General features: G+C 72.4%; 51 protein-coding genes, 1 tRNA gene and 2 pseudogenes (1 of these 54 only partly in view). 28 read left to right on the top strand and 26 right to left on the bottom strand.

Annotated features, from left to right (window positions below):
* Positions 1-92: 92 nt before the first annotated feature.
* Positions 93-1,649 carry a helix-turn-helix domain-containing protein gene (locus AB0M27_RS22790; RefSeq protein WP_365723694.1) on the top strand — a complete coding sequence of 519 codons (1,557 nt, stop codon included), beginning with the start codon at positions 93-95 and terminating at the stop codon, positions 1,647-1,649.
* Between the two features lie 184 nt (positions 1,650-1,833).
* Here the strand turns inward: AB0M27_RS22790 and AB0M27_RS22795 are convergent, their stop codons facing one another.
* Positions 1,834-3,084, bottom strand: coding sequence for a serine hydrolase domain-containing protein (locus AB0M27_RS22795; protein ID WP_365723695.1), 1,251 nt, complete (start codon positions 3,082-3,084; stop codon positions 1,834-1,836).
* 239 nt (positions 3,085-3,323) lie between these two features.
* On the opposite strand from AB0M27_RS22795, the gene AB0M27_RS22800 reads away from it, so the two are divergent.
* Entirely contained in the window at positions 3,324-3,551 is a 228-nt protein-coding gene (locus AB0M27_RS22800; RefSeq protein ID WP_365723696.1) for a hypothetical protein, read from the top strand.
* 4 nt (positions 3,552-3,555) lie between these two features.
* Here AB0M27_RS22800 and AB0M27_RS22805 read toward each other — a convergent pair whose 3' ends face one another.
* Positions 3,556-4,023 carry a hypothetical protein gene (locus AB0M27_RS22805; RefSeq protein WP_365723697.1) on the bottom strand — a complete coding sequence of 156 codons (468 nt, stop codon included), beginning with the start codon at positions 4,021-4,023 and terminating at the stop codon, positions 3,556-3,558.
* A gap of 296 nt (positions 4,024-4,319) precedes the next feature.
* Between AB0M27_RS22805 and AB0M27_RS22810 the strand changes: the two genes are divergently transcribed.
* Both AB0M27_RS22810 and AB0M27_RS22815 read left to right on the top strand, forming a co-directional pair.
* Entirely contained in the window at positions 4,320-5,669 is a 1,350-nt protein-coding gene (locus AB0M27_RS22810) for a transaminase (RefSeq protein ID WP_365723698.1), read from the top strand.
* A 33-nt stretch (positions 5,670-5,702) separates the two neighbouring features.
* Positions 5,703-6,143: an Lrp/AsnC family transcriptional regulator gene (locus tag AB0M27_RS22815; protein ID WP_365723699.1), complete on the top strand. Its 441-nt coding sequence runs from the start codon at positions 5,703-5,705 to the stop codon at positions 6,141-6,143.
* 12 nt (positions 6,144-6,155) lie between these two features.
* Here the strand turns inward: AB0M27_RS22815 and AB0M27_RS22820 are convergent, their stop codons facing one another.
* Positions 6,156-7,172 carry a PP2C family protein-serine/threonine phosphatase gene (locus tag AB0M27_RS22820; RefSeq protein ID WP_365723755.1) on the bottom strand — a complete coding sequence of 339 codons (1,017 nt, stop codon included), beginning with the start codon at positions 7,170-7,172 and terminating at the stop codon, positions 6,156-6,158.
* Between the two features lie 393 nt (positions 7,173-7,565).
* Here AB0M27_RS22820 and AB0M27_RS22825 point away from each other — a divergent pair, with 393 nt between their 5' ends.
* The gene (locus tag AB0M27_RS22825) at positions 7,566-8,474 is read left to right on the top strand and encodes a GNAT family N-acetyltransferase (RefSeq protein WP_365723700.1); all 909 of its coding nucleotides are present in this window, start codon (positions 7,566-7,568) and stop codon (positions 8,472-8,474) included.
* Positions 8,475-8,550: 76 nt separating this feature from the next.
* Positions 8,551-9,396, top strand: coding sequence for a lipocalin-like domain-containing protein (locus AB0M27_RS22830; RefSeq protein ID WP_365723701.1), 846 nt, complete (start codon positions 8,551-8,553; stop codon positions 9,394-9,396).
* A 139-nt stretch (positions 9,397-9,535) separates the two neighbouring features.
* Here AB0M27_RS22830 and AB0M27_RS22835 read toward each other — a convergent pair whose 3' ends face one another.
* The 4 genes from AB0M27_RS22835 to AB0M27_RS22850 all read right to left on the bottom strand — a co-directional run bounded on the left by AB0M27_RS22835 (position 9,536) and on the right by AB0M27_RS22850 (position 12,690).
* Positions 9,536-10,438, bottom strand: coding sequence for a Gfo/Idh/MocA family oxidoreductase (locus AB0M27_RS22835; protein ID WP_365723702.1), 903 nt, complete (start codon positions 10,436-10,438; stop codon positions 9,536-9,538).
* A gap of 35 nt (positions 10,439-10,473) precedes the next feature.
* On the bottom strand, positions 10,474-11,457 hold the full coding sequence (gene tgmB, locus AB0M27_RS22840) for an ATP-grasp ribosomal peptide maturase (RefSeq protein WP_365723703.1): 984 nt from the start codon (positions 11,455-11,457) through the stop codon (positions 10,474-10,476).
* 16 nt (positions 11,458-11,473) lie between these two features.
* Entirely contained in the window at positions 11,474-11,665 is a 192-nt protein-coding gene (gene tgmA / locus AB0M27_RS22845; RefSeq protein WP_020938095.1) for a putative ATP-grasp-modified RiPP, read from the bottom strand.
* Between the two features lie 182 nt (positions 11,666-11,847).
* On the bottom strand, positions 11,848-12,690 hold the full coding sequence (locus AB0M27_RS22850) for a fructosamine kinase family protein (RefSeq protein WP_365723756.1): 843 nt from the start codon (positions 12,688-12,690) through the stop codon (positions 11,848-11,850).
* Positions 12,691-12,917: 227 nt separating this feature from the next.
* Between AB0M27_RS22850 and AB0M27_RS22855 the strand changes: the two genes are divergently transcribed.
* Positions 12,918-13,628 carry a tRNA-dependent cyclodipeptide synthase gene (locus AB0M27_RS22855; RefSeq protein ID WP_365723705.1) on the top strand — a complete coding sequence of 237 codons (711 nt, stop codon included), beginning with the start codon at positions 12,918-12,920 and terminating at the stop codon, positions 13,626-13,628.
* On the top strand, positions 13,625-14,836 hold the full coding sequence (locus tag AB0M27_RS22860; protein ID WP_365723706.1) for a cytochrome P450: 1,212 nt from the start codon (positions 13,625-13,627) through the stop codon (positions 14,834-14,836). Before AB0M27_RS22855 ends, AB0M27_RS22860 begins: the two co-directional genes overlap by 4 nt.
* A gap of 502 nt (positions 14,837-15,338) precedes the next feature.
* On the opposite strand, the gene AB0M27_RS22865 is transcribed toward AB0M27_RS22860, so the two are convergent.
* The gene (locus AB0M27_RS22865) at positions 15,339-16,217 is read right to left on the bottom strand and encodes a hypothetical protein (protein ID WP_365723707.1); all 879 of its coding nucleotides are present in this window, start codon (positions 16,215-16,217) and stop codon (positions 15,339-15,341) included.
* Between the two features lie 86 nt (positions 16,218-16,303).
* Entirely contained in the window at positions 16,304-16,435 is a 132-nt protein-coding gene (locus AB0M27_RS22870; RefSeq protein WP_365723708.1) for a hypothetical protein, read from the bottom strand.
* 1,121 nt (positions 16,436-17,556) lie between these two features.
* On the opposite strand from AB0M27_RS22870, the gene AB0M27_RS22875 reads away from it, so the two are divergent.
* The gene (locus AB0M27_RS22875) at positions 17,557-18,144 is read left to right on the top strand and encodes a hypothetical protein (protein WP_365723709.1); all 588 of its coding nucleotides are present in this window, start codon (positions 17,557-17,559) and stop codon (positions 18,142-18,144) included.
* Positions 18,145-18,422: 278 nt separating this feature from the next.
* Positions 18,423-19,139, top strand: coding sequence for a class F sortase (locus AB0M27_RS22880; protein ID WP_365723757.1), 717 nt, complete (start codon positions 18,423-18,425; stop codon positions 19,137-19,139).
* Between the two features lie 15 nt (positions 19,140-19,154).
* Here AB0M27_RS22880 and AB0M27_RS22885 read toward each other — a convergent pair whose 3' ends face one another.
* The 5 genes from AB0M27_RS22885 to AB0M27_RS22905 form a co-directional block, all read right to left on the bottom strand.
* Positions 19,155-20,321 (bottom strand): GDSL-type esterase/lipase family protein, encoded by a 1,167-nt coding sequence (locus AB0M27_RS22885; protein WP_365723710.1) that lies wholly within the window; start codon positions 20,319-20,321, stop codon positions 19,155-19,157.
* A gap of 24 nt (positions 20,322-20,345) precedes the next feature.
* The gene (locus tag AB0M27_RS22890) at positions 20,346-20,915 is read right to left on the bottom strand and encodes a WHG domain-containing protein (protein ID WP_365723711.1); all 570 of its coding nucleotides are present in this window, start codon (positions 20,913-20,915) and stop codon (positions 20,346-20,348) included.
* 76 nt (positions 20,916-20,991) lie between these two features.
* Complete coding sequence (locus AB0M27_RS22895; protein ID WP_365723712.1) at positions 20,992-21,999, bottom strand: LacI family DNA-binding transcriptional regulator; 1,008 nt, start codon at positions 21,997-21,999, stop codon at positions 20,992-20,994.
* A 2-nt stretch (positions 22,000-22,001) separates the two neighbouring features.
* The gene (locus tag AB0M27_RS22900) at positions 22,002-23,318 is read right to left on the bottom strand and encodes a glycoside hydrolase family 27 protein (protein ID WP_365723713.1); all 1,317 of its coding nucleotides are present in this window, start codon (positions 23,316-23,318) and stop codon (positions 22,002-22,004) included.
* A gap of 12 nt (positions 23,319-23,330) precedes the next feature.
* Positions 23,331-24,863 (bottom strand): alpha-L-arabinofuranosidase C-terminal domain-containing protein, encoded by a 1,533-nt coding sequence (locus AB0M27_RS22905; RefSeq protein ID WP_365723714.1) that lies wholly within the window; start codon positions 24,861-24,863, stop codon positions 23,331-23,333.
* Positions 24,864-25,014: 151 nt separating this feature from the next.
* Here AB0M27_RS22905 and proS point away from each other — a divergent pair, with 151 nt between their 5' ends.
* Together proS and AB0M27_RS22915 are read left to right on the top strand one after the other, a co-directional pair.
* On the top strand, positions 25,015-26,427 hold the full coding sequence (proS, locus tag AB0M27_RS22910) for a proline--tRNA ligase (protein WP_365723715.1): 1,413 nt from the start codon (positions 25,015-25,017) through the stop codon (positions 26,425-26,427).
* A 299-nt stretch (positions 26,428-26,726) separates the two neighbouring features.
* On the top strand, positions 26,727-26,900 hold the full coding sequence (locus AB0M27_RS22915; protein ID WP_365723716.1) for a hypothetical protein: 174 nt from the start codon (positions 26,727-26,729) through the stop codon (positions 26,898-26,900).
* A 297-nt stretch (positions 26,901-27,197) separates the two neighbouring features.
* Here AB0M27_RS22915 and AB0M27_RS22920 read toward each other — a convergent pair whose 3' ends face one another.
* Positions 27,198-27,548, bottom strand: coding sequence for a helix-turn-helix domain-containing protein (locus AB0M27_RS22920; RefSeq protein WP_365723717.1), 351 nt, complete (start codon positions 27,546-27,548; stop codon positions 27,198-27,200).
* 67 nt (positions 27,549-27,615) lie between these two features.
* Between AB0M27_RS22920 and AB0M27_RS22925 the strand changes: the two genes are divergently transcribed.
* The 3 genes from AB0M27_RS22925 (at position 27,616) to AB0M27_RS22935 (ending at position 32,007) form a co-directional block, all read left to right on the top strand.
* A complete protein-coding gene (locus tag AB0M27_RS22925; protein ID WP_365723718.1) occupies positions 27,616-28,503 on the top strand; it encodes an NAD(P)-binding domain-containing protein in 888 nt (295 codons plus the stop codon).
* Between the two features lie 441 nt (positions 28,504-28,944).
* Entirely contained in the window at positions 28,945-29,898 is a 954-nt protein-coding gene (locus AB0M27_RS22930) for a LysR family transcriptional regulator (protein ID WP_365723719.1), read from the top strand.
* 147 nt (positions 29,899-30,045) lie between these two features.
* On the top strand, positions 30,046-32,007 hold the full coding sequence (locus AB0M27_RS22935) for a collagenase (protein WP_365723720.1): 1,962 nt from the start codon (positions 30,046-30,048) through the stop codon (positions 32,005-32,007).
* A gap of 71 nt (positions 32,008-32,078) precedes the next feature.
* On the opposite strand, the gene AB0M27_RS22940 is transcribed toward AB0M27_RS22935, so the two are convergent.
* Complete coding sequence (locus AB0M27_RS22940) at positions 32,079-33,524, bottom strand: glyceraldehyde-3-phosphate dehydrogenase (protein ID WP_365723721.1); 1,446 nt, start codon at positions 33,522-33,524, stop codon at positions 32,079-32,081.
* 184 nt (positions 33,525-33,708) lie between these two features.
* On the opposite strand from AB0M27_RS22940, the gene AB0M27_RS22945 reads away from it, so the two are divergent.
* The 4 genes from AB0M27_RS22945 (at position 33,709) to AB0M27_RS22960 (ending at position 37,956) form a co-directional block, all read left to right on the top strand.
* Positions 33,709-34,917, top strand: coding sequence for a hypothetical protein (locus AB0M27_RS22945; RefSeq protein ID WP_365723722.1), 1,209 nt, complete (start codon positions 33,709-33,711; stop codon positions 34,915-34,917).
* Positions 34,918-35,517: 600 nt separating this feature from the next.
* On the top strand, positions 35,518-35,838 hold the full coding sequence (locus AB0M27_RS22950; protein WP_365723723.1) for a hypothetical protein: 321 nt from the start codon (positions 35,518-35,520) through the stop codon (positions 35,836-35,838).
* A 120-nt stretch (positions 35,839-35,958) separates the two neighbouring features.
* Complete coding sequence (locus AB0M27_RS22955) at positions 35,959-36,789, top strand: PP2C family protein-serine/threonine phosphatase (RefSeq protein ID WP_365723724.1); 831 nt, start codon at positions 35,959-35,961, stop codon at positions 36,787-36,789.
* Positions 36,790-36,933: 144 nt separating this feature from the next.
* Positions 36,934-37,956, top strand: coding sequence for an MASE1 domain-containing protein (locus AB0M27_RS22960; protein WP_365723725.1), 1,023 nt, complete (start codon positions 36,934-36,936; stop codon positions 37,954-37,956).
* A 13-nt stretch (positions 37,957-37,969) separates the two neighbouring features.
* On the opposite strand, the gene AB0M27_RS22965 is transcribed toward AB0M27_RS22960, so the two are convergent.
* Positions 37,970-38,356 carry a hypothetical protein gene (locus AB0M27_RS22965; protein ID WP_365723726.1) on the bottom strand — a complete coding sequence of 129 codons (387 nt, stop codon included), beginning with the start codon at positions 38,354-38,356 and terminating at the stop codon, positions 37,970-37,972.
* 130 nt (positions 38,357-38,486) lie between these two features.
* Here AB0M27_RS22965 and selA point away from each other — a divergent pair, with 130 nt between their 5' ends.
* Both selA and AB0M27_RS22975 read left to right on the top strand, forming a co-directional pair.
* The gene (selA, locus tag AB0M27_RS22970; protein WP_365723727.1) at positions 38,487-39,944 is read left to right on the top strand and encodes an L-seryl-tRNA(Sec) selenium transferase; all 1,458 of its coding nucleotides are present in this window, start codon (positions 38,487-38,489) and stop codon (positions 39,942-39,944) included.
* Positions 39,944-41,686: pseudogene (locus tag AB0M27_RS22975) on the top strand (SelB C-terminal domain-containing protein); the annotation flags it as partial. The gene selA and the pseudogene AB0M27_RS22975, both read left to right, overlap by 1 nt.
* 35 nt (positions 41,687-41,721) lie before the next feature.
* Here AB0M27_RS22975 and AB0M27_RS22980 read toward each other — a convergent pair.
* Positions 41,722-41,814 (bottom strand) — tRNA-Sec (locus tag AB0M27_RS22980).
* 37 nt (positions 41,815-41,851) lie between these two features.
* Here AB0M27_RS22980 and selD point away from each other — a divergent pair.
* Complete coding sequence (gene selD, locus AB0M27_RS22985; RefSeq protein ID WP_365723728.1) at positions 41,852-42,871, top strand: selenide, water dikinase SelD; 1,020 nt, start codon at positions 41,852-41,854, stop codon at positions 42,869-42,871.
* A gap of 35 nt (positions 42,872-42,906) precedes the next feature.
* On the opposite strand, the gene fdh is transcribed toward selD, so the two are convergent.
* From fdh to AB0M27_RS23000, 3 genes are all read right to left on the bottom strand, one after another.
* Positions 42,907-46,167 (bottom strand): formate dehydrogenase, encoded by a 3,261-nt coding sequence (fdh, locus tag AB0M27_RS22990; protein ID WP_365723729.1) that lies wholly within the window; start codon positions 46,165-46,167, stop codon positions 42,907-42,909.
* A gap of 325 nt (positions 46,168-46,492) precedes the next feature.
* Complete coding sequence (nrfD, locus tag AB0M27_RS22995) at positions 46,493-47,506, bottom strand: NrfD/PsrC family molybdoenzyme membrane anchor subunit (RefSeq protein WP_365723730.1); 1,014 nt, start codon at positions 47,504-47,506, stop codon at positions 46,493-46,495.
* On the bottom strand, positions 47,503-48,519 hold the full coding sequence (locus tag AB0M27_RS23000; RefSeq protein ID WP_365723758.1) for a 4Fe-4S dicluster domain-containing protein: 1,017 nt from the start codon (positions 48,517-48,519) through the stop codon (positions 47,503-47,505). Before AB0M27_RS23000 ends, nrfD begins: the two co-directional genes overlap by 4 nt.
* 1,010 nt (positions 48,520-49,529) lie before the next feature.
* Between AB0M27_RS23000 and AB0M27_RS23005 the strand changes: the two genes are divergently transcribed.
* Positions 49,530-49,715: a hypothetical protein gene (locus AB0M27_RS23005; protein ID WP_365723731.1), complete on the top strand. Its 186-nt coding sequence runs from the start codon at positions 49,530-49,532 to the stop codon at positions 49,713-49,715.
* 81 nt (positions 49,716-49,796) lie between these two features.
* On the opposite strand, the gene AB0M27_RS23010 is transcribed toward AB0M27_RS23005, so the two are convergent.
* Positions 49,797-50,219: an ATP-binding protein gene (locus AB0M27_RS23010; RefSeq protein ID WP_365723732.1), complete on the bottom strand. Its 423-nt coding sequence runs from the start codon at positions 50,217-50,219 to the stop codon at positions 49,797-49,799.
* A gap of 291 nt (positions 50,220-50,510) precedes the next feature.
* Positions 50,511-50,684, bottom strand: a complete 174-nt coding sequence (locus AB0M27_RS23015) for a CsbD family protein (protein WP_365723733.1) — start codon at positions 50,682-50,684, stop codon at positions 50,511-50,513.
* A gap of 157 nt (positions 50,685-50,841) precedes the next feature.
* Between AB0M27_RS23015 and AB0M27_RS23020 the strand changes: the two genes are divergently transcribed.
* The 5 genes and pseudogenes from AB0M27_RS23020 (at position 50,842) to AB0M27_RS23040 (ending at position 54,221) form a co-directional block, all read left to right on the top strand.
* On the top strand, positions 50,842-51,264 hold the full coding sequence (locus AB0M27_RS23020) for a MarR family transcriptional regulator (protein WP_365723734.1): 423 nt from the start codon (positions 50,842-50,844) through the stop codon (positions 51,262-51,264).
* Between the two features lie 23 nt (positions 51,265-51,287).
* Positions 51,288-53,054 (top strand): MFS transporter, encoded by a 1,767-nt coding sequence (locus tag AB0M27_RS23025; RefSeq protein ID WP_365723759.1) that lies wholly within the window; start codon positions 51,288-51,290, stop codon positions 53,052-53,054.
* 105 nt (positions 53,055-53,159) lie between these two features.
* Positions 53,160-53,432: pseudogene (locus AB0M27_RS23030) on the top strand (STAS domain-containing protein); the annotation flags it as partial.
* Positions 53,433-53,532: 100 nt separating this feature from the next.
* Positions 53,533-54,003 carry an ANTAR domain-containing protein gene (locus AB0M27_RS23035; RefSeq protein ID WP_365723760.1) on the top strand — a complete coding sequence of 157 codons (471 nt, stop codon included), beginning with the start codon at positions 53,533-53,535 and terminating at the stop codon, positions 54,001-54,003.
* Between the two features lie 11 nt (positions 54,004-54,014).
* Positions 54,015-54,221 (top strand): hypothetical protein, encoded by a 207-nt coding sequence (locus AB0M27_RS23040; RefSeq protein WP_365723735.1) that lies wholly within the window; start codon positions 54,015-54,017, stop codon positions 54,219-54,221.
* An 86-nt stretch (positions 54,222-54,307) separates the two neighbouring features.
* On the opposite strand, the gene AB0M27_RS23045 is transcribed toward AB0M27_RS23040, so the two are convergent.
* The 3 genes from AB0M27_RS23045 to mgrA all read right to left on the bottom strand — a co-directional run.
* Positions 54,308-54,931, bottom strand: a complete 624-nt coding sequence (locus AB0M27_RS23045; protein ID WP_365723736.1) for a DedA family protein — start codon at positions 54,929-54,931, stop codon at positions 54,308-54,310.
* A gap of 73 nt (positions 54,932-55,004) precedes the next feature.
* A complete protein-coding gene (locus AB0M27_RS23050; RefSeq protein ID WP_365723737.1) occupies positions 55,005-55,184 on the bottom strand; it encodes a hypothetical protein in 180 nt (59 codons plus the stop codon).
* A gap of 158 nt (positions 55,185-55,342) precedes the next feature.
* Positions 55,343-56,263: the 3' portion of an L-glyceraldehyde 3-phosphate reductase gene (gene mgrA / locus AB0M27_RS23055; protein WP_365723738.1), read on the bottom strand. The gene runs 123 nt beyond the window's last position; 921 of the gene's 1,044 nt are visible here — the last part of the coding sequence; its start codon lies beyond the right edge, outside the window; its stop codon occupies positions 55,343-55,345.

Consider the following 56,263-nt stretch of genomic DNA (forward strand, 5'->3'; position numbering starts at 1 on the left):
GCGGAGCCATGCCCGTGTGCGGGAGCACGGCGTGTTCGGGTAACGTGCTGATGCGTAAGCCCAGGTCAACACGGAGGCGAGGAGAGGGGCACGTGGCCGGCCGACCGGACGGGGGCCCGCCGTTCCAACAGCCGTACGGCCGAGACAGCGCCTGGGCCCAGGAGTTGCTGGACCAGCTGCGGCCCGCCGGACGTGATCTTCGCCGGCTCGCCGACTGGCTCGCCCGGACCGTGAACGCGGCGGTGTGCCTCCAGGACGACCGCGGGGGCCTGCTCGCCGGTGAGCGGCTGCCGCTCGACTCCGCCGTCGTCGCCGGCGTCGCCACCGGCCGGGTCTCCGCCGCGTCCCTCGACGACGGGGCACGGCATGTGCGGCTGGTCGGGATACGGCATCCGGGGCCCGGCCCGGCGAAGCGAGCCGTCCTCGCGGTGGCCCGCCCGGAGCCCTTCGACCGGCGCACCACCGAGATCCTCGGCCACACCGCCGGCGTACTGGAACTCCTGCTCAGGGAACGGGAGTCGGCCGAGTCCGGGCGGCGGCTGCGGCGGGCCACGGCCGATCTGCGGCTGGCGATCCTGCAACTGCTCATGGTGGAGGACACCGTCTCCGCCCGCCGGGTCGCCGCCGGGCTGTGGCCGGGCCTGCTGGAACGGGACACCGCCCGTGTCTACGTCCTCGAGGACACCGCCGTGGAACGCGACCGGCTCGCCGACGCGTGCGTGGACGCCACCGACGGCCGGGCACTCGTCGTGCGCTGCCCCGCGGTGGACGAACACGTCATCGTCGTCGGACCGACCGCCGAGGTGGAGGAGCGGCTGAGATCCCTCGTCGCCTGCCGGCCCGGCACCTTCCTCGGCGGCAGCCCCCGGCAGCGCCTCGCCCTGACCGCCACCGCCTACGGCCAGGCCGTCACCGCCCTCGCCGTGGCCCGCTTCCGGCCCGACCGGTACGCCGTCTACGCCGCCCGCGCCCGCCCCGCACAGCTCATGGACCCCGCCGCGCTGCGGGCCTGGGCCGCCGTCCTGCTGCGCCCGCTGGACACGCTGCCGCACCATGTGCGCGCCGAACTGCTCGCCACCACCCGGCTCGGCCTGGAGTTCACCGCCGTGAACGCGGCCAAGGTGCTCGGTGTCAGCCGCAACACGGTCCGGGCCCGGATGGACCGGGTCGCCGCGCGGCTCGGCGCCGACCTCACCCGGCTGCCCGTGCGAGCCCTCGCCCACGCCGCCCTCAACACCGAGGCCGCACACGGCCCGTACGACCTCTCCGGCGGGGCATCCGATCCGCCGGTGGGGACCCGGCTCACCGAACTGCTCGGGACGAGTGCGCTGCGGTCCTGGGCGGAGGGTCTGCTCGGCCGCCTCGACGAGGACGGCCGGGATCTGCGCGGCACCCTGCGCGCCTGGACCGCCGCCGACGCGCACGCCGAACGCGCCGCCCAGGTCCTCGGCGTACACGCCCAGACGGTGCGCGAACACGTCCGGGCCGCCGAACCCGTCCTGGAACGCCGGCTGACGGCCGGCGGCACCGACCTGTACGAGGTCGTCCTCGCCCACCTCATCACCGGCGAGCTGCCCGTGCCCGACCTCGGTGTACCCGGCCGTGGCGCGGCGAACCCGGACCAACCGGACTCGTCTGTGCAGCGGTGAGTGCCGTGGGGACTCTGCCTGACACCGGTGCACTACCCCGGGCCCGGCAGCGCACGTAGCTTCGGCAGTCCGCGGGGCACGACCGGAACGGGGGTCCGGTCGCGGCCCCGCGTTCCGGCTCGGGTACCCGGCCGGACCGGGATCTCCGGCCGGCGGCGCGCGACGACCGACGGCCCGTGCGGCCTCATCGGGTGCGCGTGACCGGCAGGTTGTAGACGTGTGCCGGAGAGATGATCTTCGTGATCGCTTCGGCCAGGACGGTGCTGGGCTCCTGGGACCGGTAGTCGGTGTCGGTGTTCAGCAGTGCGACGAGCGTCGTCCGTGTCGCCGGCAGGTAGACGGCCACCGTCTCGTAGCCCGGCAAGGAGCCGTTGTGGCCGATCCATCCCTGCACGTCGAAGATGCCCAGACCGTATCCGGCGCCCCGTATCGAGCCGGTTTCCGGGGTGATCAGCCGCTGCTTCTGGGCGGCGGCACTGATCATCCACGTCCCGTCCGGGAACCGGCCCGTGGCGACCGTGGGTGCCCAGGTGCGCAGATCCCGGAGGTTCGAGATCATCGCGCCGGCCGCCCAGCCCCAGGACGGATTCCAGTCGGCCGCGTCCGCTTCCTTGCCGTTGGCCGTCTGCACGGTGTAGCCCTGCGCGTGCGGGGTGGGGAACTCATTGCCGGTCGGGAAGAGCGTGTGCGTCATGCCGGCCGGATCGAGGATGTGCTGCTTGATGTAGTCACCGAGGCGCTGCCCGCTCTCCTTCTCCACCACCAGTCCGAGCAGGATGAGGTTCGTGTTGCTGTAGGAGAACTTCTGCCCCGGCTGGAACAGCACCGGATGCCTGAAGGAGTAGGCGAGCAACTGCTGGGGAGTGAAGGACCGTTGCGGGTTCGAGGTGAGCGCCTTGTCGAAGCCGGGATCCTTGGAGTAGTTGTACAGTCCGCTGCGCATGTCGGCGAGCTGACGCAGCGTGATCCTGTTCTCGTCGGGCACGCCGCCGATGTACTTGCCGATCGGGTCGTCCAGGCCGACCTTCTTCTGGTCCACCAGCTGCAGCAGCGCGGTCACGGTGAACGTCTTGGTCTCGCTGCCGATGCGCATGTACAGGTCCGGCGTCATCTTCCGGCCGGTGCCCTTGTCGGCGACCCCGAACGAGCGGACGTAACTCGGCTGTCCCGGCGTCCAGATGCCGACGGTCACGCCGGGTATGGTCGCCTCGTGCATCACCTTGCGCACGGCGGCGTCCAGTTGGCGTGCCACGCCGGGGGACAGGTCACGGACGGCCGGTCCCGAGGGAGTCGGGCCGGGCGAGCCGGCGGCAAGGGTGGCCGGCACGGAGGCCGGTGACGCCAGGACCGGGCCGGCGGCGCAGGGTGTCATCAGCGTGCCCACCGCGACGGCGACCGCGGCCCCCCTCAGCAGGCGTGCGGACGTATGCGACATGGGGCTGACTCCAAGCACGTGAGTGGTGAGCGTGCGCTGGGCGGGACGTCGGAGCCCTGACCGTCCCAGGATAGGAGCGCACCGGCTGCCGCGCCCGTCGGGCGGCCGCCCGGGCCGCTGCCTGACGGCGGGATGCTTGTCCGACGAGTGGAAGGCCACGTTCCGGGGATGGCCTCACCCGACCCGGTGACCCTGCGGCGCGGGGCGTACCGGTGACGGCCCACGGGCGTTGCCCCGGCATGAACCGCTTGGACCCGGCGAACCGCTTGGATTGGCTGGACCGGATCGAACGGCTGGACCGGATGCGCCGGTCGGCGCAGGTGGATCGGGCCCGGGAGCCGATCTACGCCCGCCTCGTCGCCGAGTGGCGGGCACAGGGACGCGCCGTGCCCGCGGACCCCGACGCGCTGTCGGCCGCCCGCCCCGGGGCCGGCTCGGGTGGGCGGCCCGCGGCCGAGCGCGCCTGAACCGTCACTGCCCGCACAGCGGTGCGAGGACGGCGAGGGTGCCGTTGGCCCGCCGCAGCGACTCCTCCAGGGCGCCGGGCAGATGGAGCGCGCCGGAGCCGTCCGGGGGTACGAGCCACTCCAGGAATCGCGCGGGCCGGTACGGCGGCGGTACGGCGACCCAAGCCCCCTTGGTCGCGTAGCGCAGACCGGCTCCCACCCAGCCCCCCGAGGGGTCCGGCGGCAGGAAGAACCCGACCCGGCCCGCCGCCGTGTCGACCAGCGTCGGCCCCGGCACGGGCATCCCGGGCCGCCACAGCAGGTCGAGCGTGACCAGGCCCAGCCGCTCGGGGACGCTCAGCACGTCCCAGAAGCGTCCCGCCTCCAGCAGCGAGATGCCCTGGCCGTGATCCCACTCCCACTTGCAGGAGCGCGGGTCCGCCGACGCCGCCGCCAGCCACTCCACGCCCCGCTTCCACATCGTGTTCGGCATGCACTGCTCCGGGTGTCCTCGTCCGCCTGCCGCCGGCCGCCTGCCCTCGGCAGATGCATGCTCGTAGATATTTCTACCTGTCGGAAGGGGTGGCGAACCCTGGCGTTTGAGCCGGAACGCTCGAACTCCGGCTGTGGGTTCGTCAGTTGGGGGAGGGGGATGCGTCGCCCGTCGCACTCCGGATGGTGCGCTCGATTCGATCGCCCAGGCAATTGATTCACGCGTCAAAGGTTGAATTGATTGCTGTTTCGATCGTAGAGTCATCGCATCCGTCACCGTCTTCAGTGAGGTACTCCATGGACCGCACGCGTCTGCACGCCCTCCTGGCCCGCGAGAGCGCCGAGGCCGAGCGCCGCAACCCGCGCTCCCGCGCGGCCTATGCGGGGGCCGACCACCTCTTCGGCCGGGTGCCGATGACCTGGATGAACAAGACGGCCGGTGCCTTTCCCCGCTATCTGGCCGGTGCGCGCGGCGCCCGGGTCACCGATGTGGACGGGCACGAGTACATCGACTTCTGCCTCGGCGACACCGGTGCGATGGCCGGCCACTCGCCCGCCCCGGTCACGGACGCCGTGCGGATGCGGTTCGCCGAGCAGGGCGGGGCCACGGCGATGCTGCCGACGGAGGACGCGGAGTGGGTCGGCGCCGAGCTGACCCGCCGGTTCGGCCTGGCGCGCTGGAGCTTCTCGCTCACCGCGACCGACGCCAACCGCTGGGCGATCCGGCTCGCCCGGGCCGTCACCGGGCGCCCGAAGATCCTCGTGAACAGCTACTGCTACCACGGCAGCGTCGACGAGTCCCTGATCGTCGTCGGCCCGGACGGCGCGGGCACCGCCCGCCCCGGCAACGTCGGCGCCCCCTGCGACGTGACCCTGACCAGCCGGGTGGCCGAGTTCAACGACCTCGCCGGCCTGGAGCGCGAACTGGCCCACGGTGACGTCGCCGCCGTCCTGATGGAACCCGCCCTCACCAACATCGGCATCGTCCTGCCCGAACCGGGCTACCTCGCCGGAGTCCGCGAGCTGACCAGGCGCTACGGCAGCCTGCTCATCAACGACGAGACCCACACCTTCTCCGCCGGACCCGGCGGCTGCACCGCCGCATGGGACCTGGAACCGGACCTGCTGACCATCGGCAAGGCCATCGGCGGCGGCATCCCGGCCGGTGCCTACGGGCTGTCCGCCGAACTCGCCGAGCGGCTGCTGTCCCGCGCCGACCTGGACCTCGTCGACATGGGCGGCGTCGGCGGCACCCTCGCCGGCAACGCGCTGTCGGTCGCCGCGACGCGGGCCACCCTCGAACACGTCCTCACCGACGAGGCGTTCGCCCGGATGGCCAAGCTCTCCGAGCGCTTCGAGGCGGGTGTCCGGGCGGGCATCGAGGCGCATCGGCTGCCGTGGTCCGTGAGCCGGCTCGGCGCCCGCACCGAGTACTGTTTCACCAGCCCGGCGCCGCGCACCGGCACCGAGTCCGCGGCCGTCTCCGACCCGGAGCTGGAGGACTTCCTGCACCTCTACCTCGCCAACCGGGGCATCCTGCTCACCCCGTTCCACAACATGGCGCTCATGTGCCCGGACACCACCGAGCAGGACGTCGACATCCACACCCAAATCTTCGCCGCCGCCCTCGCCGAACTGGCGGACTGAGAGCTGCGGCCATACCCGCACGGAAGGACACGCGTGGACGAGATCGACCGGGCCATTCTGCGCGAGCTGCAGACCGACGGCCGTATCGCCTACGCCGACCTCGGCCCAAAGGTCGGCCTGTCCGCCTCGGCGGCGCGGCAGCGGCTGCAACGCCTGCTGGACTCCAAGGCCGTCCAGGTGGTCGGGGTCACCGACCCGATGGCCATGGGCGGACAGACCATGGCCCTGCTCGGGATCGGCGTCGACGGCGACCCCCGCGCCGTCGCCGACGCCCTCGCCGAACGCCAGGAGGTCGTCTACTCGGTGCTGACCTCGGGCGGATTCGATCTGTTCGCCGAGGTGGTCGCCCCAGGCCCGAAGGCCCTGCTGGACTTCGTCAACGACGTGGTACGACCCCTGGAAGGTGTCCGCGAGGTCCAGTCCTTTCCGTACTTCGGCATCCACACCCACCGCTTCCTGTGGGACGTGGGCTGACGGGCGGGGCGGTCAGGCGGCCGGGGGCGCGGGCGCCAGCACCAGCATGGTGACGTCGTCCCGGACCTCGTAGTCCTGCCGCACCAGCTCCGTCCACACAGCCCCGGGCAGCTCGGCGGACGCCGTGCCGTTCAGGGCGGCGAGCCGCGCGGGCAGCGGATAGAAGGCGTCGTCGGCGTCCCGAGCCTCCCAGACCCCGTCGGAGGCCAGGAAGAGCCGGTCGCGCGGCCCGAGCGTCACGGTGACCTCCTTCGGCGGGCCGATGCCGACCAGCCCGATCCCCAGCGGCGGTCCCGGCACGACCGTCAGCTCCAGGGCGTCCTCCTCGTGCAGCAGCACGGGCGCCGGATGACCGCAGGTCACCACGCGCACGGCCCGCCCGTCGGGGGAGAACTCCAGCAGCACCGCCGTGGCGAACAGCTCCGGATGCCGCACGGCCGCCGAATCCACCGCCAGCCTGCGGTCCATCCGTGCGGCGACCGACTCCAGGTCCGGCTCGTCCAGCACCGCCTCGCGGAACGCGCCCAGCAACGACACCACCGTCGAGACCGCCGACAGGCCGTGCCCCTGCACGTCCCCCATCACCGCGCGCACGCCGTACGGCCCGTCCCGTACGTCGAAGAAGTCCCCGCCCACCAGCGTCCCGTCCTGCGCGGCCCGGTAGAAGCCCGCGCAGCCCACGTTCCCGACCCGCTCCGGCAGCAGCGGCATCACGGCTCGCTGCACGGCCTCGCCGATGGCCCGCTCCGTGTCCAGCTGGGCGTCCCGGCGGCTGCGCACATAGGACACGAACACACTCAGGACGGCCACGAACACGATCGTGAGCAGATCGGTGTTGCCGGGGCGGTTGAGATGGGTGGCCGGGACGTTCAGCACCGCGACCACCCCGGCGCCGAGGAATGCGGTGGCCAGCGGGCCGTACGACAGGACGGCCAGCGGTGGAATCGCGCCCAGCACGAAACCGGCGTCCCGCGCGGCGGGAGTGATCACCGTGGCCGCGGTGACGCCCGCGAGCAGCAGCACGGGCAGCGTCCGTACCCACCACGGCGGTGGCGCGCCCCGCAACCAGCCGCGAATTTCAAACTCCCGATGCGACGACCCGTCGCGCACCGATGCCACATCCCCAAGCTACGCCGCCCTCCGCGCCCGGGCCTCCCGCCGGGGATGCCCGGTCCGCGCAGGTCCACGCCGACGGGAGAGCACCAGGGGCGGCGGACGTCCCGGGCGCCGTCGGCGAAAAGCGATGGACGGCCCGTGCGCGGCCCGGATAGCCTCAGTCGGCACGCCCGAGACGGACGGAAGGAGGCGAGCGTCATGGCCACTGTCATCCCGCGCTCCCACCTCCCCGTCACCCGGGTGTGCCACGCCTGACCGGGAGCGCGTCCCCGCAGCCGCAGTGCGGCACGCCTCCCGGAGGAATCCATGACCACCCTGGTCATCCGCGCGCTCGACGCGAGCACCGCGCACCTTTTCGACACCATGCCCGACCCGCTGGCCTTCCGTGACAAGCACTGGAACACCCGCTACCGCCCCGACTGGCAGCGCATCGCCGTACGCGACGGCCGCACCGTGGCCCGGGCCGCCTGGTGGGGCCGGGCCGATGACCCCGAACCGCTCGTGATCAACTGGTTCGACGTGGCCGAGGGCGAGGAGGAGGCCGGAGCCGAACTCCTGCGGACGGCGCCCTGGCACACCGACGAACTGGAACTCGACCTGCCCTCCGGCTGGCGCGACGACCCGGAACTGCGCGCCGCCGTCGACCTCCGGGCCGCCGCCGCACGCGCGGCCGGCTACGCACCGCTGGTGGAGCGCTTCCTGTACCGCTGGACCCCGGGCCGGGGCCTGCCGGAGCGCCCCGGCCGCCTCGCCTTCGCCGCCGAGCCGGACGACGCCGTGTTCTACGACCTGCTGCGCCGCATCCACTCGGTCACCCTCGACGCCCACGCCCGCCGGGCCGCTGCACAGGGCGGGCCGGACCTGGCCGCACAGCAGGAACTGGACGTCTTCCACTGGTTTCCGTCCCCGCGCGCCTGGTGGCAGGTCGCCCACACCCCCGAGGGCGAGCCGGTCGGCATCCACATCCCCGCGCGCAATCCCTCCGGACCCTGCGTCGGCTTCATCGGCGTCGTGCCGGAACAACGTGGCCACGGTTACGCCTACGACCTGCTCACCGAGTGCACCCACTTCCTGGCAGCCCAGGGCGCCGACTTCATCGCCGCCGCCACCGACCGGACCAACTTCCCCATGGCCGCACACTTCACCAAGGCGGGCTATCCCGTCGTACGGGAGCGCATCAACTTCTGGGCCGATGGCGTTGTCAGTGCCGGGTGACATGCTGGGCGTGGGTGGTGATCGGCAGGGCAACAGGAGTCCGGCCGTCAACGGCCGCCCGGTGACAGGAGATTGGATGACCACGTTACGACCCACACTCATAGACGCCGCCGACGGACTCGCCGCGAACGCCGCCGTCGACGCGGACTCCTGGTGGCTCAGCGCCAGGCTGCACGACCGCGAGAAGGTCTTCTGGGTGAAGATCCACGCGATGGAGATGAACGGCGCCTGTCTCAGCACGGTCGCGCTGCTCCGGGAACCGGACGGCCACACCGCCGACAAGCACGCGATCGAGACCAAGGACTGCGTGACGGTTTCCGCGGACTCACTCGACGTGAAGACGTCGGTCCTGAGCCTGAGCGGGGACCTGGACGAGCTGGAGATGTCCGGTGTCACCGACACCGCCTCGATTCGGCTCAGCCTTCGGCGCGAGGGTCCCGTGCTCTACAACGGCGGCGCCGGTGTGTTCCCCTTCTTCGGCGGGACGACGGGGCAGTACGCGCTGCCCGGCCTGACCACGTCGGGAACCATCACCGTGGAGGGAACCACGCACCAGGTCGGCGGACGCACCTGGTTCGACCGCCAGTGGGTTTCCGGGGCCACCGAGGTACCGCGGTTCACCTGGCTCGGGCTCGACCTCGGCGCGGGCCGGTATCTGAGCGTCTGGGACGCGGCGGGAGACGGCACCTCCTGGCTCACCGAGCTCAAGCCCGACGGCTCACACCTGATCACCCAGGCAAGGCGAACCGGCCGGGACGGGCAGTGGGTGCTGACCGTTCCGAGCCTTGACGCGTCCCTCGACATCACCCATCGCGGGCTCTTCGCCACGCAAGGCGCCTACACGGGTGCATGCCGGGTGACCGGCACGTTCGCGGGAGAGGACATCGCCGGGCACGGTTTCACGGACGTCATCGGCTACTGAGGTGCTGGGGTTCGGGGTTCCCCGTTCGGGGGCTCTGGGGTTCTGGGCTCGGGGTGAGCCGGAGCGGTCCGGCTCACCCCGAGCGCCGGCATCGACGGCCGGCGGCGCGTGTCCGCCGGCCCCGGTCGCCGGTCACCGGTCAGTCGGCCGGGCCCAGGTCCCTGCCGTCCGTCAGGCGGGCCTGCGCTGTCGCCAGGATCTCGGTGACGCGGAGGCCGAACGCGGCGTCGCAGGCATGGGGACGGCCCGTGCGCACGGCCGTGAGCAGGGCGTCGGTGGCCCGGGAGAGCGCGGGGACCGCTCCTTCGGAACTCCCCGGCATCAGCGTCACGCCCGCCTCGCCGCGCAGTTCGACATCGGCTCCGGCCGCCGCCGGCGGCGCCGTCAGGCTCAGCGTGAGGCTGCTCGACGCGCCGGTGGCATGGTCGAGGACCAGATGCACGGTGTCCGCCGGACCGTGCGCCGCCGCCATGACCTGCCGTACGTCGCCGAGGACCGGCAGCAGTACCGACAGGGCGTGCGGACCGACGTCCCACAGCGCGCCCTTCTCCCGCCGCCACGGCGAGGCCGCGAACGGGCTGTCGGAGGTGAACACGGCCCCCAGCCACTGCGCGCGGGCCGTGAACCAGCCTGCCACGGCCGCCTGTTCCTCGATCCAGGCGTCCGGCTCCTTCTGGAAGCGCGCGGTGAAGAAGACCACCGAGGCCACCCCGGCCCGCTCGACCGCGGCCACCACGGCCCGCCCCTCGGCCGCCGACACCGCGAGCGGCTTGTCCAGCAGCAGATGACGGCCCGCCCGGGCCGCACGCACCGCCAACTCGGCCTGCACGGACGGTGGCAGGGCCACGGCGACGGCGTCCACGCCGGCGAGCAGCGCGTCCACGTCGTCGTACGCGGGGACGTCGTACTGCGCGGCCAGCGCCGTGGCGGCCTCCGGCCGGCGGCCCCACACCCCGGCGAACTCCACACCGGGGTGCCCGGCGAGGGCGGGGGCGTACGCCGCCTGGGCCCACGGGCCCGTCCCCAGCAGTCCGATACGCATGTGGCGTTCCTTTCTCCGAGCCGATCCCCGCACCTTCAAGAGCCTGCGCTCCGGTCGCCCTCCGCACACCTGTCGTCCGGATCCCCGTCCGCGGCGAGCCACTTGGCGATGGTGGCGGCGATGGGCTGACCTGTGTCCATCTCGACGAAACCGAACTGACCCGACTGGTTGCACTCCAGGAACCACCAGATCCCGTCGGCGTCCTCGGCGAAGTCGAATGCGCCGTAGGCCAGTTCCGCGCCCCTCATGTACCGCCGTACGCCCTCGGCGACGCGCGGGGGCACGTCCGCCGGGAGCCAGGGGGAGACCGACGGGGCGAAGCGGACGTCCACGTCGTCGGGGTGGGCGTCCGGGTCGGCGGGCTTGCGCGCGGCCAGCAGCGTGTCGCCGACGACGGTGAGCCGGATGTCGGCCCGTTTGGCGATCCGTCGCTGCAGCAGCGTCGGACCGAAGGCCACCGCCGAGAAATCGGTGTCCGGTGCGACCCTGCTGGTCGGCACCGCACGCGGCGGCTCCTGTGGATGCGCGCCGGACACCGGCTTGACCACCAGATCCGGGAACCGCTCCGCGAACTCGCGGGCCGCCTGCGGGAACGTGGTGATCAGCGTGGCCGGCACGGCGAGGCCGCTGCTCTGGGCGAGATGCAGTTGCCAGGGCTTGTGGCGGGCGCGGCGGGCCGCGTCCGGATGGTTCATCCAGCGCGCGTCGATCGTGCGCAGAATGCCGTACAGCGCCTGCGACGACTCCTCCGTCAGCCAGGCGGACGGCTGGGCGGCGCGGGCGGCGGCGTCGCCCGGCCTGCGCACCCAGACGGAGCGCAGGCCGCCCATGCTCACCAGGCGCCCGCCGACGGACAGATGTCCACGGCAGGCGCCCCGCACGTACTCGCCCGACAGCGCCACCCCGTTGGTCAGATCGGCGGGGTCGAGCCGGACGACGGGCACACCGGCCTCGCCCAGCCGGAGGACCACCATGTCCGCCGTCACGTCCTCTTCACTGGTCAGGATGAGCACGGTCATCTTCCAAGGCCCGCGTTCAGTCGTCGAAGTGCGTCTTGGAACCGGCCGTCGAGGTCGTGGTCCCCAGAGCTCTCAGGGTCGCGTGGTCGGTGGCGGCGATCCGCCCGTCCGGGAGAACGTTCAACTGCAGTCCGGAGTCGTACGCATACGGAGTGGTGACGTCCAACTGCACAGCGGGGCGCGCGTAGTTGAGCGTGAACGGTTGCATGGTCTCTCCCTGATTCGGCTTTCACGTCCTTATACGAATCGAACGGGTGGTTGGTTTCCTCACGCTGAGTAACCACGGGTCGGAGGGGGTGCCCGACGGGCACCGCAGGGACGGCGTGCCTGCATGGCCGATGACGCCGGAGAAGCCCAGGACGTTGCGCTTCCGCAAGGGAAAGGGATCGGTCACCCCGCGAGCGACAGCGCGCTCCGCGCCACCGTCAAAGCCTGATCGGCGTACCCGCGTCCGAACAGCACGGCGTGGACCAGCAGCGGGAAAAGCTGGTGCACGCCCACGCGGTCGCGCCGCCCGGGCGCGAGCGGTGCCGTCTCCTCGTACCCCGCGAGCACCCGGTCGAGATGGGGGCAGCCGAAGAGCTGGAGCATCGCCAGGTCCGTCTCCCGGTGACCGCCGTGCGCGGCCGGGTCGATGAGCCGGACGTCGCCGTCGGCGCCCCACAGCACGTTCCCGCTCCACAGGTCGCCGTGCAGGCGCGCGGGCGGCTCGGCCGGTCCCGCCAGATCCGGCAGGCGCGCGCAGACCCGCTCGAACACGGCCGCCTCGTCCGGGCGGAGCGTGCCACGGTCGACCGCGCCGCGCACATACGGCAGCACGCGGTGCTCGGCGTACCAGCCGGGCCAGTCGTCGCCCGGCACGTTGCGCATGGGTGCGAGGCCGATGAACGCGTCCTCGGGGCCGCCGGGTGGCGGAGCTCCGAAATCCGAAGCACCCGCGGCGTGCAGGGCGGCCAGGGCCTGGCCGAAATGATGCGCCGCCTCCGGGTCGGGCCGCCCGGTCGGTACCCGCTCCGTCACCATCCAGCGTTCGTCGTGACCGAGCACCGCCGGCACCCGGACCGCGCCCGCCGCGGCCAGCCAGCGCAGCCCGGCCACCTCCGCGCGTACGGCCCCGGGAGCGTCACCCCGCTTGACCATCACCGATGCGCCGTCGTCCAGCGTCACCTCGGCCGGCGACCCGGAGACCGCCCGTGCGCCGGTGACCGGGCGTCCGGTGAACCGGGACGCCACCTGTCCCGGATCCTCGCGATCCTCGTCCCGGTCGACCACGCCCCCAGCGTATGCCCCGCAACAGGAGCCTGCAGCGGCCGACTTCGAGCATTGCTACGACTGTTTTCAGTCAAACCCAGGCGGTAACTACCCGTGTTGAATCCGTACGGCTAGCGTGAGGGCGCCGCGTCGCCACACCAGGGGCACAGGGCCCCGACCGGGACTAGCGCGCGGCGGAGGATTTCCCCTTGACCACAGCATCCGTGCTGATGGCCGACGTCTTCGAAGTCCAGCCGTACACCTCCCACTGCGAAGTCATCCTGGGCGAGGGCGCGCACGCCGTGATCGGTGTGTCCCCGGGCAACAGCTATTTCTCCGCCCGCCGCCTGCACGACCTCGCCCGCTGGGGACTGGACCACTTCGACAAGGTCGACTTCGTCTACACCGACCTGTACGTCGCCGAGATGTACGAGGCGTCCGGCTATCCACCGGACGAGGCCCGGCGCAAGGCGGTGAAGAACCTGCGCGGTGTGCGCGCCAAGGTCCGTGACGCGGTGACGGCGGCCGACCCGGAGGGCCTGCGGCTGGACTGGCAGCCGATGTCCGAGTTCCGCACCAACCCCGCCTACCAGGACATCCACCGGCAGCTCAAGGCGCGCCTGGCCTCCGACGGAGCCTTCCGGGCTGTCTGCGACGCCCTGGTGAATCGTTTCCTCAGTGCGCGAGGCGAGACGCCGACCGAGGGGCAGCGGGCCGTGTGCCTGGAGTACGTGTGCGCCGAGGCGCCGCTGTTCCTGGACACCCCCGCCATCCTCAAGGTGCCCTCCTCGCTCAACTGCTACCACCAACTGCTGCCGATGGCCGAGCTGTTGTACTCCCGTGGCGCCGGCCTGCGCGCCTCCCGCAACCAGGGCCACGCCATCGTCACCCCCGTCGCCCTCGAAGGAACCGCCGCATGACCACCGCTCCCGGCGCCCGCGCCGACCACCCGCCCCTGCTCGACTTCCCGTTCTCCTGGGACGGCACCAAGGTTCCCGCCGAGGTGGAGGACCTGCGCGCCTCCACCCCCGTACGGCGCGTGCGGACCATCGCCGGCGACGAGGCCTGGCTGGTGTCCTCGTACGACCTGTGCGCTCAGGTCCTGAAGGACGACCGGTTCTCGCTGAAGGACACCTCCGCCCCCGGAGTTCCCCGGCAGTACGCGCTCACGATCCCGCCCGAGATCGTGAACAACATGGGCAACATCACCGGGGCCGGGCTGCGCCGGGCGGTGCTGAAGGCGCTCAACCCGAAGTCGCCGGGCCTGACGGAGTGGCTGCGTGGGGAGGCGCACCGGCTGGTGGACCGGATGGTGGCCGACGGCCCCACGGCGGACCTGCGCGGCGCGTTCAGCGAGCCGTACTCGGCGGGCATGCACTGCCGCATCCTGGGCATCCCGCAGACCGAGGCCCCGGCCTTTCTGCGCAGCCTCGACATCGCCTTCATGAACTCGCCGTGCCCGATCACCGGCGCGCAGATCAACTGGGACCGGGACATCGCCCGGATGACGGCCCTGCTCGACGACCCCGCGACCCACGGCCTGATGGGCGAACTCGCCGCGCTGCGCGACGACCCGGACTACGCCCACCTCACGGACGAGATGCTGGCCACCGTCGGCGTCACCATGTTCGGGGCGGGCGTCATCTCCACCTCCGGCTTCCTGTCGATGGCCCTGGTCCACCTGCTCACCCATCCCATCGCCCGTGACCTCCTGCGCGATCGTCCGGACCTGATCGGTCCCGGCGTGGAGGAGTTGCTGCGGGTCAACCTGTCCATCGGCGACGCCCTGCCCCGCCTCGCTCTGGAGGACGTCCGGCTGGGCGATGTGGACATACGCCGGGGGGAACTCGTCCTGGTACTGGTGGAGGGCGCCAACCTCGACCCCGAGAAGTTCCCCGACCCGCACCGCTTCGACGTCCACCGCGACAACACCGCCGACCACCTCTCCTTCGGCGGCGGCGCCCACTACTGTCCCGCGACCGCCCTCGGCCGCGCCCACGCCCGGATCGCCCTGGAGGTCCTCCTCGACCGCCTCCCGGACCTCGCGCTCGCCGTACCCCCCGGCCAACTGGTCTGGCGCACGGGCTTCATGAAGCGAATCCCCGAACGGCTACCGGCGACCTGGTAACCATCGCCACCGGACCGCCCGTACGGCACCCCCGACCCGACATTCCGGGCGGGGGCGCCGACGGGTCCGCCGGAGAGCGGGTGGCGGTCTGTGGGGGGTTACCCCTAAGGCTGGTTTCTGACGGGCTCGACCGACCGGAGGGCGGGCGGGGGTGTGTGAGGCTCGCCCCGGACCTGGTTTCCGGCGGGTTTGGCTGGAAAGGGCGGGCGGTGGTCGTTGGCGTACGACCCCGACGACAAGCCCTGACGGGCCGGTCTGCCTGCGGTCGCCGATCGGGTCGGTTGCGCGCGCCGGGCTGTCGCCGGTGGGTGTGGCCTGAGGCCGGGCGGCGGCCGACGGGGTAGCCCCCTGGTGCGGTCCTGACGGACCAGCCAGAGCGCGGTCACCGACAGGATTGGGTTGCGCCCCGGACCATCGTGCCGACAGGCCTGACCGGAGGCCGGGCGGTGGGCGACCGGGTGCGAGCCTCGGGGCGGTTCGCGACGGGCAGACCGGGGCTCCGTCAGTGGCCGGCCGGGTGCTTGCCCCGGGTCAGGCCCACCGGATTGCCCGGAGGCAGGAGCCCCGACGTCTCGACCATGCGGGCCAGCGGGTCCAGCAGGTCGGCGAGGCGTCTCGTGCGGTCGGTGCCGAGGGTGGTCCAGGGTCCTTCGGCCGCCGCGTCCGTCAGCGCCTCCACCTCCGCGCGCACGGCCGCGCCGGCCGGAGTGAGGGACCCGTCGCGTCCGAGCAGGCCCTGCTCCCGCAGGCGTGCCCCGGCCGCATCCCAGTCCGCCTGCTCCCACTTGCGCGTCTCCCGCAGGAACGCACCGTCGGATTCGCCGGCGGCCGCCTTGAGCACCATGGCCTCGACCGGCCCGAGTCCCTGACTCTCCAGCACCGCGACGTGCGCGTCGCCCCGGTGCTCGCGCAGCGTCGTCAGGCCCTGCCACAGCCGTGCGGTAGGGCGGTCCGGGTGCTCCAGTGCCTGGTTGGCGGCGGCCAGTACCCGCCCAGTGGTGTCCGCCGCCGCGGCGGCCTCCCAGGCGAGGTCGGCGGCCTCGGCGAACTCGGCCGACCCGACGGTGTCCGGTCCGAACAGGCCGGTCATCGCCGCGTCCAGGGCGTCCTGGCGGGCGGCCAGCACCTCGGCGGGAGTCGCGTACGTCCAGGCGTCCGGCAGGGCCCGGGCCACGCGGGAGGAGTGGAAGACGTAGAAACAGCTCGTCACGACGGACGGAGGGACCTCGCCGAGCGGTGCGGCGCGCAGCGCGAAGTACCCCATCCAGAATCCGCGCATCCCGAGAGCGTCCGCCGCCCGGTGCACCTCTGGTGCGAAGTACACGAGATCGTGCACCGGTTCGTACCGCTCCCACAGGACCCTCGCCATCGCGTCCGCCACCGCTTCCTCCCACCGCGTCGACCTGTCGTGCCGTCGGCACCAGACTGCGTTATGACGACGGTCATAACAAGAGGGGCGGGGCGTCCCTAGCCCGGTCCGGCCGGATCTCGGCTGAGGCCGGACGCGGCGATGGCGTTGCCGATCAGTTCGGTGAACCGCACGGCCCGGCCGGGGCCCGTCGTCAGACAGAGGGGCACGCTGGCGGCGCCGTCCGGCACCCGAAGGGTGGTGATCGTGCCCTGCGCGGCGATCCTGCCGATCCGGCCGGAGCTGTCGGCGCACCGGATTAGGCCGTCGGGCCCGCGCGTGATTCCGCTCGGTCCGTCCGGCGGCGTTCTCCGTGAACCACACGGCCCGGTCCGGCCCGGACGGGATGCTGTCGACGGCGGTGGTGACCGGATACTCCGTCACGGTTGCCGCCTTCGGCGCGGGCCGGCGCGGCGACGGCGGTGACGCGGATCAGCGCGCCCAGCACCCGCCGCGCACAGCCGAAGGGCTCGTGATCCGGGCTGGACGGTCTCGGGCACGGGTGCCCCTTCTCGGCGGGCGGGTCGCTCGGGTGCCGCCGGAATTGATGGCGTGTCGGATTCAGGCCAGGAGTGCCCACACGGCCGTACGACCCGATCGGTCCGGTGGGAGTACGTCGCTCGGGTGGGGCCCGGCCGCCGACCGCGGGTCAGGAAGCGGTCGCCACGTGCGCCGTGAGCGCCCCCGGGGCCGGCCGGACCTCTTCCGGCCGCCGCGCGCAGCCCATCGCGACCGGCGCGAGGAGCCCCGTAACCGCGAACAGGGCACCCACGACGTACCGGCCCGGCCGTCCCCAGCCGATGCAGAGCGGGCGCGAAGGACACCTCGAAGTCCGCGGCGGAATGCCACAACTCCCCGACGGTGTGCACCACCACGGCGACGACGAGCACCACGGCCGCCACCCGGCCAGGTGACCCCCGCCGACAGGGGGATCAGCGCCCAGGCGGCCAGGAAGGCGAGCCCCGCCCGGCGACAGGCCCGTCCGCCGGCCGCAGGGGGGGCGACGCCGCGCCCGGCCCGCACCTGGAAGGCGACCACCATGACGGTGCCGGTCGGCATGGTGCCGGGGCTCATCCGGTGCGGCGCGGACGTGGCGCCGCCCCCGGGTGAGGGCGGCGGGACGCGCCGGGTGATTCGCCCGGACGGAGGGCCGCGGAGGCGTGATCGCTGGGACAGACGGGTGGCGAGGTGACTCGGCTGGGTGGCCCGAATGGTGTGGACTTGCGTACTCGCTGACGGTGGTTCATGTCGAGGACGGGTCTATCCAGCTGATGACGGATCCGCTGCCCGGTCACGACGGAAGGACATCGCTATGCGTTCTGCCCGCATGATTCTGGCCACGGCGGCCGCTGCCGCCGCACTGGCCTTCGGCGCGCCCGGCGCCGCCTTCGCCGCTCCGGCGGATGACGACGGGGGCCGAGACGACTCCTCTTACAGCCAGGGCCACGACCAGGGCTCCGACGAGGACCACGGTCGCGATCAAGACGATGATCACGGCGACGACGACGGCAGGGGCCGTGGACACGACGAGCCGCGCGGTGGAATCCACACAGGTGGCGGAGCACTGGCCTCGGTGCGCGCTGACGACTGGGGCTCGGGTGGCGACGGCGGCGGCTGGGGCGGCGGCCGGGATGGCGGTGGTGACGGCGGCGGCTGGGGCGGCGGTGGTGACGGCGGTGGTGACGGCGGCGGCTGGGACGGCGGTGGTGACGGCGGTGGTGACGGCGGCTGGGGCGGCGGTCGTGGCGGCGACCACGGCGGGCCGCACGGTGGCATGCACACCGGCGGCGGCGCGCTCGCGACTCCGGGTGTCACTACGGGCGGCCTGGCCGTGCTGGCCGTGGGCGCGGGCGGCATGTACCTGCTGCGCCGCAAGAAGGCCGGCGAGCCGGCGTCCTGACCGAACGCCTCCTCCCAGAGGCTGCGGCCGCCGCCGGCGGCCCATCGCGTCGGCGGCCCGCACCTGCGAGCTTTCCTCCACGTCTGTACGCACACCGTCCCCTCGTGCAGGCGCCACGGTACGTCCCTCCCCGCGCGCCCGGAAACGTTCCGGCGCCCTTGTCCAGATCCCCGTGCTGCCGTGCCCGAGTGAGGTGGTGTCCGATGGCAGCAGATCCCTCCTCCCCGACCTCCGCGAAACCGCAGGAGGGCGGGGAGAGTTCCGGCGGTGGCGGGCGGCTGACGCTGCTGGGCGTGGCGATCGTCCTCCTGGCCGTCAGCGTGTTCGGCGGCAACCACACCTCGGACGACTCGCCGCAGGCGTCCCGTACCGCGGGTGCGGGTGCCGCCGCCCCGGCAGATCCGCACCAGGCAGACCCGCGGCAGGTCGATCCGCGGCAGGTCGATCCGCGGCAGGTCGATCCGCGGCAGGCCGATCCGCGGCAGCCCGCTCCGGAGCAGGTCGATCCGCAGCAGGCCGACCCGCAGCAGCCCGGCACGGAGCTGCCCAGGTCCACGCCGACCCGTCTGCGCATCCCGAAGATCGCCGTAGACGCCCCCTTCACCACCCTGACCATCGGCACCTCGGGGCAGCTGAACCCGCCACCGGCGGGCGACACCAACCTCGTCGGCTGGTACGCCAAGGGCGCCTCGCCCGGAGAGAAGGGCACCGCGATCATCGCCGGGCACGTCGACACGAAGACCTCCGCGGCCGTCTTCGCCCGCCTGGACCAGCTGAAGCGCGGCGACCACTTCACCGTGGAGCGCGCCGACGGACGCGACGCCGAATTCGTCGTGGACGACCAGGAGACGTTCGCCAAGGACGACTTCCCCAGCAAGCGGGTCTACGCCGACGCCCGGCGCCCCGAGGTGCGGCTGATCACCTGCGCGGGGGCGTACGACCACAAGGCCAAGGACTACACCGACAACCTCGTGATCTTCGCCCACCTGGTGTGAGCCGGACCGTACGGATCAGGCGACGCCGTCCGCCAGAAGGCCGCCCGGCCCGAACGCCAGCGCCGCGAACCGCTCGCCGATCCGGCGGTGCGCGGCGGCGTCCGGGTGGAGGTCGTCCGGCAGCGGCAGTTCGCCGAAGTCGGCCTCTCCGTACAGCTCGCGGCCGTCGAGGTAGTGCAGCCGCGGGTCCTTTGCGGCCCGGTCGCGCACGATCCGGGCCAGTTCCTGCCGGATGACTCCCAGGGTGAGTTTTCCGCTCGCCTTCTCCGCCGGGTCGCCGGCGGCCCGGAACCGCAGCCGCCCCTCGCTCAGGGCGGAGAAGTCCGGGAGGCTGGGGCCCGGCGTGTCCTCGTGGATGGGACACAGGATCGGCGAGACGACGAGCAGCGGCGTGTCGGGGTGCCCGTCGCGGATGGTGTCGAGGAAGCCGTGGACGGCGGGACCGAACGCGCGCAGCCGCATCAGATCCGCGTTGACCACGTTGATGCCGAGCTTGACGCTGATCAGGTCGGCCGGCGTGTCGCGCAGTGCGCGCGCGGTGAACGGGTCCAGCAGGGCGCTGCCGCCCAGCCCGAGATTGATCAGCTCCGCCCCGCCGATGGACGCGGCGAGCGCCGGCCAGGTGCTGGTCGGGCTCGCGGCGTCCGAGCCGTGGCTGATGGAACTGCCGTGATGCAGCCACACCTTGCCGCCGTGGTGCGGTACGGGTGCCACGGGCGCGTCGGTGCGCAGGGCGACGAGTTCGGTCGTCTCGTTGTGCGGCAGCCAGATCTCCACGACCTTGAGGGTGTCGGGCAGCGCGGAGAAGCGGACGGTCCCGACCGGGCCCGGCCGGTGCTCGGCCGTACCGGCGGTCATGTCGATGGCGAGCGTGTTGCCGCCGGCGACCCGGCCGCTGCCGGCCGGACGTCCGTCGACGAGCAGGTCGTACACGCCGTCCGGGCGTGGCGGTGCGCCGACGTAGACCCGCTTGGTCGGCAGGGTGTCCAGTTCGACGGTGGTCGCGCGGGTGCGGAAGACCAGTCGTACGCCGGAGGGCTGGGACTCCGCCATGGCCAGCTGTGGGTCGGCGCACTGCGCGCGGGCGCGGGCCGGCAGCCGGTGCGGCAGCAGGCCCTGGGCGGTGCGTTCCAGATCGAGGGCGCCGCGCACGAGTTCAGGGGTGAGCGGGGTGGTGTGCATGGTGTGGGCCTGCGTTTCCAGGGGTCAGGGGATGGGCCAGTTGCGCAGCAGGGAATCGAGGGCGTCGAGAATCCGTGTCCATGACTCCTGCGAGTCGGGGGCGCTGTGGCTGAATCCGCCGGCCGTCTCCAGGCTGACGTAGCCGTGGAAGACGCTGCCGAGGAGCCGGACCGCGTGGGTCTGGTCGGGCTCGGCGAGGTCGTAACCGCGCAGGATCGCCCGGGTCAACTGCGTGTGCCGGGGGCCGGCACTCGAGGCGGCCGTCTCGGGGTCGAGCGGGTGCCGGGCCGCCGCGTAGCGGCCGGGGTGCCGGTGGGCGTAGTCGCGGTACACATCGGCGAAGGCGGCGAGGGCATCCTTGCCGGACCGGCCGGCGAGCGCGTCCGCGGCGCGGTCGGCCAGCTCCTCCAGGGCGAGCAGCGCGATCCGCGTCTTCAGGTCCTGGGAGTTCTTCAGGTGCGAGTACAGACTCGCGACCTTGACGTCGAACCGCCGGGCCAGCGCCGACACGGTCACCTGGTCGAAGCCGACCTCGTCGGCGAGTTCCGCGCCCGCACGGACCAGACGCTCGGTGGTCAACCCTGCGCGCACCATGATGTTTCCCTCCTTTTCCATAACCGATTATGGAGCTTCCTAAAGGCCTTAGGCAAATGGAGGGGTGATGAAGGGATCAGTCGCCCGTCGACTCGCGGATGACCAGCGAGAAGGGTCCGACGAACTCCTCCTTCTCCGCCGGTGGCCCCGCACTGCCCAGCCGCGCGACGAGCAGGGCGACGGCCCGCTCCGCCATCAGGTCGTGATCCGGATCCACCGTGGACAGCGAGGGGACGAGGAACGCGCTCTCGTCGACGTTGTCGAAACCGATCACCTTGACCTGCTCCGGCACCCGCACCCCCGCATCCGCGAGACCGCGCAGCACGCCCATCGCCACGGTGTCCGTCACACAGAACACGCCGTCGAAGTCCAGCCCGCCCGCCACCATCGCCCGCGCCTGCCGGGCCCCCGCCTCCATGGTGAGCGCGGGCACGCTCCGCACGAGCTCCGGATCCTCGGGCAGACCGGCGGCGGCCAGCGCCTGCCGGTAGCCGGTGTGCCGCAGGCTCGACACGTCGACCTCGTGCCGCGGTTCCCCGCACACGGCGGCCACCCGCCGGCAGCCCCGCTCGATCAGATGCCGGGTGGCCGCAGCCGACGCCTCGACGTTGGGCATCGCGACATGGTCCACCGGCCCGCCGAAGATCCGCTCGCCGAGGATCACCACCGGGTGCTCCACTTCGAGCGCCTCGACGTCGGCCGGGCCCATCCCGACGGTGCTGAGGATCAGCCCGTCGTAGAGCCGGTTGCGGGACTGGGACAGCGCCGCCAGCTCGTTCTCCCGGCGGGCCCCGGTCTGCTCGATGCTCACCCGCAGCCCATGCCGGCCCGCCGCGGCGATGATGGCCTCGGCCAGCCGGCCGTAGTACGGGCGGTTCACCTCGGGCACCGCGAGGCCGATGGTGCCGGTACGGCCCTTGCGGAGGTTGCGGGCCGCCACGTTGACCCGGTAGTCGAGCCGCGCCATCGCCGTGAGGACGCGCTCGCGGGTGGCGGGACGGACGTTGGGGTGGTCGTTGATGACGTTGGAGACGGTCATCGCCGACACGCCGGCCGCCTTCGCCACGTCCTGGATCGTCGCCACGCTCACTCCTGCCCGGTGTCCTCCGAGGAAGGACGCACGCCGTCCTCCGCAAGACGATAGAGCGCGGCCCCATGGGCGGGCAGGTCGACCGCCAGGCACCGGCCGTCGTGCGCCACGCCGGCACGGGTCCACAGTTCCCGGACGCGATCGGCCGGGCGGGCGCCGATCGAGCCGAGCGGCACCTGGTACCGGCGGGGCCCGTCCGCCAGGGAGAACACGGCGGCGTAACGGGTACGTCCGTCGGTGTCGTCGGCGGCCCACAGCACCAGGTCGCCCTCGCGCAGCACCTCTCGGCTGCCGGTGCTGTGCATGAGGACGGCCAGCGCCTCGTCGTTGGCTAGGAGTCCGATGGTTTCCGGCGGGCTGGTCGGCAGGTCGCCGCCCATCATCAGCGGGGAACGGGAGATCAGCCACAGGGTGAGCAGACTGATCTGCTCGGGCCGGGTGAGCCGGGAGAGCCGGTCCGCACCGCGTTCGGCGCGGATGCCGATACGGCCGAGCGGCAGCATGTCGGCGTCCGCCCAGCCGCCCTCGCCCTGCCAGGGCGCCCATCGTGCCATCCGGGCGAACTGGGCCTCGACGTCCTCCCATCTGTCCCACAGGTCGTCGCAGACCCGCCACATCGTGGCGTGCTCCCGCAGATGGTCCAGCCGGGCGAGGGACACGTCGGTGCCGGGGGACAGGCTCAGCTCGATCGGCCGGCCGCTGCGCTCGATCGCCCGCGCGTAGGCGGCGATCTCCCGCTCGTGGTACGGGAAGAGCATGTCGTCGGCCTTGACGAAGTCCACGCCCCACGCCGCGAACTGGGCGACCTGGGAGTCGTAGTAGGCCTGGGTGCCCGGGTGGGCGTGGTCCAGGCCGAAGTTGTCGGAGTTCCAGGGGCAGACCGAGCCGGTGTCGGCGATCTCGTCGGCCGTGAACTCCGTGCCGGCGACGGGCAGTCGGGCCGCGACGGCCCGGCGCGGTACGCCCCGCATGATGTGCAGCCCGAAACGCAGCCCGAGGTCGTGCACCCGCCGGGCCAGCGGGGCGAAGCCGGCCCCGCCGGCGGCGGAGGGGAACCGGTTCGGCGCGGGGAGCTGACGGCCGTACGCGTCCAGGACCAGCGGCGCGTCCTCGTTGTAGCCGTGGGCACGGGCCGTGGGCTCGTACCACTGGATGTCCACCACCACCGTGTCCCAGCCGTGCGGGAGCAGGTGGTCCCGCAGGAACGCCGCATTGGCGAGCACCTCCTCCTCGGTGACGGTCGTGCCGTAGCAGTCCCAGCTGTTCCAGCCCATCGGGGGACGCAGTCGCCGGTCGGGAAGGGGTCGGTCCACGGTCGCCTCCGGTCAGTTCGCCACGGTCGTGGGCGCCTGGACGGTCACGAAGGAGTGCGGCGGCAGGGTCAGCGCCAGTCCCCGGTCCGTGACCCGGACGCCGTCGCCGTCGAAGGTGCGCGGGGCCACCGACTCGGGTGTCCGCGGGGTGTTGTGCGCCTGGAGCCTGTCGGCGGTGAGGATCCGGGCCCGTGCCTCGCCGATCCGGCCGCCGCGCAGGTCCAGCGTCACCCCGGCGGGCTCTTCGGCGTCCAGGTTGCTCAGCGAGACCAGGAGCGTGCCGTCCTTGACGCTGGCCGAGACGGACACCGTCTCCAGCTCGGCGTCCCCGACCCGGCGCCGTGCGCCGTCCGCGCGCAGATGGACCGGGAGCGAAGTGGCGTCCTGGTGGCCCTTGTTCATCTCGAAGACGTGGTACGTCGGGGTCAGCACCAGCGCGTCCCCGTCGGTGAGCAGCATGGCCTGCAGGACGTTGACGGTCTGCGCGATGTTCGCCATCACCAGCCGGGCGGCGTGCCGGTGGAAGATGTCGAAGTGGGTGCTCGCGACGAGCGCGTCACGCAGGGTGTTCTGCTGGAACAGGAAACCGGGGTTGGTGCCGGGCTCGACGTCCCACCAGGTGCCCCACTCGTCCAGTACGAGGCCGACGGTGCGCCGGGGGTCGTAGCAGTCCATGACGGTGGAGTGACCGCTGAGTATGCGGTCGACGCGCCGGGCCGAGACCATCGTGCGGTAGTAGTCCTCGGTGTCGAAGACCGTGGCGCTGCCCTTGGCCTCCCAGGGCCCGGCCAGCGTGTAGTAGTGGACGGACAGGGCCTGGTAGTAGGTGCGCGGAGCGGCCTCGCAGCCGATGCAGTTGATCTGCCGCATCAGCGTCTCGGTCCACTTGTAGTCGTCGTCGGAGGCGCCCGAGGCGATCCGGTACAGCTTGTTGTCGCCGTGGTCGCGGCAGTACGTCGCGTACTGGCGGGCGAGGTCCGCGAAGTACTCGGCGCGCATGTTGCCGCCACAGCCCCAGGTCTCGTTGCCGATGCCCCAGAACCTCACCCGCCACGGCTCCTCGCGCCCGTTGGCCCTGCGCAGCCGCACCATCGGGCTGTCGCCGTCCCGGGTGAGGTACTCGACCCACTCGCTCATCTCGCGAACGGTGCCGCTGCCCACGTTGCCGCTGATGTACGGCTCCGCGCCGAGCAGCTCGCACAGCGCCATGAACTCATGGGTGCCGAAGTGGTTGTTCTCCTCCACGTCGCCCCAGTGGGTGTTGACCATCCGGGGGCGTTCCCCGCGCGGTCCGATGCCGTCCCTCCAGTGGTACTCGTCGGCGAAACAGCCGCCCGGCCAGCGCAGGTTGGGGATGCGCAGGGCGCGCAGCGCCTCGACCGCGTCCAGGCGGATACCGCCCTCGTTCGGAATCGGGGAGTCCTCGCCGACCCAGAACCCGCCGTAGACGCAGCGTCCGAGATGCTCGGCGAAGTGTCCGTACAGGTGACGGCTGATCTTCGGACCCTCGATGTCGAGGTTGATGATCGCGGTGGCGGTAGGCACGGACGTACTCCGATCCAAGATCGTTCGTATGGTTTTGTATCGATAAAAATTTGCATCGGGACGCGGGAGCGTCAAGGGGGCGGCGAGGAGGTGTCGACGCGGGCCGAAATTGACTCGCAAACGGCGGGAACCGGGACCTACTCTCCCCGGCATGGCAAAGGCACCCGTTCTCACACGCCGGGCGGACGACTTCCCGCGCTGGTACCAGGACCTGATCACCAAGGCGGAGCTGGCCGACAACGGCCCGGTGCGCGGCACCATGGTCATCCGACCGTACGGGTACGGCCTGTGGGAGCGGATGCAGCAGGAGATGGACACCCGGATCAAGGCCACCGGCACCCAGAACGCGTACCTCCCACTGCTCATCCCGGAGTCGTATCTGACGAGGGAGGCCGAGCACGTCGAGGGCTTCGCGCCCGAGCTCGCGGTCGTCACTCATGCGGGCGGCAAGGAGCTGGAGGAGCCCGTCGTGGTCCGCCCCACCTCCGAGACGATCGTCAACGAGTACTTCGCCAAGTGGGTGCAGAGCTACCGCGATCTGCCCCTGCTGATCAACCAGTGGGCGAACGTGGTGCGTTGGGAGCTGCGCCCGCGGCTGTTCCTGCGCACGACCGAGTTCCTGTGGCAGGAGGGCCACACCGCGCACGCCACGTACGAGGAGGCGCGCGCCTTCGCGGCCCGCGTCCAGAGAGAGGTCTACGGCGCGTTCCTGCGGGACGTCCTCGCCATGGACTTCGTCTCCGGACGCAAGACGGCCCGGGAACGGTTCGCCGGAGCGATCAACACCCTCACCCTCGAGAGCATGATGGGCGACGGCAAGGCCCTCCAGATGGTCACCAGCCACGAGCTGGGCCAGAACTTCGCCAAGCCCTTCCGCACCCAGTTCGTGACGCAGGACGGCCGGCAGGAGTACGTATGGCAGACCTCCTGGGGCTCCACCACCCGCATGATCGGCGCGCTGGTGATGACGCACGGCGACGACGACGGGCTGCGCGTCCCGCCCCGGCTGGCCGCGGTCCAGGCGGTGGTCCTCGCCGTCAAGGGCGACGAGGAGGTGCTGGCCGGCGTCCGCGCTGTCGGCGAGCGCCTGAGGGAGGCGGGCGTACGCGTCCACGTCGACGACCGCACGGACGTGCCGTTCGGCCGGCGCGCCGTCGACTGGGAGCTGAAGGGCGTGCCCGTACGGATCGAGGTGGGACCCCGCGACCTGGAGCACGGCACCGCCGTGCTGGTCCGCCGGATCCAGGGCACCAAGGAGGCGGTCGCGACCGAGGCACTGTCCGCGCTCCTGCCCGGGGTGCTGGAGGACGACCAGGCGCTGCTGCTGGAGCAGTCCCGCCGGCGCCGCGAGGGCCGCACGGTCGAGGTGACCACCGTCGAGGAGGCCGCGGAGGCCGCCGCCACCGGCTGGGCCCGCATCCCCTGGGCCACGCTGGGCCCGGACGGCGAGGCGAGGCTCGCCGATCGGGGCGTGTCGGTGCGGTGCCTGCTCGCAGCGGACGGTTCCGTGCCGGAGAGCGAGGACCAGCCGGGGAACGTGGCGGTGGTGGCACGGGCTTACTGACGGGAGCGGGGCGTCCTCGGACAGCTTCGGTGTGCTCGTCCGCGTGGAGGGGGCGGGCTCGTCCGCGTGGAGGGGACGCGGGTGGTAGCAGTGGTGTTCCTCGCACAGCCCGAATCCGCAGACGGTACGGCCGTCGCGCGCGTACAGGACGGTGGTGGGCGGGTGCTCCGAGTTGTAGTGGTAGTGGACGGCTTCCACACCGTCGCGTGAGACCTCCTCCAGTCGGTCGAGGTAGGGGCCGTATGTGATGGCGAACGCCCAGCCGGCGTGCTCGCCGACGCCACGGCACTGTCCGGCCCGTGGTCGGGGCAGGCGTCGACACAAAGGTCGGCCATCTCGGCGTCGGTCATCGGTTCCGCCCTGGCCCCGTGCGGCGCACCCATGCGAAGCGCCAGTTCCTCTGGGTCGATGCCGCGGACGAAGTGCACACCAACATCCACCCGGAACTCGAAGTCGCGCCGACCATCCACTGAATACCGTCGTCCACGTCGCCCTCCCCTTCGGAAACGAACGGGCCCCTGCCCGTTGGTGACGACCTCAGGACGGCGCACTGACATCTCAGTCGTTCCCTCAACTCGTCAGCACGGTGGCCGCCAGTCCGCGTCCGGCTTTGGCCGGGCCGCCAGTGCCGGAGTCGGCCGACGACCGCGGCGTTCGCACATACCCACTTTTTTGTGCGTACTTGGCAGCCGCCACTCGGCCGGGAGAGGCTGTTTCCCGAGGTCAGGGGCCAGGACGTCGACGTGAGAGGAGGTGGCGGTGGTGGTGCGTCAGGGCGCCGTTCCATGTTCCCGCAGTCGCTCCAGGCGGCGGTGTCCCCAGTCGGACACGGGGCCGAGGGCGTCGGACAGGTCACGGCCGAAGCCGGTCAGCGTGTACACGGTCTTCGGTGGCAGCACGTCGTACACCTCCCGATGCACCAGGCCGTCCTCCTCCATCTCGCGCAGCGCCTGAGTCAGCACCTTCTCGCTCAACCCCGTTAGCCGGCGCCGCAGTTCGGCGGGCCGGTGCGGGCCGGACTCCAGCAGCCACAGCAACGACGTCTTCCACTTGCCGTCGATCACGGCGATCGCGGCGGTCACGCCACAGACGTTCGGATCCTGAGCGCGGCTGCGTGTCATCGGCGTCCTCTGCTGCTCCCCGTCAGGCCGTACGGCCACATTCCCTTGCTTTTACAGGAGTTGAAACATGTCCACGTCCACGAATCTTCCTTCCGTCACCGTCCTCGGTCTCGGCCCGATGGGCCGCTCGCTCGCCGGTGCCTTCCTGAGAGCGGGGCTGCGGACCACGCTCTGGAACCGCACACCGGGCAAGGACCGGGAGTTGACCGAACAGGGAGCAGCCGGCGCCGGATCGGTCGAGGAGGCCGTGGCGGCCGGTGACCTGACCGTGGTCTGCGTGGTGAACTACGACGCGGTCGACGCCCTGCTGCGGCCCGAGTCCGTCACCCGGGCACTCAAGGGCCGTACCGTCGTGAACCTGACCGCCGACACCCCGGGCCGAGCCCGCGACACGGCTCACTGGGCGGCCGCCCACGGCATCCGCTACCTGGACGGCGCGATCATGACCCCCGCGCCCAGCATCGGCACACCCGAGGCCGTCTTCCTGCACAGTGGACCGCGGGCGGTGTACGCGGAGCACCGGCCCGTGCTGGAGGCGCTGGGCGGCACCCACACCCACCTCGGCGACGAGATCGGACGCGCCGCCACCTTCGACATCGCGCTGCTCGACCTCTTCTGGACGGCGATGGCCGGCTATGCGCACGCCGTGGCGATCGCCCGGGCCGAGGGCGTCACCGCCAGGGAGCTCGCACCCTTCGCACAGGGCATCGACGCGATCCTGCCTCCGCTCTTCGCCGAGTTCGCCCGGGACGCCGACGACGGCTCCTACTCCGGCGCGATCAACCCCCTCACCTCGGCCGCCTCCAGCATGGCCCACGTCATCGGCGTCTCCGAGGCCCACGGCATCGACGCGGGCGTGATGCGCGCCGTGGAAGGCATGGCCCGGCGCACCATCGGCCTCGGCCACGGCACGGACGGGTTCATCCGAGTTGCGGAGGTGCTGGGCCGGCACTGATGAGCTGTGGTTCGGGTCGGGGCCGGGGGAGGGCCGGCACTGCGGCGGACCGGGCAGGCGGACCTACCAGGCTCGTCCAATCCAGCAGCCCCCTCCGCACCAGACGATTCGAACAGGGGACCATCGGCGCGCCCGCAGGGCTGTGGCTCGGGCTCGACGTCCTCGGGCTGCCGCTGAACCCCACCGCGGCGTGCCCGTACGGCCGGACGGGCCCGCGCGGTCGCGGGGTTGCTCAGGCCTCACGTGCGAGAGGCAAGCCCGGTTCTGCAACCCGGCGGGCACAGGTCGGCGGACCTGCGACTTGTGCCTGGCGCGGCACAGTGCGACGCTTCCGTCCGCCGGTCGCGACCACGGCCGGCGGTGGCTGTGAGCACTGGTTTTACCGGGAGAGGCGGACGGATCTCCCGGGGCCGGCCGGGGACGGAAACGGGGAGTGGAGCGATGGAGCTGGAGCTGCGGCACCTGCGGGTGCTGTGCGCGATCGCCGACGCCGGCAGTGTGGGTCGCGCCGCGGCACAGCTCGGGTACTCGCAGCCCGCCGTGAGCACCCAGCTGCGGCGCATCGAGCGCCATCTCGGCGAGCCGCTGTTCGAGCGCGGCACGAGCGGAGTGCGGCCCACCCGCTACGGCGCCGAGGTCGTCGCCCAGGCCCGTGACGTGCTGACCCGCGCCGATGCCATCGGTCACCGCCCGGCAGCCGCGCGGGCCCGCCGTACCCTGCGCGTGGCGGCGACCAACTCGCCCATGCTGTCCGGCACGGTCTCCCGTGTCCGCACCCGGCTGCCGGAGGTGTCCCTCGCCGTCACCAGCGTCTACGCCTCCTCGCGGATCGTGGAACTGCTGGAGGAGGGCGCGGTGGACGCGGCCATCGCCGCCGACTATCCGGGCATGGAGCTGCGCCACACCAGCGCGGTGCGGCACCGCGGGATCGTCACCGAGCCGACGTTCGTGGCGCTGCCCTCCCGGCACCGGCTGCGGCAGTGCGCCCAGGTCCAGCTCGCCGACCTGGCCGAGGACGCGTGGTTCGTGACCCCGGACGACGGCGCCGGCTGGCCCGGGGTGTTCTACGACGCCTGTGCGGCGGCCGGGTTCACACCGGTCACCGTGCACGAGTTCCTCGGCGACCAGACCCAGCTGCAGAGCATGATCGCCGACGGCCTGGGCGTGTCGCTCGTACAGCCGACGCTCCGGCCGATCCCGCATGTCGTGGTCAAGCCGTTGGTCGGTGCCCCGCTGTGGTGCCGTTATGTGCTGGCCTGGCGGCCCGACACCGTCACCGAGGAGGTCGTGGAGGCGCTGTCCCAGTCCGCGACCGCCGCCTACCACGACCTCGTGGCCCAGGCACCCCATCTGCGGGCGTGGGCCTCGCGCACCTGGAGCGCCACCGGGGCGTAGCGCGGGTCAACGGCACACCGCGATGTTATGTGCGGGCAGTGTCATGTGCTATGTCACACGGCATTGTTGGGGCGGGTTGTCCGCTGAGACAGTGCCTCACACGCCTCAGCACCCCACAGAGGCGCATCCCTTCGTGGAGGAATCCAGATGCGCTATCGCTTCGCGCTGCCCAGACGCGTGCCCGGCCGCAGCCACCCGCGTACGGCCGCACGCCTGGCCGGCGCCGCGGTCGTCTGTGTCACCGTGGCAGGCCTGCTGTCCGCCCCGGCGGTGGCCGCACCGCAGCAGCCGCACAACCAGGCTGTCACCGCGCCCCGGCGGCACGCGTCCAAGCCGTGGCCGACCGGTGCGACCACCTCCGTCACCGAGCGTCCCGCGAGCCAGGCCCGGCGGCTCAGCGCGGCCCAACTCCCGCCCCTGCAGCCCCTCTCGGCCCACCCGGCCCGAAGGGCGGCCAAGGCGGCCTCCTGCACTCCGGGCGACTTCGGCAGCCGTAGCGGCTCCGCCCTCGTGTCCTTCGTAAAGGCCTCGTCCACGGACTGCGTCAACACCCTCTTCCCGGTGACCGGCAAGGACGCGCACGACGTCTTCCGGCAGGCCCAGATGCTCAGCGTGGCAGCCGCGTACACCCGTACGGCCAGGCTGTACCGCGGCGACAACTCAGGCGGCCTGGAACAGCTGGTCCTCTTCCTGCGGGCCGGTTACTACGTGCAGTTCAACCACCCGGGGGACGTGGGCCCGTACACCACCCGCCTCACCACGGCCGTCACGGCCGGTCTGGACGCCTTCTTCGCCCGGTCGCACTCGCGTGATGTCACGGCGGTCAACGGCGACATCCTCGGCGAGACGGTCATCCTCACCGACAGCGCCGACCAGCAGGGCCGCTATCTCTCCGTCTACCGGCGGCTGCTGAACGACTACGACAGCACCTACGACTCCGTGGACAGCATGGTCAGGGCCGTCAACGACGTCTACACACCGCTGTGGCGCGGCAACTGGAACCCCGACTACGTCAAGGCGGTCGAGGCCGACACCCGCATCATCGACACCCTGGACGACTTCGCGCTCGCGAACACCGACCTGCTCGGCACCGACCGGGCGTTCCTGGACTCCAACGCCGGGATGAACCTCGCCCGTTACGTCGAACACCCCGAACTGCAGGACATCGTCCGCCCGTTGACCAAGGACCTGCTGGACGAGACCGCGATGACCGGCCCCACGGCCGGGCTCTGGGTCGCCGTGGCCACGCAGGCGAACGGTTACGACAGCGCCAACTGCGCCTACTACGACGTCTGCGACCTGCCCGCCAAGCTGACCAGGGCCGTCCTGCCGGTCAGCCGCCAGTGCGACGCGAACGTCACCATCCTCGCCCAGTCACTCACCGCCGCCGACCTCGACGCGGCCTGCGCCAGCGTCCTGGACCAGAGCGCCTACTTCCGTGGCGTGGTGAAGGCCGACGCCGTGATACCCGGCCAGTACGTGTCCACCATCCGGCTCGTGGTCTTCGCCAGCCGCGCCGACTACCAGACCTACGCCGGCCCGATCTACGGCATCAGCACCGACAACGGCGGCATGACCCTCGACGGTGACCCGTCCGACCCGGCCAACCACGTCACGTCGATCATGTACCAGAAGAACTACGACGACGGTTTCACGGCCCGGATCTGGAACCTCAACCACGAGTACACGCACTTCCTGGACGGCCGCGACGACATGAAGGGCGCCTTCGACCAGCAGATCTCGGTGCCGGACATCTGGTGGATCGAGGGCGTGGCCGAGTACGTGTCCTACAGCTACCGCGGCCTCGCCGACGACCAGGCGATCCAGGAGGCCGGCAAGCACACGTACAAGCTGAGCACCCTGTTCCAGAGCACCTACGACAACAGCGACGTGATCCGCACCTATCCCTGGGGCTACCTCGCCGTGCGCTTCATGGCCGAGAACCACCCCGACGACGTCCAGCGCATGCTCGCCCGCTTCCGCGTCGGTGACTACGCCGGCGGATACGCCGTCTACCACGACGGCATCGGCACCCGCTACGACGCCGACTTCGGCCAGTGGCTCACCGCGTGTGCCGCGGGCGCCTGCGCCAGGCCGGTGAAGGCCTGACCGCGCGCCCCAGCGGAACGGCCGCCGACCGGAAACCCCGGTCGGCGGCCGTACGCGTATCGACGAAGGGATCAGACCGCCGTCGCCGGGTACGTCGGGTACTCCACGCCCGACACGTGCTGGACGACCCGGACCACCTGGCAGGAGTAGCCGAACTCGTTGTCGTACCAGAGGTAGAGGATCGCGTTGTCGCCGTCGACCTTCAGGGCGCCGGCGTCCACGATCGAGGCGTGGCGGGAGCCGATGAAGTCGCTGGAGACCGCGTCGGGCGCCGTGATGAAGTCGATCTGGCGCTTGAGCGGCGAGGTCAGCGACACCTCGCGCAGGTAGTCGTGGACTTCCTCGCGGGTGGCCTCGCGGGCCAGCTGCAGGTTGAGGATCGCGATCGACACGTCCGGCACGGGGACGCGGATCGAGCTGCCGCTGATCTTCGCCTTGAGGTCCGGCAGGGCCTTGGCGACGGCGGAGGCGGCACCGGTCTCGGTGATCACCATGTTGAGCGGCGCGGAGCGGCCACGGCGCTCGGACTTGTGGTAGTTGTCCAGCAGGTTCTGGTCGTTGGTGAACGAGTGGACGGTCTCCACGTGACCGCGCAGCACGCCGTACTCGTCGTCCATCGCCTTCAGCGGCGGGACGATGGCGTTGGTGGTGCAGGATGCGCAGGACAGGATCTGCTCGTCCGGCTTGATGGTGTCGTGGTTGACGCCGTGCACGATGTTCGGGACGTCGCCCTTGCCCGGCGCGGTCAGTACGACCTTCTCGATGCCGGGGCGCAGGTGCTTGGACAGGCCCTCGCGGTCGCGCCACTTGCCGGTGTTGTCGATGAGGATGGCGTCCCGGATGCCGTACTCGGTGTAGTCCACGTGCGACGGGTCGTCGGCGTAGATCACCTTGATCTCGTTGCCGTTGGCGACGATCGTGCTGTTGTCCTCGTCGACCGTGATCGTGCCCTGGAACTGACCGTGGATGGAGTCGCGGCGCAGCAGCGAGGCGCGCTTGACGATGTCCTGGGCGCCGCCGCCGCGCACCACGATGGCGCGCAGCATGAGGCCGTTGCCGGAGCCGGCCTTCTCGATCAGCAGGCGGGCGACGAGGCGGCCGATCCGGCCGAAGCCGTACAGGACGACATCGCGGGGCTCACGGCGCTCGATCTTGTTGGCACCGGTGGCACCGGCGACCGCCTCGGCGGTGAACTCCGACACGCTCAGGCCGCGTTCGTCGGCCTTGTACCGCGTGGCGAGCATGCCGAGGTCGATCTGGGAGGGCCCGAGGTCGAGGGCGGTGAGGGCCTGCAGGAACGGCATGGTCTCGGTGACCGAGAGCTCCTCGCCCGCGATCTGCCGGGCGAAGCGGTGGGTCTTGAGGATGCTGACCACCGACTTGTTCACCAGGGAGCGGCTGTGCAGCAGGACGGTCACGTCCCGCTCGCGGTGCAGCTTCCCGATGAGCGGGATCATCGACTCCGCGATCTCCTCGCGGATCTTCCAGTTGGTGAACGAGTCGTCGTTGACAGTCACGGATCCATCTTTCGAGCTAGGCAGCGCTCATATGGTAACCACACCTCTCACCTGCTCCTTCCGGGGGTGGCAGAGTAAGGGATTTGCACCCATTCCTTGACTGATTCCTGAATCAGGGTGGAAGTGCGTGAGAAACCCGAGTCGCGGATTGCCCGTCTTACCTGGCGTGCCCAAGGTCAAGAGAGTGAGCACCTCCTCAGTACCGCGGCCCGAAGCGGCTGCCCCGTCCCGTCCTTTCCGTCCCCCGCCCCTGCCATGGATCGCCCGGCGCGGGATCCCCGAGGGGGCGCTGCCGGCCCTGGCCCTGTTCGCGGCCGTCCGGCTCGCCGGGGTCCTCATGGTGATCGTCACGAACGCCGTCAGGGGCCACCCGCTCGTCAGGAACTTCGCCCACTCCTGGGACTCCCGCTGGTATCTGCACATCGCCGCCCAGGGCTACGGCCACAAGATCTGGATCACCCCGCAGGGCGCCGTCCAGAGCGACTGGGCGTTCTTCCCGCTGTACCCGGGCCTGATCAGGGCGCTGACCACCGTGCTGCCGTTCACCCCCGGCCAGGCCGCCCTGCTCATCGCCTGGATCGCCGCGGGAGTGGCGGCGTACGGCGTGTACGTCATCGGCCACCTTCTCTACGGCCGCGGGGTCGCCACCGCGCTGGTCGCCCTCTGGGCCGCCATGCCGCACTCCGTCGAGCTGACCATCGCCTACACCGAGTCGCTGTTCGCGGCCCTCGCCGTCTGGTCCCTGTACTGCGTGCTCAAGGGCCGCTGGCTGTGGGCCGGTGCACTGGCCGCGCTGGCGGGCCTGTCCCGGCCGAGCGGTTTCGCGGTGGCGGTGGCCGTCTCCCTCGCCGCCGCCTACGAGGTGCTGCGGCAGCGCGGGCGGGTCCCGGTGAGCCTGTGGGCCGGTGCCGTGCTCGCCCCGCTGGGCTGGCTCGGCTATGTGCTGTGGGTGGGCAGCCAGACGGGAGACCTGCTCGGCGGCTACTTCAAGGTGCAGAGTGCCTGGGACTCGCGCTTCGACTTCGGGGTCGGCTCGGCACGCTTCCTCAAAGCCCTGCTGCTGCACGGTGGTGGCGCCGTCTATCCGGCGGCCCTGGTGATCGTCGCGGCCGGTGTGCTGCTGTTCGCGCTGCTGTGCCTGGAACGCGCCCCGCTGGCCCTGGTGGTCTTCGCCGGGGTCCTGATCCTGCTCGTGGTCGGCGGCTCCGGCTCGTTCTCCTCCAAGCCGCGGTTCCTGCTGCCCGCCTTCCCTCTGCTCATCCCCGTGGCCCGGGCCCTGACCCGCACCTGGCGGGTCCGGCCGGCCCACGCCATGGTCGTCTACGGCGGCCTCACCGTCGTGTCCCTGCTGTTCGGCGCCTTCGTGACGGTGGTGGCCCACTCCCCCCTGTGAGCCACCACCCGCTCGCCGCTCCCGCTCATGTACGACGCCCGGGGCGGCGACCGTGACCACCGCCGAGCCCGCCGCCCATCGAGGCGCCGCCCAGGGCCGTACCCAGGGCGGCGCCCAGGTTCAGCGCCGTTGTCGCGCGGCTCCGGGGCCGGTAACGTCCGTGGCCAGCGGTGAGAGATCGGTAAGGGCGCGGAAGGCGGTGCCGTTCACGAGAGCGGCGAGGCGCAGTGTCACCGGCAGCCGGGGCCGGCGCAGCGCCCGCAGCTGCGTGCCACCCGGTTCACGGTGACTGGGCGAGGCGGTGGTCAGCGCGGGTCGAAGACGACGCTGGCGAAGGGCGCATCGATCGGCGCCGCCTTGCCCGGGGCCAGCCGGAGCGCCGACCCCTTGCACCTCTTCAGGCGCATGAAGACGGCCTTCCTGAGCAGTGAGAGGGGGATGGCAGAGAAGCGGACCGAGGACGCAGCCGTAATCTCCCACTTCGGCCCGGCGCTGCCTCGGCCCCCGACACGGGCCCGTACGCCGTACGGGCGACGGACGGCGTTGTGCGAAGTGCCCTGAATCGGGGTAGGCGGGGGGACGCCCGAGGAAAGGACCGTCATGACGACCTACGTGATCAGCGTTCCCGGCACCTTCACCGCGGACATCGGGACGGACACCCGGACCCGCCTGGCCAGGGCCCTCAGGCCCGCCGATCCGCACGGCACCCGGATGGGATGCGCGGAGGGCCTGGACGTGCTCCGTGTCAACGAGGACAACACCTTCACCCTCCGGCTGACCGTCGAGGCGGACACCGGCCCGCACGCCGAACAGAAGGCCCGCAGGCTCGCCGGCTCCGCCCTCCAGGACGCGGGACTGGACGAGCGGAGCGCTGCGCTGGGGCCCGCCGTGATCACCGGGATCGACTCCGAGGTGCGCTGACCGGGAGCCGTACCCCGACCGCTCGCGGGGCGAGATCATCCGGTATAGGTAAAATCTAGACGTTTGCCAAAAATCCAGGCGACTGGTCCTCGACGGCCACCGCCCCGCCGGAAGTGATCGATGCCCCGCAAGCGCTCCACGGACGACGGCGATGAGCTGCTGGCCAGACTCGGCTCGCTCACCGCCCAGGCACGAGAGCGCGCGGAGCAGCAGCGCACCCAGGTCGAGCTGGCCATCGCCCTGCAGCGCGGCATGCTGCCCCGTGACCTGCCCACCGCACCGGGCCTGCACCTCGCCGTCCGCTACACACCGGCCAACCTCGGTCTGAACGTGGGCGGCGACTGGTACGACGCGTTCGCCCTGCCCGACGGGCGGATCGGGCTGGCCATCGGCGACGTCCAGGGGCACAACATCGAGGCCGCCGCGTTCATGGGCCAGGTGCGGGCCGGGCTCCGCGCCCTCGCCTCCGTGACCGGCGAGCCGGGCGAACTCCTCGCCCGCACCAACGACCTGCTGCTGGCGCTGGGCACCGACCTGTTCGCCACCTGCACCTTCATGCGCCTCGACCCGGCCAGCGGAGTGCTGGAGAGCGCACGGGCCGGCCACATCCCGTTCGTGTGGGCCACGGCGGACGGCAAGTCCGGCGTCGTCGACGACGAGGGCGGGCCGCCGCTCGGCATCGACAAGGGCGTGGAGTTCCCGGTGAGCAGGCACCGGCTCACCACGGGCGGCGTGTTCGTGCTGCTCACCGATGGCGTGGTGGAGGGCCCCTCACTGAACATCGAGGACGGCCTCGACAAGGTGGTCCGCCTCGCCGGCATCGCCGCCGTCGCCGGCCTGGAGGCCCACGCCCTGGCCGCCGCCGCGATCAAGGGCGCCGAGAGCGTCGGCCACGAGGACGACGCGGCCGTCCTCGTCGTGGGCCTGGACGGCCCCGGACACCACCCCTGACCGGCGCGGTCGGCGATGGTGGGTGCGACGGGTACGGGACGTGGATCCGGCCGCCGGCCGGCCACGCGCAACCGTGCGGTGATTCAGCCATAGGGCCGGACCGCACCGGCTCTCGCCTCGCCGACCCGGGGCCGTCGGTGTGAGATGGCTGCTGTGGTGGGTATCGACGATCTGCGCCGGCCGGGCGTCTACGCCGTCCAGCTACTGGCCGTCGCGGCCTGCTACTACGCCGCGGCCCGGCTCGGGCTCATGCGCGAGCTATCCGTCGAGGGCGCCGTCGTCACCCCCATCTGGCCGCCGACCGGCGTCGCCGTCGCCGCCCTGCTCATCCTCGGCCTCGGCTGCTGGCCCGGCATCACGATCGGCGCCTTGTTCGCCGTGATGTCCCTGACCACGCCCCGCATCGAGGTGCTCGGCACCCTCGCGGGCCAGACCGGCGCACCGGTCTGCGCGGTGCTGCTGCTGCGCCGGGCCCGCTTCCACACCGATCTCGGCCGGCTGCGGGATGGCGTCGCCTTGGTGTTCCTGGGCGCGCTGACCGCCATGCTGATCAGCGCGACCATCGGCGCCGGACTCCTGGTCCTCATGGACAAGCTGAACGGAGACACCTTCTGGCCCGTCTGGCTGGCCTGGTGGGTGGGCGACGCCATGGGCGTGCTGCTCGTCACCCCGCTGCTGCTGATGCTGCACGGCGCGCGGTGGCCGCCGCGCCTGGGCCGCTGGAAGGAGGCGACCGCGCTGGTCGTCGTCACCTTCGTCGTCGTGCCCGTGGCCGTCTACAGCTCGATCAGCGTGCTCTACCTGGTCTACCCGCTCATCATCTGGGCCGCCCTGCGTTTCCAGCTCGTGGGCAGCGTGCTGTGCGCCCTGCTGATGTCCGTGCTGGCCACGGTGGCGGCAACGCACCGTGCTGGGGCATTCGCGGGGCTGAGCCAGATCGAGATCATGGCGAAGCTCCAGGCGTTCAACGGCGCGATGGCCCTGACCGCGCTGCTGCTGTCCGCCCTGATCGTCGAGCAGCGCAACACCCGGAGCTCGGTGGAGAGGGCCTGCCAGGAACTGGTCGAGGTCCTGGAACACCTCACCGCGGGTGAGGCCCCACCCCCCCGGGCACAGCCGGACACCGAGGGCGCGGACGACCGGCCCGGGCCGACCGCACCCCCGTGATGCCGGTGCCGTGTCACCGGCCGGACCGGTTCACCGGCCCCTCGTCGTCGCTGCCCGGCTCCGCAGCGCTCTTGCGTGATCTGACGTCCCGCGGAGTGGGGGTCGGCGGGTGTGCGGCGCCGGTGGCGCCGGGCTGACCTCCGCCGGTCGTGCCGTGGCCGCCCGGGATGCCCGGTGGCATGTCCGCGACGGCCTCGGCCTCGCTCACATGGCGCCGGGCCCTGACCCCGGCCCGGCGCTCCGGGTACGGGTACTCGAACGGCTGGGCGGAGGCACGCTCGCGCTCCCCCTCGCGCTGCCGGCGTGCGGCCTGCTCGGCGGCCGTCGCGCTCCCGTCCTGTCGGCCGCGGTCCTTGCCGTGCGTACGGTCCCTGTCGTGCATGGGGTCCTTGTCCTTCATGCGGCGCCGAGTATCCGGGCGGTGGCCGGGGCCAACACCTCCCGGCGTGTCGAACGGCCGGTCCGGGGCACTGGGGGACGATGGGCGGAGCCCGGACGGGCCCGGGCCGGACCGGAGGGACAGGGGCGGCATGGAGCAGCGGACGGCGAGCGCGACGGACCGGCGCACCGCACCGGCCGGGACCGGTTCCACCCGCGCGGAACGGCGCGACGACACGGCCGCACGACCACAGGACCACCCGGTACGGCCACCGGACGACACCGTACGGCTCCCCGAGGACACCGACGCCCGCCGCCGCATCCCGCGCACCGACGACCTGCTGCGCGACCCCCGGCTGTCGGCGGCGGTGGACCGGCTCGGTGCCGGGGTGGTGAAGGCCGCCGTACGCGCGGCGCAGGAACGGGCCCGGGAGGGCGGCATCCCGCCCGAGCGGGTGCCGCAGGCGGCCGTTGCCCTGCTGCCCGCTACCGCGAGCGGACTGCGCCCGGTGATCAACGCCACCGGGGTGCTGCTGCACACCAACCTCGGCCGGGCCCCGCTGTCGGCCGCCGCCCGGCAGGCCGTCCAGGAGGCAGCCGGGCCCACGGACGTCGAACTGGACCTGGCGACCGGGGTACGGGCCCGCCGCGGCCGTTCCGCCCTCGCCGCCCTGCACGCCCGCGTGCCGTCCGCCGGGGCCGCGCACGTCGTCAACAACGGCGCCGCCGCCCTCGTACTCGCCGCCACCGCCCTCGCGGCCGGCAGGGAGATCGTCGTCAGCCGGGGCGAGATGGTGGAGATCGGCGACGGCTTCCGGCTGCCCGACCTGCTCGTCTCGACCGGCGCCCGGCTCCGCGAGGTCGGCACGACCAACCGCACGGCCGCGGCCGACTACGCCGCCGCGCTCGGCCCGGACACCGGGTTCGTGCTCAAGGTGCATCCGTCCAACTTCCGCATCACCGGCTTCACCCGGTCCGCCGAGACCGCGGAACTCACCGGTCTCGGCGTCCCGGTCGTCGTCGACATCGGCTCCGGACTGCTCGCCCCGCATCCGGCGCTGCCCGAGGAACCCGACGCCGACACCGAACTGCGCGCGGGCGCCGCTCTCGTCACCGCGAGCGGGGACAAGCTCCTCGGCGGCCCCCAGTGCGGACTGCTGCTGGGCGAGAAGGACCTGGTCCGCGCCCTCGCCCGGCACCCGCTGGCCCGCGCCCTGCGCGTCGACAAGCTGACCCTGGCCGCCCTGGAGGCCACCCTCACCGGCCCGCCCACGCCGACCGCCCTCGCCCTCACCGCCGACCCGGCCGGCCTGCGTGCCCGCGCCGACCGGCTCACCGGCACGCTCGCCGCCGACGGCATCGACGTACGGGCCGTCGCCTCCGCCGCCACCGTCGGCGGCGGAGGCGCCCCCGGAGTCACCCTGCCCAGCGCGGCGCTCTCCCTGCCCGAGCCGTACGCCGCCGCGCTGCGCACCGGCCCGGTCCCCGTCGTCGGACGGCTGGAGGCGGGCCGCTGCCTGCTGGATCTGCGCGCGGTGCCCGAGCAGGACGACGCACGGCTGGCCGATGCCGTGCGGTCCGCCCGGCCGGCCGAGGAGAGGCGCACGTGATGCGGGTGCTCGCCACCGCGGGCCATGTCGACCACGGAAAGTCCGCGCTGGTGCGGGCCCTCACCGGCATGGAGCCCGACCGCTACGAGGAGGAGCGTCGAAGGGGACTCACCCTCGACCTGGGTTTCGTGTGGACGCGGCTCGGGCCGGACGGGGACCACCTCGCCTTCGTCGACGTGCCCGGACACGAACGCTTCGTGCCGACCATGCTGGCCGGAGTGGGACCGGTGCCCGCCGTGCTGTTCGTGGTCGCCGCCGACCAGGGCTGGCAGCCCCAGTCCGAGGAGCACCTGGCCGTCCTCGACGCGCTCGGCGTCCGGCACGCCGTCCTCGCCGTGACCCGCAGCGACCTCGCCGACCCCGAAGCCGTACGCGTCGACGCCGTGGAACGGCTGGCCCGGACCTGTCTCGGCAAGGTCCCCGCAGTCGCGGTGAGCGCGGTCACCGGTGCGGGACTGGACGAGCTGCGCGGTCAACTGGCGCGACTGGCAGGTGAGTTGACCGACCCCGACCCGGACGCCGACGTACGGCTGTGGCTCGACCGTGCCTTCACCGTGCGCGGCCACGGCACCGTGGTGACCGGCACGCTCGGCGCGGGCACCCTGCGCGTCGGCGACCGGCTCGTCACCGGGGACGGCTCGGCGGTCCTCCGGGTGCGTGGGCTGCAGAGCCTGCACGAGGAGCGGACGGCGGTCGGCGGGGTGACCCGCGTGGCGGTCAACGTGCACGGCCGGGGCGCCGACGGACTGCGCCGCGGACAGGTGCTGCTGACCCCGGACCGCTGGCTGAGCAGCGAGGTGCTCGACGTACGGCTCACCGGCGCGCCGGCCCAGGACCTGCCCCGCTCGGTCACCCTGCACTTCGGCACCGCCGCCGTGCCGGTGACCGTCCGTCCGCTCGGCGAGGACACCGCCCGGCTCACCCTCGCCCGGGGCCTGCCGCTGCGCGTCGGCGACCGCGCGGTGCTGCGCGAGCCGGGCGGCAGCCGCATGCCCTGCGCCGCCACCGTCCTCGACGTACGGCCGCCCCGGCTGACCCGGCGCGGTGCCGGGAGGGCCCGCGCCGCCGAACTCGCCACTCTGACCGGCCGCCCCGACGGCGCCGCCGAACTGCGCCGCCGGCGACTGATCCGGCGCGCCGACCTGCTCGCGATGGGCATCCCGGCCCCCGCCGAACCCGTCGCGGGGGACTGGCTGGCGGACGACACGTACTGGACCGCCCTCAAGGACCGGCTGGCCGGCGAAGTCGACCGGTATGCGAGGGAACACCCGCTGGAGCCGGGCCTGCCCGCCGAGGCGGCCCGCCGGCTGCTCGCCCTCCCGGACCGGGCTCTCGTCGACGCCCTGGCCGACGCCACGCCCCGACTCCGAAGCAGGCAAGGGCGGCTGTATCGCACCGGCGACCACCGCCCCGGCCTGCCCCCGCCCGTCCGCGCCGCCGTGGACGCCGTGCGCGAGGACCTCACCCGTACGCCGTTCCGCGCCCCCCAAGCCGGCCGGCTCGCCGAACTCGGCCTGGACCACAAGGCGTTGGCCGCCGCCGTCACGGCCGGTGCGCTGCTGCGGATCGCCGACGGGGTCGTACTGCTGCCCGGTGCCGACGCCGAGGCCGCCGCCGTACTGCGCACCCTGCCCCAGCCGTTCACGCTGAGCGAGGCCCGGCGCGCGCTGGACACCACCCGGCGGGTCGCCGTACCCCTACTGGAGTTCCTGGACGCCCGGGGCCACACCGAGCGCGTCGACGACCAGCGCCGGCGCTGCCACACGGACGCGGTGAACGGAGGCGGACGGGAATCGAACCCGCCGGCCCGAGATCCTCGGGCCCCTCGGTTTTGAAGACCGGGAGGGCCACCAGGCACCCACACGCCTCCACCGCTCGTCAGGCTACTGCCCCAGGAGACCGCCGCCATGACATCGACATCCCCACCGATCCACCCGGCGCCCGTCCGGCTCACCCAGTACGCGCACGGCGGCGGCTGCGCCTGCAAGATCCCGCCCGGAGAGCTGGAGGAGGTGGTCGCCGGGCTCACCGCGCCCCGGCTCGCCGGGGGCGACACGCCGCTGCTCGTCGGGCTCTCCACCGGCGACGACGCCGCCGTGGTCACCCACCGGGGCACCGCCGTCGTCTGTACGGCCGACTTCTTCACCCCGGTCGTGGACGACCCCTACGACTGGGGACGCATCGCCGCCGCCAACGCGCTGTCCGACGTGTACGCGATGGGCGGCCGGCCGGTGCTCGCGGTGAACCTGCTGGCCTGGCCGCGCGACCGGCTCCCCTTCGACCTGGCGCGTGAGGTGCTGCGGGGCGGCCTGGACATCGCCACCGAGGCCGGCTGCCATGTCGGCGGCGGGCACAGCGTCGACGACCCGGAACCGAAGTACGGCATGGCCGTCACCGGCTTCGCCGACCCCGAGCGGCTGCTGCGCAACGACGCCGGCCGGCCCGGGCTGCCGCTGTCGCTGACCAAGCCGCTGGGCGTGGGCGTGCTGAACAACCGGCACAAGGTCACCGGCGAGCGGTTCGAGGAGGCCGTCGCCACGATGACGGCGCTCAACCGGGACGCCGCCGAGGCCGCCCTCGCGGCCGGGGCCACCTGTGCCACCGACGTGACCGGGTTCGGATTCCTCGGCCATCTGCACAAGCTGGCACGGGCCTCCGGCGTGACCGCCGTGGTCGACACCGCCGCCGTCCCCTGTCTGGACGGGGCCCGGGAGGCCGTCCGGGACGGGTACGTCAGCGGCGGCACCCGGCGCAACCTCGAATGGGTCGCCCCGCACACCGACTTCGGGGACAGCGACGCCGACACCCGGCTGCTGCTGGCCGACGCACAGACCTCCGGCGGGCTGCTCGTCGCGGGCGAGGTGCCCGGGGCGCCGGTGGTGGGGCAGCTGGTGCCGCGCGGATCCCACTCGATCGTGCTCAGCTAGAACTCGGGTCCCGCTCGATCGTGCTCGGGTACGTCTCAGGGCTCGGTACCCGTGTGCTCGTCGATGCCCGCCCGGGCCCGGTAGGCCCGCACCAGCTCCACCGACGCCGGACCCCGGGGCCGGCGGCCCGGGCGGATGTCCACGGCGAACGCCTTCGACTCCTGGATGTGCGTGTTCGGGTCCAGGGACAGATGCAGCAGCTCGTTGGCCGCGTCCCCGGTGCTGTAGCCGTTGGGACCCCAGTGGTACGGCAGCCCCACCTGGTGCATCCTGCGGCCGTGCACCGTCAGCGGCGCCATCCGGTCCGTCACCAGCACCCGCGCCTCGATCACCGCGCGAGCGCTGACGATCGTCGCCCACCCCGTGTGTTCCAGCCCCCGTTCCGCCGCGAGCTCCGGGGAGACCTCGCAGAAGAACTCCGGTTGCAGCTCGGCCAGATACGGCTGCCAGCGGGACATGCCGCCCGCCGTGTGATGCTCGGTGAGCCGGTAGGTGGTGGCCACGAACGGGAACACCTCGGCGCCGGGCTCGTCACCGCTCGGCTGGTAGCGGTTGTCGGGGATCGTGGGCATCAACTGCCGTACCGGGTTGCGCTGTTGGTCGTAGAGAAGGTTCGCGAACGGCGAGTCCTGCGGCTCGTAGTGGGCCGGCAGGGGGCCGTCGGTGAGCCCGGACGGCACGTACAGCCATGCCTTGCCGTCGGCCTGCATGATGAAGGGGTCCCTGCCGGTCAGCGCTTCCGGGCCGGTCGCGTCCTCGGGCGGCTCGTGATCGGGCGACTTGTCCTTCTTGAAGTCCGGTACGTCGTGACCGGACCACTCGCCCTTCTCCGGGTCCCACCACACCAGCGCCTTCCGCTCGCTCCAGGGCCTGCCCTGCGGGTCGGCGGAGGCGCGGTTGTAGAGGATCCGCCGGTTGGCGGGCCAGGCCCAGGCCCACTCGGCGGCCACCCAGTCCTGCTCCCGGCCCGGCTTGCGGCGGGCGGCCTGGTTGACGCCGTCGGCGCGGACACCGCAGTAGATCCAGCAGCCGCACGACGTTGAGCCGTCCGGCTTCAGCTCCTCGTAGGAAGAGAGCGGATTCCCCGCCGCGTCGCGGCCGTTGATCTCGGCGAGGACGGCCTCAGCGTCCGGCTCGGCGAGCCGGCCCTTCGTCGGACAGTCCCAGGCCAGGTCGAGCACCGGCCGGTCCATCTCCTCGGTGGAGCCGGCGAGCTTCTCGCGGATGATCCGCCCCAGGTGGTAGGTGAACCACAGGTCGCTGCGCGCCTCACCGGGCGGCTCGACCGCCTGATGGTGCCACTGCAGCAGCCGCTGGGTGTTGGTGAAGCTGCCGTCCTTCTCGGTGTGCGCGGCGGCCGGCAGGAAGAACACCTCGGTGCGGATGTCCTCGGTGCGCAGCTCACCGGTCTCGATCTCGGGGCCGTCCTTCCACCAGGTCGCCGACTCGATGAGCGAGAAGTCCCGGACGACCAGCCAGTCCAGGTTGGCCATGCCGAGCCGCATCACCTTGGAGTTGGCGTTGCCCACCGCCGGGTTCTCGCCGTACAGGAAGTAGCCCTTGCAGGTGCCCTCCAGCTGGGCCATGGCCGTCTCGTACGCCGAGTGGCTGCCGGTCAGCCGGGGCAGGTAGTCGAAGCAGAAGTCGTTGTCGGCCCTCGCCGCGTCACCCCAGTAGGCCTTGAGCAGACTCACCAGGTACGAGCGCATGTTGCCCCAGTAACCCTTGTGGGCCGCCTCCGCCTCCACGAAGGCGTCCAGGTCCTGGTTCTGGTGGGCGTGCGGCATCGGGATGTAGCCCGGCAGCAGGTTGAACAGGGTCGGGATGTCCGTGGAGCCCTGGATGGAGGCGTGCCCGCGCAGGGCCAGGATGCCGCCGCCCGGCCGGCCGATGTTGCCGAGCAGGGTCTGCAGCACACAGGCCGCCCGGATGTACTGCACGCCGACCGTGTGCTGGGTCCAGCCGACCGCGTACGCGAACGCCGTCGTCCGGTCCCGGCCGGAGTTCTCCGTGACCAGCTCGCACACCTGCCGGAACAGATCCTGCGGCACCCCGCAGACCTGCTCGACCATCTCCGGCGTGTAGCGGGCGTAGTGCCGCTTGAGCACCTGGAAGACACAGCGCGGATGGGCCAGCGTCTCGTCGCGCTCGGGCTCCCCCTCGGGGATCACCGCGCCGCCGGCACCGTGCGCCTCGCCGCGTGCCGCCTCGGTCACCGAACTGCCGCCGCTGGTGCGCTCCTCGTACTCCTGGTCGCGCTCCCCGGAGGCCGCCTGCACCTCGGTGCCCTCGTACTGCCAACTGCCGTTGTCGTAGAAGCGGTTCGCGGCGTCCAGGCCGGAGAAGACACCCGCCAGGTCCTCGGTGTCGCCGAAGTCCTCCCGGACGATCACCGGGGCGTTGCTGTAGGCCACGATGTAGTCGCGGAAGTACTTCTCGTGCTCCAGCACGTAGTTGATGATGCCGCCGAGGAAGGCGATGTCGGTGCCCGCGCGCAGCGGCACGTGCACATCGGCCAGTGCGCTGGTGCGGGTGAACCGCGGGTCGACGTGGATCAGCTTGGCGCCCCGCGCCTTGGCCTCCATCACCCACTGGAACCCGACCGGATGGCACTCGGCCATGTTCGAGCCCTCGATGACGATGCAGTCCGCGTTCTGCAGGTCCTGCTGGAAGGTGGTCGCGCCGCCGCGTCCGAACGAGGTTCCCAGACTGGGAACGGTGGAGGAGTGTCAAACGCGCGCCTGGTTCTCGATCTGGATCGCCCCGAGTGCCGTGAACAACTTCTTGATCAGGTAGTTCTCTTCGTTGTCGAGCGTGGCCCCGCCGAGGCTCGCGATGCCGAGGGTGCGGCGGGTGCGGGTCTCGTCGACCTCCCACTGCCAGCCCGCCCGGCGCGCCTCGATCACCCGGTCGGCGATCATGTCCATCGCGGTGCCGAGGTCCAGCCGCTCCCACTCGGTGCCGTGCGGGCGGCGGTAGAGGACCTGGTGCTCGCGGGCGTCCCCCGTGGTCAGCTGCAGGCTCGCCGCGCCCTTGGGGCACAGCCGGCCACGCGAGATGGGGGAGTCGGGGTCGCCCTCGATCTGGGTGACCTTCTCGTCCCGGACGTACACGTTCTGGCCGCAGCCCACCGCGCAGTACGGGCAGACGGACTTCACCACCCGGTCGGCCGTGGCCACCCGGGGCTGCAGCCGCTCGCTGTGCCCGCTCTTCGCCGCGGCGCCCCGGCCCAGCGGATCGGTGCCCGTCAGCTGGCGGTAGACCGGCCAGGAGTCGATCCAGGTGCGTACGCCCACAGCCACTCCTCCCGCTCGGTGCCTCGTCGGTCCCTCGATCTTCCCGCATGTGCGCGGCCACGGCATCTCTCGCGCCGGTGGGCGGCGGAGTACCCCGGCCCTGCGGGGTCAAACGGGCCCGGCGGGTGTGAGGGGGGGCGCTCCAGGGGACTCCGCCGCTGCGGTGTGTCGGCGCACGGACCGTGCCGGGTGTCCGCCAGGTCCGAAGGGCTGCGGTCCCGACCGAGACGGAGGAGGAGGCGGCCGAACTCGTCCGGGTCCGGTCCGCGCGCCCCAGGTTCTGAGGGCCGCGACGGGCCGGGGCAGGAGCGGGACGCCGCGGTCGTCAGCGCGCGCGCCGCTCCAGCCGCTCCCGCTGGGGGACGACCGTGTACTTCGGGTTCTCGGCGGAGGCCACCCCGGCGTGGAACACGCCGAAGCGCAGGGCCGCCGATCCGGTGAGCAGTGCGGCTCCGGCCGCCAGGGCCAGTCGCCGGTCCCGCCCGCTGAAGAGGGCGAGGGCCGCGCCGCCCGCCGTCAGCGCCTCCGCCGCACGCAGCAGCAGGAGTGGCCTGCCCTGTTCGAAGGGCTCCGCGGTCAGGCCCATGCGCCCCTTCATCGCCTGGAACGCGCCCAGCTCCAGGGCGGCCCCGAGCACGGCCAGCCGGCGGGCCGGCCCGGCCTGCGCGGTCGGGGCCGCGGCCAGGGCCAGGCCGGAGGCCGTGGTGGCGGCGGAGCCCGCGAAGACGAACGGCAACTCGCGGTAGCCCTCGTGCCAGGACGGCACCGCCGTGTCCGAGAGCAGCACCGCCGTGTACGTGGCCACGGCCGGGCCGAGGACGGCGGAGGCCGCTGTGGCGGCCGAGCCCAGCAGCCGGTACCGGCCCGCCACCTGGGTCGCCGCGGCGGTCAGCGTCAGCGGCGCGTACCCCGCCAGCAGCCACGAGCCCACGCTCATGGGGGACGTGGGCTTCAGGACGCGCAGCATGTTCAGGAACCGGGCCGGCCTGCCCAGATCATGGACGAGCGCGGCCAGCGAGAGCGAGATGGCCCCGGCAGCCCCGAGTTTCGCGGGAGCCGCGAGCCCCGGCCGCCCGGTGACCTGGCCGCCGGCCGCGAGCAGCGAGGAGGCCCCGGCCAGACCCCCGAGATACAGGTATCCGGCGATGTCCAGGGGCTTCCATGTCGGCTTCTTCAGCACGGGTCTGCCGTAGTACGACGAGAACGCGGCGTCGGGAACCAGCGGCTGCTCCCCCCGTCCGCGCCGACGCCGGCGGCGCCTCCCGCCCGCGCCCGTGGGCGCCTCCCTGCCGGGCCGTACGCCCTGTACGCCGTCCCGATCGACGTCCGACTCGCTCATCGAGGCCTCCTTACGAAGCTCCCCAGGGCCAGGGCCACCAGCGTGCCGGCGGCCAGCGCCGCATGCCGCCACATGTCGGGCAGGTCCCGGGTGGTGACCACCGGGTCGGGCGGGAGGCCGTAGACCTCCGGCTCGTCCAGCAGCAGGAAGAACGCGCCATCGCCGCCGACCCCGTCGTCCGGGCTCTCGCCGTACAGCCGTGCGTCGGTCACGCCGGCCGCGTGCAGCTGCGCCACCCGCGTCTGCGCCCGCTCCCGCAGTTCCTCGAGCGGGCCGAACTGGATGGAGTCCGTGGGGCAGGACTTGGCGCAGGCGGGCTCCATCCCGACGCCGAGCCGGTCGTAGCACAGCGTGCACTTCCAGACCCGGCCGTCGTCCTTGCGCTGGTCGATGACGCCGTAGGGGCAGGCGGGCACGCAGTACCCGCAGCCGTTGCAGATGTCCTCCTGGACGACGACCGTGCCGAACTCGGTGCGGAACAGTGAGCCGGTGGGGCACACGTCCAGACAGGCGGCGTGCGTGCAGTGCTTGCACACGTCGGAGGACATCAGCCAGCGCAGCTCGGTGCGGCCGTCCGGGGACAGGGGGGAGATCTGCCCGGCGGGCGCGGGCTCGGGGGCCTGCCCGGGCGGGGGAGCGGTGGCGTCCGGGCCGGGGGAGGAGGCATCGGTGCCGAGGCGGGCCGCGGCGGCGAACACGTCGACGTCCTCGTGCGCGACCCCCGGATCCTGCCCGCCGAACGGCTTGCGCTGCTCGATGAAGGCCACATGCCGCCAGGTGTCGGCGCCCAGGTTCTGGGTGTTGTCGTAGGACATGCCGGTCAGGACCAGACCGTCCTCCGGGATGGCGTTCCACTCCTTGCACGCCACCTCGCAGGCCTTGCAGCCGATGCACACCGAGGTGTCGGTGAAGAAGCCCATCCTCGGTGGGGCGTCCGGGTATCCGGAGTCCCCGGCCACGTCCGGCTGCGGTCCGTACCACAGATGTCCGCGGATCTCGTCGCCGTCCCTCATCGCCGTACCTCCTCGCTCATGACTGCTCGCCCCCTCGGCCACCTCGCCCGGCGCCGCCCGCACGAACGCCAGTCGGCGCCGCTGCCAGGCGGTGGCCGGCATCTCCACGCTCTTGCCGAAGTACCAACGGCTCAGGGCGTTGCGGAGCCGGTGCCGGTGGAACCAGCGCCAGGCCTCCGTGCCCTCCGCACGCGGCCGCGGCGCGTCGCGCACGAGGATGCGGTAGGCCTCCTCGCGTGACAGCAGGGTGTGCGCCTCCTCGTAGCCGCCGCCCGCCGTGCGGCGCACCTCCGCCGTCGTCTCGCCGTCCCGCAGCCGCCGCCGGTCGGCGGCCTGCAGGCCGAGGCAGGCCCGTTCGGTGGCGTGGCAAGTCAGGAACGGCGGCACGAACAGCGCCGTGCGGAAGGAGCGGGTGAGCAGTTCCACCGGCAGGCCGAACTTGTAGGCCAGCACGTCCTGTCCACCCGCCGTCAGCAGCACCCCGTACGCCGATACGGCCGCCGCACCCAGCGCGGTGCGGGTCGGACGCCAGGCGCTCACCGCGCCCCTCGCCCCGGGCCGGACGCCGCTCCTCGGACACCGCCACCGCGTGCTCGCCTTCCGCCCGTGCTGAGTCCCTCACTCTCGGTGCTCTCCCTCGAGCGTGGCACGGGTGCCCCGGCTCCGCGCGGCCGAAACGGCGGCCGGGCTCGCTTGCCGCCACCGGCGCAGGGCTACCCGGTGCCGCGGACACTGGCCCGCAAGTCAATTCGGCACGTCCGTCAATCCGCGTGCGGTCGTCGCCGAGCTGTCCGCGCGGCCGCCCGACCGTGCCGTCGTCGTCACCGACTCGGGGACCTCGCTGGACTGGTGGACCCGCCATCTCCGGCTCCACATCGGCATGCGCTCGCTGCTGGCCGGGCACCTCGCCGTGCCCTACTGCGTGGGCGCCCGGCTGGCCGCCCCGGACCGGCTGGTCTTCGCCCCCGTCGGTGACGGCGCCTTCCAGGCCGGCGCCCGAGGTCCCCGCCATGCCGTACGCCGAGTTGGCCCGGCTCGCGGGTCTGCCGGCCGTCCGCTGCGACCGGCCCCGGCATGTCGCCTCGGTGTGGGCGGACGTGCTCTCCCAGCCCGGCCCGGTAGTCGTGGAGTTCGTGGTGGACGGGGAGATCCCGCCGGACTGGGCCCGGGACGCGGGGTCCGTCAGGCGCCGGTGACGGCACGCGCGAAGTCGACCGGTTCGGTCGCGTCGTCGCGGTAGGCGCACTCCTCGCCCGTGGCGTGACCCGCCAGGGCGCTCACGTCTCCTCGCCGGTGAGCGGCACGGTGGCGGTGACCCGTTTGCCGTGGGGCAGCCAGGTCACCTCGAGGGCGCGGGAGAGCATCGCGACGAGATGCAGCCCGTGGCCGCCGACCCGGCGGGGATCGGGAGGGCGCGGCAGGGGCGGGTCGGTGGAGGTGTCCGACACCGTGATGCACAGGGCTCCGGCGTCGGGCAGCACTTCCAGGCTCAGGGTGCACGGGCCGGGGGCGTGCTTGGCCACGTTGGTGACGAGTTCGCTGGCGACGAGCCGGGCGTCCTGCACCGAGCGCCGCGCGGGTGCGGGGCGCACCCCCGCGAGCAGGGCGGCCACGGCGTCTCTGGCCTCACCGATGCCGGCCACGGCGTCGTCCCAGGTACGGCTGTGGCGCAGGAGCGCGGGCCGAGCCTGCGTCCTCATGTGCGTCCCGAGCGGGATGTCCATACGTCGATACCCTTTTCGTGCGGCGCCGGGAGCCCTTCCTGTGCAGACGGGATCGTCCCGTCCCTGCGCGGATACCCGCTGAACCGTCGGTCAAGGGGACGTACGCCGCGAATCCTCCGGTTGCCCGCGAGCCCCCTGGCCGGAGGACGCGGATCGGGTGTGCGCACGGAGGAACGGGTCCGGGAAACCAGCGCCCGCCGGATATCCCGGACCCGTTCCGAGTCGGGGGAGCCGCCGATGTGGCGCGGCTCGGTGCTTGCACGCGGCTCAGTGCTTGAAGGTGTCCTTGGCCTTCTCCTTGGCCTGCCGGGCGTCGCCGCGCGCGCCTTCCATACGGCCCTCGGCCTCCATCCGCTCGTTGCCGGCGGCGCGGCCCATGGCCTCCTTGGTCCTCCCCTTGGCCTGCTCCTTCTTGGCCTTGGCCTTCTGGCTGCCTGCCATCGGGTGTCACATCCCAACGTTGTGCGAGGTCCGTTCCACAGTCGGATTGCCCTTGAGCCGCCACCCAAACAGGAAATTGCGGAACACCCTCCTGCCGAAGCCCGATTACTTACTCTTGGTTGAACAGTCCAGACTGATAAACCTATCGTTAGTAATCATGGACACGGTTGCACTCGCCGCCGCACTGCGGCTGGCCATGGGCCGGATCGTCCGCCGACTGCGCCAGGCGCACGCGGTCGGCGACGTGACGCTGTCCGGCGTCTCGGTGCTGGCCCGGCTGGCCCGTACCGGCCCGGACTCGCCCGGCTCGCTCGCCGAACTGGAACGCGTCCGGCCGCAGGCGATGGCCAGCACCCTCGCCGGGCTCGAACAACGCGGACTGGTGAGCCGTACCCCCGACACGGCCGACGGCCGCCGGGCCATCGTCTCGATCACCGAGGAGGGACGGACGATGCTGGAGCAGCGCCGCTCGGAGTCCGTGAGCCGCCTCGTCCACGCCCTGGACGAGTTCACCCCGCAGGAACGGCAGGCCCTGTACGAGGTGCTGCCCCTGCTCGACCGGCTGGCGGAACGGCTGTGACCGGCCATGCGCCCGCCGCGGGCATACGCGGCAGCCTCCTCGCCCGCTCGGCCCGCCTCAGGGACACGCCCCCCGGCCCCGGCTACAAGTGGGTCGCGCTCTCCAACACCACCCTCGGTGTGCTGATCGCCACGATGGACGCCTCCATCGTGATCATCTCGCTGCCGGCGATCTTCCGCGGGATCGGCCTGGACCCGCTCGCGGTCGGCAACATCGGCTACCTGCTGTGGATGATCCTCGGCTATCTGCTGGTCTCGGCCGTCCTGGTGGTCGTGCTCGGCCGGCTCGGCGACATGTTCGGCCGGGTCCGCATCTACAACCTGGGCTTTCTGGTCTTCGCGTGCGCTTCCTTCGCCCTGTCCCTCGACCCGTTCCGGGCCGGTGCGGGCGCGCTGTGGCTGATCCTGTGGCGGATCGTGCAGGCCTTCGGCGGCTCCATGCTCACCGCCAACTCGGCCGCCATCCTCACCGACGCCTTCCCGGCCCGGCAGCGCGGCACGGCCCTCGGCATCAACCAGATCACCGCGCTCGCCGGGCAGTTCCTCGGGCTGCTCGCCGGCGGCCTGCTGGCCGCGGTCGACTGGCGGGCGGTGTTCTGGGTGAGCGTCCCGGTCAGCGTCACCGGCACCGTCTGGTCGTACCTGAGCCTGCGCGAGACCTCGGCCGGCGGCCGGGGCAAGATCGACTGGCTCGGCAACCTCACCTTCGCCTCGGGCGCGGGCATCCTGCTCGCCGGCATCACCTACGGCATCCAGCCCTACGGCGGCCACCCCACCGGCTGGACCAGCCCCTGGGTGCTCGCGGGCCTGATCGGCGGCGTGTTCCTGCTGCTGGTGTTCTGCCTCGTCGAGACGCGGGTCGCGGAGCCCATGTTCCAGCTGTCGCTGTTCCGGGTGCGGGCGTTCGCCGCCGGCAACCTGGCCGCCCTGCTCACCGCGATCGCCCGCGGCGGACTGCAGTTCATGCTGATCATCTGGCTGCAGGGCATCTGGCTGCCGCTGCGCGGCTACGACTTCGCGGACACCCCGCTGTGGGCCGGCATCTTCATGCTGCCGCTCACCCTCGGCTTCCTGGTCGCCGGGCCGCTCTCCGGCTATCTGTCCGACCGCTTCGGCGCCCGCCTCTTCTCCACCGCCGGACTGATCGTCGTCGCCGGGTCCTTCCTCGGCCTGCTGGCCCTCCCCGTGAACTTCGACTACGGCGTCTTCGCGACGCTGCTGCTGCTCAACGGCCTCGGCCAGGGCATGTTCTCCTCGCCCAACACCTCCTCCGTCATGGGCAGCGTGCCGGCCCGTTACCGGGGTGTGGCGTCCGGGATGCGCTCCACCTTCCAGAACTCCGGCACGGCCCTGTCCATCGGCGTCTTCTTCTCGCTGATGGTCTCCGGCCTCGCGAGCACCCTGCCGAAGACGCTCGGCAGCGGACTCCAGGCGCACGGCGTGCCCGCCTCGACCGCGCACGAGGTGGCCTCACTGCCGCCCGTCAGCACCCTGTTCGCCACGTTCCTCGGCAACAACCCCATCGGCCACCTGCTCGGCGACAGCGGCACCTTGGACCATCTGACCGCCGCCCAGCGGGCCGACCTGACCGGCCACACTTTCTTCCCGGAGTTGGTCTCCGGGCCCTTCCACCACGGCCTGACCATCGTCTTCGGTGTGGCCGCGGGCATGGCCCTGGTCTCCGCGCTCGCCTCCGCCCTGCGCGGCGGCCACGAGCGCGCCGACGACGACACCCGGCAGGCGGGGGACGGCCACGCGGCGAAGGCCCGGCCCACGCGCACCTCGCCCTGAACGTCGGAGTGGGCGGCGACCGGAGGCCCGGACACGTCGAAGCTCCCCAGGTGAGGCCCTGTGACAGGAGAAGCCACCGTCACCGTGCAGCCGGTGACCGAGCAGGTGGTGGTGCTGCGACTGTCGGGGACTCTCGACGCCCACGGTGCCGGAGTGTTCGGCCGTGAGCTGGACCTGAGGCTGAGGCGGGCCGACGAACGGGGCCCGCGGCTTGTCCTGGACTTGTCTGGTGTGCGTCACGTGAGCAGCACGGCGGTGCACACCCTCGACGTCCACACCCGGCACCGCGCCGCCGGACCCGTCCTGGTCACCGGAGCCACCCCTCAGGTCCGCCGCGTGCTCACGACGACACCCCTGCCGGGCATCCGCCTGTACCCGAGTCTGGAGGGGGCCCTCGCCACCATGAGCAGGGTGCGCGCGAGCCGGACCCCGCAGACCGAGCCGTACCAGGCCGAGGACACCCGCGGCGAGGTCCAGCCTGCGGGCCAAGGCCCGCACGAGCGGGATCATCGGCATCGCCCAGGGCATCCTGATCGCCCGTTACTCCCTGACCGCACCGGCCGACGCCTTCGCCCTGCTGCGCGCGGCCTCCCAGCAGTACAACGTGCCGCTGCGAGTGGTGGCCTCGGCCGTGGTGACCGCGCCCGCGCCGCTGACGGAAGAGCTGTGGTTCCCCGGACGCCGGCGCACCCCGCCGCCCGCCCTGGGACTGCCGCAGGCCGGCCCGGTCGACCCCCGGAACCGGCGGCAGGTGCTGAGGGCGGCCCTGTACGCGGTGGTGACGCTGGGGGGCGCCGACGCGGCCGAGATCCATCTGACCGACAAGGTGCAGGACGAGGCGCTCGCGCTGGAGGCCCACCACGCACTGGACGCCGCCTACCGCGACTGCCTCGCGCTGGTGGCGCGCCCGCGGTGTGCGCGCGGGAACTGGCCTAGGGCCGCCCGGTGATCGTGGCGGACGTGGCCGCGGATCCCGATCTGGCCGGTCACCCGGTGGGCCGCGCGGCGCTGGCGGTGGGCAGCCGCGCGCTGCACAGCGTGCCGATGACGACGGGCGGCGGCGACTGCAACGGAGTGATCACGCTGCACCGCGTCGAACCCGGGGCATGGCCGCACCCCGGTCAGGAGGCCGACCTGGACGGCTTGGCCCATGACCTGGCCGCATGACGGTCCTGGTACCGGCGCACCGTGGTGCAAGGCGCGCTGGAGGTACCTGCACGCCCAGGGCTCCGGGGGCGGCTGAGCGGGGCGGGTCAGGCCTCGCGGCGCCGCCGTACGAGGTGCCGTACGACGAGGGCGGCGATCAGCACGCCGGCGGCGACGAGGACGTAGAGCTGGTACCGCGCGATCTCGTCGTAGACGGCCGTGATGTGGCTGCCCACGAGGTAGGCCAGGGTCGTCCACAGACCGACCCACAGGGCCGCGCCCAGCGCGTTGAAGGCGAGGAAACGGCGCCAGCGCATGCCCGTGGTGCCGGCGATGATGCCGTTGGCCTGGCGCAGGCCCTCGATGAACCGGGCCACGGTCACGATCTTGCCGCCGTGCCGGCCGAAGAACTCCTCGGCCGCCTGGAACCGCTTCGGCGTCAGGAAGACGTACCGCCCCCACCGGTGCACGAAGGTCCGCCCGCCGAGCCGGCCGACCCCATAGCCGATGTTGTCCCCGACGACGGCCGCGGCGAACGCGATGACCGCCACGGCCACGACGTTCAGCCGCCCCGCGCCGGCGTACACCCCCGCCGCGAGCAGGATCGTCTCGCCGGGTGCGGGCACTCCGAAGTCCTCCACCAGGACCAGGGCCCCCACGGCCCAGTAGCCGTAGTGGCCGAGCAGCGGCGCCAGATGCGCGAGTGGACCCGGAAGCGGAGGGGCGGCCATGTCTCCACGGTACGTCGCGGCGATCAGCGCGCCGGTTCCGGACGGGCCCGGGTGGGGGGCAGGGGTGCGGGAACTACGAGTGGGAGCGGACGGAGCCGTCGTCGTCGGACACGCCCTGGCACATATGGCACAGTTCGTGGTCCCCGTCGCGGGTGACGACGGTGCCCCAGCCGAGGCACACCTCGCAGTCGCGGGCGAGGCTCAGGTCGGGGCGGGGAGACAGAAGGGGGCTGCGGTGGGCTCCGTGTGCCATAGGGGGAGCGGCTCCTTGGAAGTCATGGGAGAACACGAGGGCGCCGTCGTCCGCCCTGACAACGCTGTCTGTATGACATCCATTATGTCTGCTTTATTCCGAATGTCTGTGACGATTGTCACCGAATTCCGCTTTCCGCCGGCACCGCCCGGCCTCCATCACCCCAGCTGCCCCAGCCGCGCCTCGCGCCACAGGTCCACACCGCCGTCGGTCGCGTACTTGTCGATCTCGGCCAGCTCCTCCGCGTCGAACCGGAGGTTCTCCAGCGCGGCGACGTTCTGCTCCAGCTGCTCGGTGCGGGAGGCCCCGATGACGAGGGACGTCACCCGCTCGTCGCGCAGCGCCCACGCCAGCGCCATCTGCGCCAGCGTCTGACCGCGCCGCGCCGCGATGTCGTTCAGGGCGCGCAGTCGCCGCAGCATGTCGTCCGTCAGCCAGGAGGCGTCGAAGGACGTACCACGGGCCGCCCGCGAGTCCTGCGGCACGCCGTCCAGGTACCGGCCGGTCAGCAGGCCCTGGGCGAGGGCCGTGAAGCCGATGACTCCAAATCCCTCCTCCTCGGCCGCGTCCAGCAGACCGTCCGTCTCGATCCAGCGGTTGAGCATGCTGTACGACGGCTGGTGGATCAGCAGCGGAGTGCCCAGCTCCCGCAGGATCGCCGCCGCCTGCCGGGTGCGCTCGGCGTCGTAGGAGGAGATGCCGACGTACAGCGCCTTGCCCTGGCGTACGGCCGTGTCCAGCGCCCCCATCGTCTCCTCCAGCGGCGTGGTCGCGTCCAGCCGGTGGGAGTAGAAGATGTCCACGTAGTCCACGCCCATCCGGCGCAGCGACTGGTCGAGCGAGGCCAGCACGTACTTCCGGGAGCCGCCGCCCTGCCCGTAGGGACCGGGCCACATGTCCCAGCCGGCCTTGGTGGAGATCACCAGCTCGTCCCGGTACGGCGCGAGGTCGCGCTTCAGCAGGCGGCCGAAGTTCAGCTCGGCCGCGCCGTACGGCGGGCCGTAGTTGTTGGCCAGGTCGTGGTGCGTGATCCCGAGGTCGAAGGCGCGCAGGGCGATCTCGCGCTGCGTCTCGAAGGC

It is taken from the genome of Streptomyces sp. NPDC052107, from assembly GCF_040680215.1.
Taxonomy (GTDB): domain Bacteria; phylum Actinomycetota; class Actinomycetes; order Streptomycetales; family Streptomycetaceae; genus Streptomyces.

Bases quoted from the DNA above. Each gene is read 5' to 3' on its own strand.
- AB0M27_RS23050 (WP_365723737.1), bottom strand. From the start codon at position 55,184: ATGGCACACGGAGCCCACCGCAGCCCCCTTCTGTCTCCCCGCCCCGAC.
- tgmB (WP_365723703.1), bottom strand. From the start codon at position 11,457: ATGACCGTGCTCATCCTGACCAGTGAAGAGGACGTGACGGCGGACATG.
- AB0M27_RS23010 (WP_365723732.1), bottom strand. From the start codon at position 50,219: ATGAGGACGCAGGCTCGGCCCGCGCTCCTGCGCCACAGCCGTACCTGG.
- selA (WP_365723727.1), top strand. From the start codon at position 38,487: ATGGAGCAGCGGACGGCGAGCGCGACGGACCGGCGCACCGCACCGGCC.
- AB0M27_RS22795 (WP_365723695.1), bottom strand. From the start codon at position 3,084: ATGTCGCATACGTCCGCACGCCTGCTGAGGGGGGCCGCGGTCGCCGTC.
- AB0M27_RS22890 (WP_365723711.1), bottom strand. From the start codon at position 20,915: ATGGTGCGCGCAGGGTTGACCACCGAGCGTCTGGTCCGTGCGGGCGCG.
- AB0M27_RS22955 (WP_365723724.1), top strand. From the start codon at position 35,959: ATGCCCCGCAAGCGCTCCACGGACGACGGCGATGAGCTGCTGGCCAGA.
- AB0M27_RS22930 (WP_365723719.1), top strand. From the start codon at position 28,945: ATGGAGCTGGAGCTGCGGCACCTGCGGGTGCTGTGCGCGATCGCCGAC.
- AB0M27_RS22810 (WP_365723698.1), top strand. From the start codon at position 4,320: ATGGACCGCACGCGTCTGCACGCCCTCCTGGCCCGCGAGAGCGCCGAG.
- nrfD (WP_365723730.1), bottom strand. From the start codon at position 47,506: ATGAGCGAGTCGGACGTCGATCGGGACGGCGTACAGGGCGTACGGCCC.
- AB0M27_RS22935 (WP_365723720.1), top strand. From the start codon at position 30,046: ATGCGCTATCGCTTCGCGCTGCCCAGACGCGTGCCCGGCCGCAGCCAC.
- AB0M27_RS22960 (WP_365723725.1), top strand. From the start codon at position 36,934: ATGGCTGCTGTGGTGGGTATCGACGATCTGCGCCGGCCGGGCGTCTAC.
- AB0M27_RS22825 (WP_365723700.1), top strand. From the start codon at position 7,566: ATGACCACCCTGGTCATCCGCGCGCTCGACGCGAGCACCGCGCACCTT.
- AB0M27_RS22800 (WP_365723696.1), top strand. From the start codon at position 3,324: ATGAACCGCTTGGACCCGGCGAACCGCTTGGATTGGCTGGACCGGATC.
- AB0M27_RS23020 (WP_365723734.1), top strand. From the start codon at position 50,842: ATGGACACGGTTGCACTCGCCGCCGCACTGCGGCTGGCCATGGGCCGG.
- AB0M27_RS23045 (WP_365723736.1), bottom strand. From the start codon at position 54,931: ATGGCCGCCCCTCCGCTTCCGGGTCCACTCGCGCATCTGGCGCCGCTG.
- AB0M27_RS23015 (WP_365723733.1), bottom strand. From the start codon at position 50,684: ATGGCAGGCAGCCAGAAGGCCAAGGCCAAGAAGGAGCAGGCCAAGGGG.
- AB0M27_RS22860 (WP_365723706.1), top strand. From the start codon at position 13,625: ATGACCACCGCTCCCGGCGCCCGCGCCGACCACCCGCCCCTGCTCGAC.
- AB0M27_RS23000 (WP_365723758.1), bottom strand. From the start codon at position 48,519: ATGAGGGACGGCGACGAGATCCGCGGACATCTGTGGTACGGACCGCAG.
- AB0M27_RS22925 (WP_365723718.1), top strand. From the start codon at position 27,616: ATGTCCACGTCCACGAATCTTCCTTCCGTCACCGTCCTCGGTCTCGGC.
- AB0M27_RS22875 (WP_365723709.1), top strand. From the start codon at position 17,557: ATGCGTTCTGCCCGCATGATTCTGGCCACGGCGGCCGCTGCCGCCGCA.
- AB0M27_RS22920 (WP_365723717.1), bottom strand. From the start codon at position 27,548: ATGACACGCAGCCGCGCTCAGGATCCGAACGTCTGTGGCGTGACCGCC.
- selD (WP_365723728.1), top strand. From the start codon at position 41,852: ATGACATCGACATCCCCACCGATCCACCCGGCGCCCGTCCGGCTCACC.
- tgmA (WP_020938095.1), bottom strand. From the start codon at position 11,665: ATGCAACCGTTCACGCTCAACTACGCGCGCCCCGCTGTGCAGTTGGAC.
- AB0M27_RS22965 (WP_365723726.1), bottom strand. From the start codon at position 38,356: ATGAAGGACAAGGACCCCATGCACGACAGGGACCGTACGCACGGCAAG.
- AB0M27_RS22805 (WP_365723697.1), bottom strand. From the start codon at position 4,023: ATGCCGAACACGATGTGGAAGCGGGGCGTGGAGTGGCTGGCGGCGGCG.
- AB0M27_RS22830 (WP_365723701.1), top strand. From the start codon at position 8,551: ATGACCACGTTACGACCCACACTCATAGACGCCGCCGACGGACTCGCC.
- AB0M27_RS22950 (WP_365723723.1), top strand. From the start codon at position 35,518: ATGACGACCTACGTGATCAGCGTTCCCGGCACCTTCACCGCGGACATC.
- AB0M27_RS23005 (WP_365723731.1), top strand. From the start codon at position 49,530: ATGCCGTACGCCGAGTTGGCCCGGCTCGCGGGTCTGCCGGCCGTCCGC.
- AB0M27_RS22835 (WP_365723702.1), bottom strand. From the start codon at position 10,438: ATGCGTATCGGACTGCTGGGGACGGGCCCGTGGGCCCAGGCGGCGTAC.
- proS (WP_365723715.1), top strand. From the start codon at position 25,015: ATGGCAAAGGCACCCGTTCTCACACGCCGGGCGGACGACTTCCCGCGC.
- AB0M27_RS22885 (WP_365723710.1), bottom strand. From the start codon at position 20,321: ATGCACACCACCCCGCTCACCCCTGAACTCGTGCGCGGCGCCCTCGAT.